The 57,671-nt window shown below is 61.3% G+C and carries 48 protein-coding genes and 1 tRNA gene (1 of these 49 running past the window's edge); 13 read left to right on the forward strand and 36 right to left on the reverse strand.

Annotation, left to right across the window (positions count from 1 at the left end; translation table 11 throughout):
* Window positions 1–526: 526 nt before the first annotated feature.
* Window positions 527–2,575, reverse strand: a complete 2,049-nt coding sequence (lon, locus tag RMR13_RS06100) for an endopeptidase La (protein ID WP_310599749.1) — start codon at window positions 2,573–2,575, stop codon at window positions 527–529.
* Between the two features lie 510 nt (window positions 2,576–3,085).
* Here lon and RMR13_RS06105 point away from each other — a divergent pair.
* The 4 genes from RMR13_RS06105 to RMR13_RS06120 all read left to right on the forward strand — a co-directional run bounded on the left by RMR13_RS06105 (window position 3,086) and on the right by RMR13_RS06120 (window position 6,323).
* Entirely contained in the window at window positions 3,086–3,910 is an 825-nt protein-coding gene (locus tag RMR13_RS06105; protein ID WP_310599750.1) for a hypothetical protein, read from the forward strand.
* 97 nt (window positions 3,911–4,007) lie between these two features.
* Window positions 4,008–5,066 (forward strand): sulfite exporter TauE/SafE family protein, encoded by a 1,059-nt coding sequence (locus RMR13_RS06110; protein ID WP_310599751.1) that lies wholly within the window; start codon window positions 4,008–4,010, stop codon window positions 5,064–5,066.
* Window positions 5,067–5,092: 26 nt separating this feature from the next.
* Window positions 5,093–5,950, forward strand: a complete 858-nt coding sequence (locus RMR13_RS06115) for a universal stress protein (protein WP_310599752.1) — start codon at window positions 5,093–5,095, stop codon at window positions 5,948–5,950.
* 91 nt (window positions 5,951–6,041) lie between these two features.
* Complete coding sequence (locus RMR13_RS06120; protein ID WP_310599753.1) at window positions 6,042–6,323, forward strand: hypothetical protein; 282 nt, start codon at window positions 6,042–6,044, stop codon at window positions 6,321–6,323.
* A 26-nt stretch (window positions 6,324–6,349) separates the two neighbouring features.
* On the opposite strand, the gene RMR13_RS06125 is transcribed toward RMR13_RS06120, so the two are convergent.
* Genes RMR13_RS06125 through RMR13_RS06135 form a run of 3 tightly spaced genes read right to left on the reverse strand, consistent with a single transcriptional unit; the run spans window position 6,350 to window position 8,984 of the window.
* Complete coding sequence (locus RMR13_RS06125; RefSeq protein WP_310599754.1) at window positions 6,350–7,594, reverse strand: DEAD/DEAH box helicase; 1,245 nt, start codon at window positions 7,592–7,594, stop codon at window positions 6,350–6,352.
* 56 nt (window positions 7,595–7,650) lie between these two features.
* Window positions 7,651–8,145, reverse strand: a complete 495-nt coding sequence (locus tag RMR13_RS06130; RefSeq protein WP_310599755.1) for a dCMP deaminase family protein — start codon at window positions 8,143–8,145, stop codon at window positions 7,651–7,653.
* Entirely contained in the window at window positions 8,142–8,984 is an 843-nt protein-coding gene (locus RMR13_RS06135; protein WP_310599756.1) for an alpha/beta hydrolase, read from the reverse strand. Before RMR13_RS06135 ends, RMR13_RS06130 begins: the two co-directional genes overlap by 4 nt.
* Window positions 8,985–9,465: 481 nt before the next feature.
* Here RMR13_RS06135 and RMR13_RS06140 point away from each other — a divergent pair, with 481 nt between their 5' ends.
* On the forward strand, window positions 9,466–10,596 hold the full coding sequence (locus RMR13_RS06140) for a hypothetical protein (RefSeq protein ID WP_310599757.1): 1,131 nt from the start codon (window positions 9,466–9,468) through the stop codon (window positions 10,594–10,596).
* Window positions 10,597–10,677: 81 nt separating this feature from the next.
* On the opposite strand, the gene RMR13_RS06145 is transcribed toward RMR13_RS06140, so the two are convergent.
* Window positions 10,678–11,019 carry a hypothetical protein gene (locus RMR13_RS06145; protein ID WP_310599758.1) on the reverse strand — a complete coding sequence of 114 codons (342 nt, stop codon included), beginning with the start codon at window positions 11,017–11,019 and terminating at the stop codon, window positions 10,678–10,680.
* Window positions 11,020–11,355: 336 nt separating this feature from the next.
* On the opposite strand from RMR13_RS06145, the gene RMR13_RS06150 reads away from it, so the two are divergent.
* Both RMR13_RS06150 and RMR13_RS06155 read left to right on the forward strand, forming a co-directional pair.
* On the forward strand, window positions 11,356–11,898 hold the full coding sequence (locus tag RMR13_RS06150) for a hypothetical protein (RefSeq protein WP_310599759.1): 543 nt from the start codon (window positions 11,356–11,358) through the stop codon (window positions 11,896–11,898).
* 15 nt (window positions 11,899–11,913) lie between these two features.
* A complete protein-coding gene (locus RMR13_RS06155; protein WP_310599760.1) occupies window positions 11,914–12,819 on the forward strand; it encodes a TIGR02285 family protein in 906 nt (301 codons plus the stop codon).
* 45 nt (window positions 12,820–12,864) lie between these two features.
* On the opposite strand, the gene ppk1 is transcribed toward RMR13_RS06155, so the two are convergent.
* From ppk1 to RMR13_RS06225, 14 genes are all read right to left on the reverse strand, one after another.
* On the reverse strand, window positions 12,865–15,078 hold the full coding sequence (gene ppk1 / locus RMR13_RS06160; protein WP_409070269.1) for a polyphosphate kinase 1: 2,214 nt from the start codon (window positions 15,076–15,078) through the stop codon (window positions 12,865–12,867).
* A 209-nt stretch (window positions 15,079–15,287) separates the two neighbouring features.
* Complete coding sequence (locus RMR13_RS06165) at window positions 15,288–16,733, reverse strand: NADH-quinone oxidoreductase subunit N (protein ID WP_310599762.1); 1,446 nt, start codon at window positions 16,731–16,733, stop codon at window positions 15,288–15,290.
* Window positions 16,734–16,772: 39 nt separating this feature from the next.
* Window positions 16,773–18,290: an NADH-quinone oxidoreductase subunit M gene (locus RMR13_RS06170; RefSeq protein WP_310599763.1), complete on the reverse strand. Its 1,518-nt coding sequence runs from the start codon at window positions 18,288–18,290 to the stop codon at window positions 16,773–16,775.
* A 25-nt stretch (window positions 18,291–18,315) separates the two neighbouring features.
* Window positions 18,316–20,238, reverse strand: coding sequence for an NADH-quinone oxidoreductase subunit L (gene nuoL / locus RMR13_RS06175; protein WP_310599764.1), 1,923 nt, complete (start codon window positions 20,236–20,238; stop codon window positions 18,316–18,318).
* Between the two features lie 4 nt (window positions 20,239–20,242).
* Window positions 20,243–20,545 (reverse strand): NADH-quinone oxidoreductase subunit NuoK, encoded by a 303-nt coding sequence (gene nuoK, locus RMR13_RS06180; RefSeq protein WP_310599765.1) that lies wholly within the window; start codon window positions 20,543–20,545, stop codon window positions 20,243–20,245.
* Window positions 20,542–21,147, reverse strand: a complete 606-nt coding sequence (locus RMR13_RS06185; RefSeq protein ID WP_310599766.1) for an NADH-quinone oxidoreductase subunit J — start codon at window positions 21,145–21,147, stop codon at window positions 20,542–20,544. The genes nuoK and RMR13_RS06185 overlap by 4 nt, the downstream gene beginning before the upstream one ends.
* A gap of 9 nt (window positions 21,148–21,156) precedes the next feature.
* The gene (nuoI, locus tag RMR13_RS06190) at window positions 21,157–21,795 is read right to left on the reverse strand and encodes an NADH-quinone oxidoreductase subunit NuoI (protein WP_310599767.1); all 639 of its coding nucleotides are present in this window, start codon (window positions 21,793–21,795) and stop codon (window positions 21,157–21,159) included.
* A gap of 18 nt (window positions 21,796–21,813) precedes the next feature.
* On the reverse strand, window positions 21,814–22,782 hold the full coding sequence (gene nuoH / locus RMR13_RS06195) for an NADH-quinone oxidoreductase subunit NuoH (protein ID WP_310599768.1): 969 nt from the start codon (window positions 22,780–22,782) through the stop codon (window positions 21,814–21,816).
* A 39-nt stretch (window positions 22,783–22,821) separates the two neighbouring features.
* Entirely contained in the window at window positions 22,822–24,048 is a 1,227-nt protein-coding gene (locus RMR13_RS06200) for an NADH-quinone oxidoreductase subunit D (RefSeq protein ID WP_310599769.1), read from the reverse strand.
* Window positions 24,045–24,629 carry an NADH-quinone oxidoreductase subunit C gene (locus RMR13_RS06205; RefSeq protein ID WP_310599770.1) on the reverse strand — a complete coding sequence of 195 codons (585 nt, stop codon included), beginning with the start codon at window positions 24,627–24,629 and terminating at the stop codon, window positions 24,045–24,047. Before RMR13_RS06205 ends, RMR13_RS06200 begins: the two co-directional genes overlap by 4 nt.
* Window positions 24,611–25,108, reverse strand: a complete 498-nt coding sequence (locus tag RMR13_RS06210; RefSeq protein ID WP_309413171.1) for an NADH-quinone oxidoreductase subunit B family protein — start codon at window positions 25,106–25,108, stop codon at window positions 24,611–24,613. The genes RMR13_RS06205 and RMR13_RS06210 overlap by 19 nt, the downstream gene beginning before the upstream one ends.
* A gap of 11 nt (window positions 25,109–25,119) precedes the next feature.
* Window positions 25,120–25,488: an NADH-quinone oxidoreductase subunit A gene (locus RMR13_RS06215; protein WP_310599771.1), complete on the reverse strand. Its 369-nt coding sequence runs from the start codon at window positions 25,486–25,488 to the stop codon at window positions 25,120–25,122.
* 13 nt (window positions 25,489–25,501) lie between these two features.
* Window positions 25,502–26,008: a 4Fe-4S dicluster domain-containing protein gene (locus RMR13_RS06220; RefSeq protein WP_310599772.1), complete on the reverse strand. Its 507-nt coding sequence runs from the start codon at window positions 26,006–26,008 to the stop codon at window positions 25,502–25,504.
* A 16-nt stretch (window positions 26,009–26,024) separates the two neighbouring features.
* Window positions 26,025–28,109 carry a molybdopterin-dependent oxidoreductase gene (locus RMR13_RS06225; protein ID WP_310599773.1) on the reverse strand — a complete coding sequence of 695 codons (2,085 nt, stop codon included), beginning with the start codon at window positions 28,107–28,109 and terminating at the stop codon, window positions 26,025–26,027.
* Window positions 28,110–28,976: 867 nt separating this feature from the next.
* Here RMR13_RS06225 and RMR13_RS06230 point away from each other — a divergent pair.
* The 3 genes from RMR13_RS06230 to RMR13_RS06240 all read left to right on the forward strand — a co-directional run bounded on the left by RMR13_RS06230 (window position 28,977) and on the right by RMR13_RS06240 (window position 30,799).
* A complete protein-coding gene (locus RMR13_RS06230) occupies window positions 28,977–29,399 on the forward strand; it encodes a LysR family transcriptional regulator (RefSeq protein WP_310599774.1) in 423 nt (140 codons plus the stop codon).
* A gap of 154 nt (window positions 29,400–29,553) precedes the next feature.
* Entirely contained in the window at window positions 29,554–29,967 is a 414-nt protein-coding gene (locus tag RMR13_RS06235; protein ID WP_310599775.1) for a cytochrome c3 family protein, read from the forward strand.
* A 28-nt stretch (window positions 29,968–29,995) separates the two neighbouring features.
* Entirely contained in the window at window positions 29,996–30,799 is an 804-nt protein-coding gene (locus tag RMR13_RS06240; protein ID WP_310599776.1) for a C-GCAxxG-C-C family protein, read from the forward strand.
* Window positions 30,800–30,876: 77 nt separating this feature from the next.
* Here the strand turns inward: RMR13_RS06240 and modC are convergent, their stop codons facing one another.
* From modC to modA, 3 genes are read right to left on the reverse strand one after another with little or no spacing between them, the layout of a single operon-like run.
* Window positions 30,877–31,932, reverse strand: a complete 1,056-nt coding sequence (gene modC, locus RMR13_RS06245) for a molybdenum ABC transporter ATP-binding protein (RefSeq protein WP_310599777.1) — start codon at window positions 31,930–31,932, stop codon at window positions 30,877–30,879.
* Between the two features lie 2 nt (window positions 31,933–31,934).
* On the reverse strand, window positions 31,935–32,615 hold the full coding sequence (modB, locus tag RMR13_RS06250) for a molybdate ABC transporter permease subunit (RefSeq protein WP_310599778.1): 681 nt from the start codon (window positions 32,613–32,615) through the stop codon (window positions 31,935–31,937).
* A gap of 26 nt (window positions 32,616–32,641) precedes the next feature.
* Window positions 32,642–33,403 (reverse strand): molybdate ABC transporter substrate-binding protein, encoded by a 762-nt coding sequence (gene modA / locus RMR13_RS06255; protein WP_310599779.1) that lies wholly within the window; start codon window positions 33,401–33,403, stop codon window positions 32,642–32,644.
* Between the two features lie 1,967 nt (window positions 33,404–35,370).
* Between modA and RMR13_RS06260 the strand changes: the two genes are divergently transcribed.
* Window positions 35,371–39,348 (forward strand): PAS domain-containing protein, encoded by a 3,978-nt coding sequence (locus RMR13_RS06260; protein WP_310599780.1) that lies wholly within the window; start codon window positions 35,371–35,373, stop codon window positions 39,346–39,348.
* A 139-nt stretch (window positions 39,349–39,487) separates the two neighbouring features.
* On the opposite strand, the gene RMR13_RS06265 is transcribed toward RMR13_RS06260, so the two are convergent.
* The 5 genes from RMR13_RS06265 to RMR13_RS06285 form a co-directional block, all read right to left on the reverse strand.
* Complete coding sequence (locus RMR13_RS06265) at window positions 39,488–41,599, reverse strand: response regulator (RefSeq protein WP_310599781.1); 2,112 nt, start codon at window positions 41,597–41,599, stop codon at window positions 39,488–39,490.
* Between the two features lie 14 nt (window positions 41,600–41,613).
* Window positions 41,614–42,798 (reverse strand): FIST C-terminal domain-containing protein, encoded by a 1,185-nt coding sequence (locus tag RMR13_RS06270; protein ID WP_310599782.1) that lies wholly within the window; start codon window positions 42,796–42,798, stop codon window positions 41,614–41,616.
* Window positions 42,799–43,148: 350 nt separating this feature from the next.
* Window positions 43,149–43,225: transfer RNA gene (locus RMR13_RS06275), tRNA-His, on the reverse strand.
* A gap of 53 nt (window positions 43,226–43,278) precedes the next feature.
* Window positions 43,279–43,935: a zinc ribbon domain-containing protein gene (locus tag RMR13_RS06280; protein ID WP_310599783.1), complete on the reverse strand. Its 657-nt coding sequence runs from the start codon at window positions 43,933–43,935 to the stop codon at window positions 43,279–43,281.
* 239 nt (window positions 43,936–44,174) lie between these two features.
* Entirely contained in the window at window positions 44,175–45,860 is a 1,686-nt protein-coding gene (locus RMR13_RS06285) for a prephenate dehydratase domain-containing protein (protein ID WP_310599784.1), read from the reverse strand.
* Between the two features lie 197 nt (window positions 45,861–46,057).
* Here RMR13_RS06285 and RMR13_RS06290 point away from each other — a divergent pair, with 197 nt between their 5' ends.
* Window positions 46,058–49,039: a DEAD/DEAH box helicase gene (locus RMR13_RS06290; protein WP_310599785.1), complete on the forward strand. Its 2,982-nt coding sequence runs from the start codon at window positions 46,058–46,060 to the stop codon at window positions 49,037–49,039.
* Here RMR13_RS06290 and RMR13_RS06295 read toward each other — a convergent pair.
* The 7 genes from RMR13_RS06295 to tolQ all read right to left on the reverse strand — a co-directional run bounded on the left by RMR13_RS06295 (window position 49,014) and on the right by tolQ (window position 55,106).
* On the reverse strand, window positions 49,014–49,463 hold the full coding sequence (locus RMR13_RS06295; RefSeq protein WP_310599786.1) for an SH3 domain-containing protein: 450 nt from the start codon (window positions 49,461–49,463) through the stop codon (window positions 49,014–49,016). The two genes, RMR13_RS06290 and RMR13_RS06295, sit on opposite strands and share 26 nt — an antisense overlap.
* Window positions 49,460–50,254, reverse strand: coding sequence for a TlyA family RNA methyltransferase (locus RMR13_RS06300; protein WP_310599787.1), 795 nt, complete (start codon window positions 50,252–50,254; stop codon window positions 49,460–49,462). The genes RMR13_RS06295 and RMR13_RS06300 overlap by 4 nt, the downstream gene beginning before the upstream one ends.
* Before the next feature lie 9 nt (window positions 50,255–50,263).
* Window positions 50,264–51,382, reverse strand: coding sequence for a tol-pal system protein YbgF (gene ybgF, locus RMR13_RS06305; RefSeq protein ID WP_310599788.1), 1,119 nt, complete (start codon window positions 51,380–51,382; stop codon window positions 50,264–50,266).
* 92 nt (window positions 51,383–51,474) lie between these two features.
* Window positions 51,475–52,728 carry a Tol-Pal system beta propeller repeat protein TolB gene (tolB, locus tag RMR13_RS06310; protein ID WP_310599789.1) on the reverse strand — a complete coding sequence of 418 codons (1,254 nt, stop codon included), beginning with the start codon at window positions 52,726–52,728 and terminating at the stop codon, window positions 51,475–51,477.
* Between the two features lie 90 nt (window positions 52,729–52,818).
* Window positions 52,819–53,967: a cell envelope integrity protein TolA gene (gene tolA, locus RMR13_RS06315; RefSeq protein WP_310599790.1), complete on the reverse strand. Its 1,149-nt coding sequence runs from the start codon at window positions 53,965–53,967 to the stop codon at window positions 52,819–52,821.
* Window positions 53,968–53,986: 19 nt separating this feature from the next.
* The gene (gene tolR / locus RMR13_RS06320; RefSeq protein WP_310599791.1) at window positions 53,987–54,409 is read right to left on the reverse strand and encodes a protein TolR; all 423 of its coding nucleotides are present in this window, start codon (window positions 54,407–54,409) and stop codon (window positions 53,987–53,989) included.
* Between the two features lie 4 nt (window positions 54,410–54,413).
* Entirely contained in the window at window positions 54,414–55,106 is a 693-nt protein-coding gene (gene tolQ / locus RMR13_RS06325; protein WP_310599792.1) for a protein TolQ, read from the reverse strand.
* A 384-nt stretch (window positions 55,107–55,490) separates the two neighbouring features.
* On the opposite strand from tolQ, the gene RMR13_RS06330 reads away from it, so the two are divergent.
* Entirely contained in the window at window positions 55,491–56,402 is a 912-nt protein-coding gene (locus tag RMR13_RS06330; protein WP_310599793.1) for an FAD-dependent oxidoreductase, read from the forward strand.
* 68 nt (window positions 56,403–56,470) lie between these two features.
* On the opposite strand, the gene RMR13_RS06335 is transcribed toward RMR13_RS06330, so the two are convergent.
* A complete protein-coding gene (locus RMR13_RS06335; RefSeq protein WP_310599794.1) occupies window positions 56,471–57,022 on the reverse strand; it encodes a DUF615 domain-containing protein in 552 nt (183 codons plus the stop codon).
* Between the two features lie 23 nt (window positions 57,023–57,045).
* Window positions 57,046–57,671, reverse strand: the 3' portion of a protein-coding gene (gene coaBC / locus RMR13_RS06340; protein ID WP_310599795.1) for a bifunctional phosphopantothenoylcysteine decarboxylase/phosphopantothenate--cysteine ligase CoaBC. The gene runs 586 nt beyond the window's last position; only the last 626 of its 1,212 coding nucleotides appear in the window; its start codon lies off the right edge, out of view; the stop codon is at window positions 57,046–57,048.

Consider the following 57,671-nt stretch of genomic DNA (forward strand, 5'->3'; position numbering starts at 1 on the left):
TTGGCGGTCAGCTTTGTCGGCTTGAACGGGTATGCGGTCATTTTCATAACTCCTTGTCATAAAAGGAAATTTATGACAAGGGCCGCAGTGACCCCTCGTTGATTTGTCAATAAAATTCAGCATGTTGTCAGATTTTTTTACTAAACCCCTTGCTGCATATTCCTAACCGGACATTACTGAGGACGACTAGCTCATTACATTCCGGCAGTACTATTGGTTATTTTTTCCAAAAACCATATAGTTCTGCCTTTTGATTCGATCATTTCTACGCCCTGACCCCGCCTCGCTCTGCGCTGGATGGCTTCTCTTGCCATTTCTCTCTGGATACATTTCACCTGCATGCGCAGTCAGAAGCATTCCAACGTGGTCACAATCGCTGAACCAAGACAGATCCTCCGGCAAACGGAACAAAGTGGTCGGGTACCACACTCTGGCTGATCTCTCCAAATTCCAACAGCATTTCACAAGTTAAGACCGAAATAATCGCTCTTTTCTCCCGCCCTTTTCTTTCCCTGCCAACGGCGCATCACGACATCAGGATGAAACTCTGGCTGGCGAACAGGGGTTCGACGACCTCGCCCGCCTGGACCACCAACTGCAATCGGATGCCTTCCACCACATCGACTTCCAGGGCTTCGACCTCTTCCCGGTTGGCCTGTGGCAGCAGCACCAACTGCACTCCGGCCCGCTTGGCGGCCAGCACCTTTTCCCTGATGCCGCTGACCGGCAGGATTCGGCCGGTGAGGGTCATTTCTCCGGTCAGGGCCACGTCCCGCCGGGCCGGCCGCTTGGTGAGCAGGGACAGCAGGGCCGCGAAGATGGTGATTCCGGCCGAAGGGCCGTCCTTGGGAATGGCGCCGGACGGAAAATGGATGTGGACGTCGGCGTCCTTGAAAAAATCCTCGGCAATCCCGAAATCGCCGGCCCGGCTGCGCAGGAAGCTGAGCGCGGTCTGGGCCGATTCGCGCAGGACCTCGCCCAGCGAACCGGTCAGCAGCAACGTGCCCGAACCCGGCATCAGGGCGGCCTCGACGTTGATGATCTCGCCGCCGGTCTCGGCCCAGACCATGCCGGTGGCGATGCCGGGCTGGGGCGCGGCCTCGGCCGCCTCCCGCCGGTATTTACGGGGGCCGAGCAGTTTGGCCACCGCCGGGGCATCGATCAAAAGCTGCTCTTCCTGCCGGTCGGCGGATTTGAGGCAGAGCATGGCGATCTTCCGGCAGACATCGGCGATCTGCCGCTCCAGGCCGCGCAGGCCCGATTCCCTGGTGTAATCGTTGATGACCCGCGATAGGGCCTCGCCGGTCAGCGTGACCGCGGATTTGGACAAGCCCGCCACCTTGAGCTGCCGGGGCAGGATGAATTGCCGAGCGATGTGCAGCTTTTCCCGTTCGGTGTAGCCGGTGAATTCGATGCATTCCATCCGGTCCAGCAGCGGGCCCGGCAGCTTGGTCAGGTCGTTGGCCGTGGCGATGAACATGATCCGGGAAAGATCGAAGGGCAATTCCAGGTAGTGGTCGGTGAAATGGACGTTCTGTTCCGGATCAAGCACCTCGAACAGGGCCGAGGCGGGGTCGCCCCGGAAATCCTGGCCGATCTTGTCGATCTCGTCGAGCATGAAGACCGGGTTGTTGACCCCGGCCCGTTTCAACTCGGTGATGATCCGGCCGGGCAAGGCTCCGACATAGGTGCGCCGGTGGCCGCGCAGTTCGGCCTCGTCGCGCAGTCCGGCCATGGAAAGGCGGATGAATTGCCGTTGCAGGGCCTCGGCGATGGCCCGGCCCACCGAGGTCTTGCCGGTGCCGGGAGGGCCGGTGAAGCAGAGGATCGGCCCCTTGCCCATCTGTACGAAGAGCTTTTGCTCCAGCACCTCCCTGACCGTGCGCCGCAGTTCGTCGAGGTTGACCGGCTTACCCAGGTAGTGGGCCGCACCCTTTTTCAGGGCATCCACCGCCGAACTGACCGTGGCAAAGCCAGTGACCATGATTACCGGCACCTCCGGGGCGCTGCGGTTGATCCGGTCCAGCAGCTCGAGGCCGTCCATCCGTTCCATCTTCAGGTCGGTCACCACCAAATCGATTTCCTTGCGGGCCATCACCTCCAGGGCCTCGGCCCCGTTGGCGGCCCCGTGGCAACCGTAGCCCTCCTTGCCGAGCACGTGCATCAGGTTGGCGCGGGCGATCTCCTCGTCGTCGACAACGAGGATCGATTGCCTGGCCTTGCTGCACAGGGTCTTGGCGGCCAGAAATTCGAGAATCCGCTGCTTGACCTGCCCCAGGCCGTAGTGCCAGGTGTCGAGCACGGCCTGGGTCCGGGCCAGGTCGAGCTTGTGCGGGCTGGAGACGTTCCAGGGCAGGGCCAGGAGCAGTTCGATATAGTTGATGCCCACCGAGTATTCGGCGATGGCCGCATCGGTTTTTTCCAGCTTGTCCAGCTCGCCGGCAATCGCCTCCAGTACCTCGTGGGGCAGCTGGGCCGCCCCGGCCCGCGAGCGGAGCAGCCCAAGGGGGGAAGCCGCCGCTTCGGGTTGCGGTTCGGGCTCTTCGCACGGTTGTGATTTTTTCTTGAAAAACATGGCGCTCCTTGTTGTCGTTGCCGTCCGGGAACGGGAGGCGGCGATCAGGGGCCGGACGATGCCCGCCGACGGGCGATCAGGTCGTCTTTTTTCTCTATCCGGAGATCAGAATCTTGCAATAAAAATGCCGTCCCGACCGGCATCCCTCCGCGAGAACGCCGCTCCTGACCGGCAGACCCGTCAACGCCGCCTGTTCGGCACCCCTATTGCTTCGTCCACTTCGCCTTTCCCCCCTTTTTTACTTCCGCATCATTCCACTTGACCCCGTTCAGCCTGTACCGCTGCAACACCGCCCGACCCATCCATTGCATAATGCAACAGCAAAACCGTGAACCGCACCCATCAAGCCTATCGCTTGTTGCACATTGCAACAGATTTGCCTCGCACCCCGGCTGGCCTCAAAAAAATAACTACACGAAATATCAAGTAAATACGTAACATTTCCCCTCTGGCATGCATCTTGATTAAATCGAGTCATCGCGCCCATCGAACTCTTACCTTCCGACTGCCATGCAGAACCAGACAGCCGCCCATTGCCCGAGTCGGCCCGAGCCGGCCAGAGAGCACGAACCCGCCTACATCATGGCGGTAACCCGCAACGGCCACATGTCCGAGCATGTAATGGAATACGCGGCCTCCGTGGCCCAGCGCCTGGGGTACGCGATCCTGGCGGTCCACATCGACACCCTGCCCCTGTTCAACCGGGGCCAGCGCAGCCGGCTGTTTGCCGCCGCCATGCAGGAAAGCGCGGCCCAGTTGGCGGCCAAGGCCCGACACCGGGGAGTGGCGCTGGAACATCTGGCCGAATTCGGCAAGATCGGCGATGTGGTCGGCCGATTGTGCCGGGGCAAGAAGCGCATCGAGTTTGTCGTCATCGACAAGGGCATCCGCCTGGAGGAGGCGGTCCGCCTGGCCCCTGTTCCGGTGTTCCCGGTCACAACCGACCAACAAGGTCTCTTCGGTAAGACCCTTTTCCCTACCACAACCACCAAAGGAGTATTCGCCATGTCCACCAGCAGCAAACAACGATACGTGCAACGGTGCGTTCTTTTCGGGGCCCTGACCGCGGCCCTGTACGCAGCGGTATTCGCCTACCAGGATCTGGTCATGACCTATTTCAGCAAGGGCGGGGTCTATGCCGTCTTGCCGGTGGCCACGGTGTTTGCGGTTTCCTATTTCCACGGCAATTTCACCAGCTCGTTCTGGTCCGCGCTCGGGATCGAGGCCTCCAGAAAGAGCGGCGCCCAACCGGTCGTCCCGGCAAAACAGGTGACCGGCAGCACGGTGAAGGCCCCCCGGCCAGACACCCGGCCCCGGCTGCGGCTCAACGCCTAGGCGCGTCTCCCGCGCCGATCTTTTGGTTGGCATCGCCGCCTGCACCTCCTGCGCGCGGCGCAGACATAATCGGTCCACAGACTACAGGAGCAGAGTCATGCACGGTCCCATCGGGGAAGTAATCCAGTTTATCGATCTCAACGCCTACACCATCGCCTTTCTCTTTCTGGTCGGATTCATCGGCGGCCTGGTCAGCGGATTCATCGGTTCCGGCGGCGCCTTTGTCCTCACTCCGGGCATGATGAGCCTGGGGGTTCCGGGCACGGTCGCGGTGGCCAGCAACATGTGCCACAAATTTCCCAAGGCCCTGGTCGGGGCGATCAAGCGGTACAAATACGGCCAGGTGGACATCAAGCTCGGCTTGATCATGGGCGTTTTCGCCGAAATCGGCGTCCAGGCGGGGATCATGGTCCAAAAGCGCATTCTCGACACCTGGGGCCAGGCCGGCTCCAATCTTTATGTTTCCCTGATTTTCGTCCTGGTGCTGGTGACGGTCGGCTCCTTTGTCATGCGCGACGCCATGCGGATGAAGCGGTCGCGGACCGAAACCGACTCCGGTCCGAACATCGCCAAGCGCCTGCAGCAAATCGAGCTCTGGCCGATGATCGAGGTCAGGGCGGCCAACCTGCGCATCAGCATGTGGTTCCTCATCCCCGTGGCCTTGGCCACCGGCATGCTGGCCGCCACCATCGCGGTCGGCGGCTTCATCGGCGTGCCCGGTTTGATGTACATCGTCGGCGTCACCAGTATCGTGGCCTCGGCCACCGAACTGGTCGTGGCCTTTGTGATGGGGCTCGGCGGCACCCTGGTCTGGGCCTACTACGGCATGGTCGACATCCGCCTGGTCCTGATCATCCTGGCCGGTTCGCTGTTCGGGGTACAGCTGGGGGCGATCGGCACCACCTATGTCAAGGAGTACATGATCAAATACGTCATGGCCACGATCATGCTGATCGTGGCGGTCAGCCGGTTTCTCGCCCTGCCCAGATACCTCAACGAGCTGCACCTGATCGTGATCGACGATTTCCTGGTCGGGATCATGAACAAGATGAGCTTCGGTATCATGTGCCTGGCCCTGTTGATCGGCGCCTCGATCATCCTGACCAGCCTGTTCAAGGCCCGGCGCCTGGAGCGGGCGGCAACGGGTTTGGCGTAAAGCCGCGGCATCGGGAGGACTCCACCATGCCTGCGCGCATCGCCATAATTCTCGTTGCCGTCGATCCGGGAAACGCCAGCCAAAACGCCTTGCGCCAGGGCCTGGGGCTGGCGCTTTTTCTCAGGGCCGAGTTGGTTGCGGTCTCGGTCACGCCCCGCTACGAGGGGAACATGCACCGCTGGAAGATCAGCAATGCCGACGAGCAGCTCAGCGAGCCGTTCAAACGATGCCTGGAGGAGGCGGGGCGGATCGCGGCCGAAAACGGGCAGGAGTTGTGCACCATCCACACCGTGGGCGACCCGGTGCAGGAGATCGTTCGCACCGCCGAAGAGCAACAGGCCGGCCTGCTCCTGCTGGGATACCCCAAGCGGACCCGGATCGAGCGGGTGCTGCTCGGTCGGACCTCGGCCAAGGTGATCGGCGGCAGCCCCTGCGACGTGCTGATGGTGCCGGAACAGGCCACGGTCAATTTTTTACGCATTTTGGTGGGGATAGACGGATCGAGCTTCAGTACGGAAGCCGGACAGCGGGCCCTGGGCCTGGCACTTGCCTTTGGCGGCGAAATCCATGCCCTGACCGTGCTCGACATCCCGGTCGAGCGCGGTTTCCTCTACGGGGTGCTGGACGAGGCTCGGCAGAAGAGCTTTCCGCCGCTCCAGACCCTGGCCGGCCAGGGCCAGCGCCTCGGGGTACGGGTGGTCACCGAAATCCGGGAAGGCTCGCCCTATGCGACCATCGTCAACTACAGCCTGGAAAAGGACATCGAACTGATCGTACTGGGGAGCCACGGCCGGACCGCCCTGGCCGACATTCTCATGGGCAGCGTGGTCGAGCGGGTGCTCTCCCTCTCGTCGCGTCCCACCCTGGTGGTGAAAAAAAGATGAACGGGTTGGTTCGGGCCGGACGCCGCCATCGCCGCGCGGGGATGCGGAAAAGCGCCGGCCGGTCTCGGCCGCATCGACAAGGAGGTGGAATATGACCTGGAGTATTGCATTGATCGGCCTGGCCGCAGCCGTCGGTCTGATCCATCTGGTCACGACGGCCGTGCAGGGTCTGGCCGGATTGCGGGGCCGCCGGGCGAAAGATGAACAGCGCCTACAGGCGGCCGGAGGCGAACGGGGCGACTGGTATGTGTTTTTCCACTGCGCCGAGCTGCTGGGCAGGAAAACGAACAAAAAGGCAGTCGAGCGAGATGAACGGCGGCAGATCGCCGCTGCGAAGCCGCCCCGCCGGCCGCGCCCCGGAATCGGCCTTTAGCCCGCCTGAAGACGCCCGGCTCGGTGCTACCGCCGCCGTCGGTGGGGGCGTTTTTTGCCGGCACCCTCGCCGACACGGCTGGCCGGCCCTCCCTTGCCGCCGCTGCGGGGCGGCCTGGCCGCCCGCTTGTACTCGGTAATCAGCAGTTCGTCCTCGGCCCACTGGGTGGGGATGGAGTGGCCGATATAGGTCTCGATGTCCTCCAGCGACAGCGCGCCCCGCTCGTCGGCCAGCGAAATGGCCTTGCCCGTCGCCCCCGCCCTGGCGGTGCGGCCGATCCGGTGCACATAATCCTCGCTGTCTTCCGGCAGGTCGTAGTTGACCACATGGGAGACCCCCTCGATATGCAGCCCCCTGGAGGCCACGTCGGTGGCGATCAGGATCGGCAGCTTGCCCGCCTTGAAATCCCGCATGATCCGCAGTCGCTTTTCCTGGGGGACATCGCCCGAAATCATCCGGCTCGTGCAGTCGTTGGCCGTCATCAGCGCCTGCAGCCGTTCGCCCTCGCGCTTGGTGTTGACGAAAATCATCACCCGTTCCATGGCCTCGCGGCGCAGCAGCCCCAGCAGCAGGGGAAATTTTTCCTTGCCGGCCACGTGGTAGAGCACTTCCTCGATATTGTCGGCGGTGAGATGGTCGCGGTTGACCTTCACCTGCTCCGGCATGTTCATGAACTCGTAGGCCAGCTCCATCACCCGGTGGTTGAGGGTGGCGGAAAACATCAGGTTCTGCCGCCGGTCATAGGACGGCAGGCGGCGGAGGATGTAGCGCAGATCGCCGATGAAGCCCAGGTCGAACATGCGGTCGGCCTCGTCGATCACCAGCATTTGGACGTGGTCGAGCCGGCACACCCCCTGTTTGAGGTAATCGATCAACCGTCCCGGCGTGCCGATGACGATGTCGACCCCGGCACGCAGGGTCTCGCGCTGCTTTTCGTAGTCGACTCCGCCGTACACGGCCAGGACGGAGAAGCCGCAATGCCGGCCGAGCAGACGGGCGTCGTGCTCGATCTGCACCACCAACTCCCTGGTCGGCGCCAGGATCAGGGCGCGCGGCTGGCTGCCGCCGTTGTCCACCCGCAACAGCCGATCGAACAGAGTGATCAAGAAGGCGGCCGTCTTGCCGGTGCCGGTTTGGCCCTGGCCGGCCACATCCTTGCCCGCAAGGCTTAAGGGCAGGGTCAGGGCCTGGATGGGGGTGCATTCGGTGAAACCCGCGTCCGCGATCCCCTGGCTCAGGGATTCGGGCAGGGGCAGGGTGTGAAAAAGCATGCAACTCCTTTGATTGAGATGGGGCGGTGGCCGGGGCGGCAAGGCCGTCCGCCGGTTTAGTCCACCTTGAAATTGAGGACCAGGGAATCCCGGGGAGGGATGAATTGGCGGTAGACGGTGTCCGATTTCTCCAGCATGATCTTCGAGGCCCGCACCGAGTCGGTTTCCTTATACTTGTCGGAGAGATAGATGATCTCGCGGATGCCGGCCTGGATGATGACCTTGGTGCATTCGTTGCAGGGAAACAGGGCCACGTAGAGCCGGCAGTCCCGCAGGTCGTTGATGATCGAGTTCAGGACCGCGTTGAGCTCGGCATGGCAGACATAGGGGTACTTGGTGTCGAGGTAGGAGCCTTCCCGGGCCCAGGGCAGCTCGTCGTCCGAGCAGCGCCAGGGAAAGCCGTTGTAGCCGACCCCGACGATCTTGTTGCGGCTGTTGGCCACGCAGGCGCCCACCTGGGTGTTGGGATCCTTGGAACGGTGGCCGGAGAGGATGGCCACCGCCATGAAGTATTCGTCCCAGGAGAGATAGTCGGTGCGTTTGCCGGTCATGGGGTTTCCCCCGCGGCCTGCCGGGCTTGCTGCGCCTTGAACTGCCGCCGCCGCTCCCGCCAGTCCGGGGCGGTGCCGGCCGCTTTTTCGACGAATTTCCTGATGGCCTGGAAATACAGGGGACCGGCCTCGGCGATCAGCGTGTTGTGGCCGGCCCTGGGCACGATCTGCATCTCCTTGTTCTTGGCGCCGCTCTCCGCCTGGAGGGTTTCCGCCTGCCACAGGGGAATCAGCTGATCGTACTGGCCGTGGAGGATGAAGGTCGGCTTGGTGATCCGCGCGATCTTGCCGGTGTTGTCGAAGGTCTGCTCCTCGCCGATACCCATGCCGGCGAGATCGATCCCCAGCACCTTGGCCAGGGGCAGGGTTTTGGCGAATCCCGATTCGATGATCAAGCCGGTGATCGCCTCCTGGTGGGTGCAAGCCACATCGATGGCGCTGGCGCTGCCCAGGGACCGCCCCATGACGAACAGGGCGCCGGTGTAGCCGTGGCCGGCCAGCCATTCCTTGAGGGCCAAAAACACGGCGTTGCTGTCCGGCAGCAGGGTGCTGGCCAGGGGCGAGCCGGTACTCCAGCCGTAGCCGCGGTATTCGGTCACCAGAAGGTTGAGGTTTTCCCGAACGTACATCGGGCCGACCTCGTCGTAATCGGGGATGATCTCGCCGTTGCCATGGAAGAAAATCAGGGTGGGCGAGGCGGGGGCATGGCTGTACAGCCGGCAGGCGATGGTCACCCCGTCGGCGACCGGGACATCGATGTCGATCGCGCCGGCGGGCGGCGTGGTTCTGGCCACCTGGACGGGGTGGAACAGCAGCTGGGTAATTTCTGGTCGATCCATGTGCGTAAGCCTGGCAGAGGTATGAATTGGGGTTGACGGTTCCGCCCGGCAGGTGGCGGCTAAAAGCGCGAGAACCATGACCACCGGGCAGAAACAACGGGCAAGCCATCGGACACACGCCCCCGGGCCCAAGGGCCGGGTTCGGACAGGCGCGGCATTCAGGGGATCGGAACGCATGGCGGACGGGAATCGGAACATCGGGGAATCGAAAACCAAAACCGCAATCAAGGTCATGTTCGTTTCGCTATCAACTCTCGCTCCTTACCCCACCTGGCCGTATTTGTCAAAATGTCGTTCTGCCAACGACCAAGCCCGGCGGTGCACTCGTCCGCCCGCGCCGTTCAACCGCACGCCGGCCTTCGGGCCGGCCCTGTGATCGCTTGCATTCCCGAAAGAATGTTTTTATTGTACATTAATGGACTGTCACGCTCGCCCGGCGTTTATTGCAGCACAACGCCACAGCCCTTCGAATAGGTGCAGGATGCCCCGACACCTCTTCCTTGCCGCTCTGCTCGCCCTCCTCCTTGCTCCCGGCCAGGCGGCCGCCAGCAAGATAGCTGCGCCGCGCCAGCCGCGTCTGGCCGCCCCGCCTGCCAAGGCCGCGGTCCAAAAGCGCTCCGCCCCACCCCGTTCCGGCCCGAACCAGAAAGTGCGCCAGACCCCGTTTGTCCGCTTGTGCCGGATGATCGTCGACAACAGGTACCTGTTCGGCTCCTTTGCCGATTTCGGCCTCATGGCCTTTGACCCGAACATTGCCGACCGCATTCTCCTCACCCCGGAAACGCGCTGGGCCTTCGGCCGGATCGCCTTTTCCCTGCCGCGCGGCGCGTCGGCATCGGCGTCCAGGTCCGCCGCCAACAGGGAGATTGCCATTCAACCGCTCGATGTCGACGCGGGCCCGTTCACTCCCTTTTTCGGTACCCCGTTCCGGCCCCTGGCCGACATCTGGCGGATCCCCAAAAACTTGAGTCTGGCTGCCATCGGCATGGAGCCCGACTTCGAGACGGATTCGTTCCAACCGTCGCGCACCAGGGGGCGCGCCGCAAACGACAGCGGCCTGCATTCCTCTGGCAACGGCGCCGACAGCGCTCCGCTGGCGTACCGGTACGCCATGGACAAAAAAACCTCGGTCAATGCCAAGGTGGAATGGATTCAAAATCTCGGCGACACCACCGGCATGAAGCCCGACCTGGAGGAACCGCGCGACGACGGTTCGTCCGCCAACAAGCTGCCCGGCGTGAACCTGAACCTGGGGGCAAGCTACAAGTCGTTCACCCTCTCCGGCGGCTATATCCGCGCCCTGGACAACCGCACCTCGGCCGATCTCGCTGCGGCCGGCGAGGAAAGCGATCCCGTGGCCTGGAGCAGCGAGCTGGCCTATTCCACGGAGCTCATGCATCGGGAGACCACCCTGGCCGTCGGCTATCTGCGCGCCTCGGACGGGCTCCATGCCTACCTGCCGGAGGAACGCTACCGGACCAGGGCCTCCATGGCCATCTCCGATTCCGCCATCCTCAGCCTCGAATACTACCTGGACCGGGAGGACGTGCCCAATAACAACGGCGATACGGACGGGTACGGCATTACCACCAAGATCGGCTTCGGTTTTTAATCGGCGCGGCCAACCCTCCGGCACCGGCTCCGCAACCGGACGGCGCAACGCCCATTCCCCTGGCGGCCCGTGCCGAACGGCTCAAGCGGCCCGAACCGCCCAGGCCCGATCCGCCGTGCCCTCCGCCAGCAACCCGGCCAGCTGTTCCCGGATGGCGGCCGCCGCCGCCTGATCGACCTCCTCTTCGCCGACATAGACGGCCACTTCCACCGGACGGGCCGGACCGGCTTCCCGCTGGATGGCGATGTCGGCGCAGACCTCCACCCCGGGATACTCCACCTCAAGGTAGTCGACGATGATCTGCCCCCGCAGGTCGGCCAGATTATCGGCGCTTTGTTCGACGTCGTATCCCTCTTCTTGAAACAGGCTGCCGGCCATGATGCAGTCGGCCACAATGATCCGTTTAATCGCCTTGCTCGCCACTTGTCCGCTCCTTTGTGCTCATGAATCCCGCACGGCTCAATGCCGCTGCTCCCGGAATCAGCTCTATACCACAGTGCCGCCGGACGGCCAAGCGGGAAGGCACGGGCCGGTCCACCGGGCGCCCCTGCGCCCTTTTTCCTAGGCGGGCGGACCGGGATCATTTATAGTGTTGCCGAGAATCAAGAAGATGGCAGCCACACCTCTCGATCCGATCCCCCGGACCGAGACGGCGGGCAGCACAGACCCAATCCCCTGGGAACCGTCTTCATGACCGCCCCGGCCCGGTTTGGAGTCCATGCCTTGATCCCCCTGCCCCATAGCAATGAGGAAACACAGATGAAATTTTTTACCACCGCCTCCAGCGTCCTCACCCTCCTGCTGGCCGTGTTGACGAACGATGCCGGCGCCGGCGTTTCGATCAGCATCGGCGACCCCGGCTTCTACGGCCGGATCGACATCGGCAATTATGGCGAGCCGCGCCTGATCTACAGCGAACCGGTGATCGTCCGGCGGATCAGCACCTGGTATCCGCCGATCTATCTGCGCGTGCCGCCCGGCCACCTCAAGCACTGGTACAAGCACTGCAATGCCTACAACGCCTGCGGCCGTCCGGTCTACTTCGTCGACGACGCCTGGTACCGCGATGTCTATGCGCCCCGCTACCGTGAATACCGCCGCGTCGTTGTCCCGCCGCCTCCCCGCAGGCCGGTCTATTACGACTACCGCCGCTACGAGAACAGGCCGCCCCAGAGAATCTATACCCATGATGAATACCGTCGGGACGGCTATCGGCATAACGAATATCGAAAAGACCGGTATCGCGGGGACAAGCATCGCGGGGACGGGCACCGGGGAGACAAACACCGGGGCCATCGGTAACGGGCGGGACGCAACATGCCAATGCATTGCGCCAAGCAAGCCGCGCGGCCATGGTTCCTGTTCGCCGTCCCGGTGCTGGGGCTGCTCTTGGTCGTCCTGGCCGCCAAGCCACTGCCCGCCGGAGATTCCATCACCTGGATGGAGCCGAACATGCCGCCCTTCACGATCCAGGATGGACCGGCCAAAAACCAGGGCTACGGCGACATCGTCACCACCGTGCTCCAGCGGTACCTGTCCGAGTACGACCATTTCATCATGATCACCAATGTCACCCGCCACTTCCAAAAGTTCAGGGATGGGGAAAAGGTGTGCGGCGTGGGCCTGTTTCGGACACCGGAACGGGAAGCCTTCATGTACTTTTCCCTGCCCAGCCTGCTGGTCATGCCCCCGGCGTTCATCGTCAAAAAGGACAGGCAGGCCGAATTCGGTCCGGCGGCACGGGTCAGCCTCGAGTCGCTGCTCCAGAACCGGCGGATTGTCATCGGCCTGAGCCGGGACCGCTCCTACGGCGCGCCGCTCGATGCCATCCTGGCGCGGCATCGGCAGCAGGCGCAGCTGGTGTATTACAACGGCCAGCAACTCACCGACAATTACCTCCGGATGCTGATGCTCGACCGGATCGACGGGCTGCTCGTCCTGCCGGACGAAGCCTTGTATCATGCGGAGAAAATGGGCCTGCGGGACCGGATCACGGCCCTGACCGTCGAAGAAACCCAGCGCGATTACCGGGGTTGGATGAGCGCCGTGGCCTGTCCGAAAAACGCCTGGGGCAAGGAGGTGATCGACAAGGTCAACGCCATCCTGCTCGCGCAGCGGCCGACGGCCCCTTACCAGGCCGCCTACGAGCGCTGGCTCGATGGGGCCGCCTTGGAGCGCTACCGCACCCTTTACCGCGAGGTCTTCCTGACGTCCCCCTATTGATTCCAGACAGCCGGCCGGAAAAACGCTTCCGGCCGGTGGCCGGCTTTACTTGTTCTTGCTCTTGCGCTTGGCAATCTTTTTCGACGATTGCTTCTTGTACAGCCGCCGGGCCTCGGCCAGGCGTTTCTCGCTCTTTTCGATCAGCAATTCCTGGGCCGAACGCTTCTCTTCCTTGGCATCGGGACGTCTCTGGATATAGCTGCCATCGACCTGCATCTCCCAGGCGCCGCGACGGTCCGCCAGCTGCAGGTTGAGGATTTCCCGCAGCTGCGCCTGCAGTGTCGGCGACTCGATCGGCGCCATCACCTCCACCCGGTGGTCCAGGTTGCGCCGCATCAGGTCGGCCGAGCCGATGTAATACTCTTCCTGGCCGTTGTTGCGGAAATAATAGATGCGCGCATGTTCGAGGAAGCGGCCGACGATGGACGTCACCCGGATGTTGTCCGACAAACCCGGAATGCCGGGCCGCAACAGACAACTGTCGCGGATGATCAGCTCCACCTTGACCCCGGCCTGCGAGGCCTGGTACAGGGCGGAGATCACGTCCATGTCGGTGAGGGCGTTGCTTTTGAGCTGGATCAGCCCCTGGTTGCCCTTGCCCTGGTGCTCGATCTCCCGCTTGATGTTCTCCACCAGCGTCTTCTTCAGTTTCCGGGGAGCGGGCAGCAGCTTCTTGTAATTCCGTGCCGAGTAGCCGAGGGTCAGGAAGTTGAAGAACTCGGTGAGGTCGTTGCAGATGTCGGGGGCGCAGGTGAGCAGGCCGAGGTCGCTGTAGGCCCGTGCCGTGCCGGCATGGTAGTTGCCGGTGCCGATGTGGGCGTAGCGCCGAAGGCCGTTATAGTCGCGCCGGACCACGAAAATGACCTTGGAGTGAGTCTTCAGGCCGACCACGCCGTAGGTGACGTGCACGCCGGCCTGCTCCAGGTAGGTGGCCCAGTGGATGTTGGCCGACTCGTCGAAACGGGCCATCAGCTCGACCACCACCGCCACCTGCTTGCCGTTGCGGGCCGCATCCAGCAGGTACTGGATGATCTGCGAGTTGGCCGAGGTCCGGTACAGGGTCATCTTGATCACCAACACCTTGGGGTCGGTGCTGGCCTCGCGCAGAAACCGTTCCACCGAGGAACTGAACGATTCGTAGGGGTGCTGGAGCAAAAACGGCCCCTCTTCCCGGATCAGGTGGAAAATATTCGGAAAATCACCGGCAAGCTTGTAGTGGTCCAGCGGCAGGTGCGGGGGATAGTGGAGCGCCGGCTTGTCGATGCCCACGATCTCCATCAGATCGCGCTTGCCCATGATGCCTTCGACGGTAAACACGTCCTTGCGGGAATTGATGCCCAGCTGGAAGGCCAGCATGCCCCGGTGCTGCCGGGTCATGGCGGGGTCCACCTCGAGCCGGACTACCTCGGCGAACTTGCGGTCCTGCAGCGCGGTCTCGATCATGGACAGCAGGTCCACCGCCTGGTCCGGCAGATGCTCGGTGATGGCGTTGCGGGTCACCCGGAAGAGTTCGCAGCTCTCGATCACCATGCCGGGGAAGATGGTTTCCAGGTTGTTGGCGATCACGTCCTCAAACAGCACATAGGTATGCCTGGACGGGTCGACCCGGATGAACCGGGGGATGCCGGTGCCGGAGGTAGGCACCTTGATCCGGTTGAGATAGACATGCTCGGCGTCGCTGAGGCGGGTGGCCACCAGGAGATTCAGCGACAGGTTGGAAATGAAGGGAAAGGGATGGGCTGGGTCCATGCCCTGCGGCGTCAGCAGGGGGTAGATGGAGTCGCGGAAATAGCTGCCCATTTTCCGGCGCTGCTCCTCGTCGAGCTCGCTGTACTTGACGATGAGAATCTTTTGCTTGGCCAGCTGGGCGAGCAGCTCGCGTTCCATGGCCTCCTGCTTTTCCAGGAGGTCGCGGACCGTGGCGTAGCTTTCGTCGATCTGCTGCTGCGGCGTCCGCCCGTCCTGGGAAAGCAGTTTGAGCCCAGCCCCGACCTGCTGCTTGAGGCCGCCGATCCGCTTCATGAAGAATTCGTCGAGATTGGAGCCGATCACCGCAAGAAAAAAGACGCGCTCAAGCAGCGGGTTGCGCACATCGGCGCTTTCGTTAAATACCCGCCGGTTGAACTCGAGCCAGGTCAATTCGCGGTTGAGGTACCATTCCGGCGAGGAGAGATCGAACACCTTGTCGCTCTTGCCGCCCGCACCGTTCTTGGGATCGGCCGCCTTAGCCCCTGCATCCGCTTTCACCTCCGCACCCATTGCATCCTCCCCTCGAGAGATTCACGAAATTTCCACATTATGTAATCATACCGCAGTTTAGGGACAGGAGGTAGTGATTTTTCCGAAGACCGCGCCCGGCCTTGCCGATGGGCGGGCAAGGCCGGTAAGACGGTGGCAACGGGACGAGGAAGGAACAGTCGATGGGGCGAGCAGGCAGGCGCGGACAGGCTATTGGACGCGAAACGGTCTCAGTTCCCCGCCAGGGCAGCGACAATCCAGCCCAGGACAGGGCCGGGAAAAAATCCCAGGCCGAGCACCCCGGCCAGGCACACGCCCAGGACGGCGCGCATGCCCGGCGAGAAGTTCAGGCAGGCGCTGTGATCGGCCTCGCTCATGTACATGAGGCGGACCACCCGCAGATAGAAAAAGGCCGAGATGGCGCTGAAGAGCACCGCGCCCACCACGGTGAGGGGGTAGCCGGCAGCAAAGGCGGCCTTGAGCAGGTAGAACTTGCCGATGAAGCCACCGGTGGGGGGAATGCCGGTGAGGGAGAAAAGGAAGACCAGCATCAGGGCGGCAACCACCGGATGTTTGCCGGCCAGCCCCTTGCAGTCGTCCAAAGACTCGCGGCGCTCCCCCGGCGCTGCCAGCAGGATGAGCACCGCAAAGGCGCCCAGGTTCATGAACAGATACACAGCCAGATAGGCCATGGTGGCGGCCATGCCCTCCTCGGTGCCGGCCACCAGGCCGAGCAGGGCGTAGCCGGCATGGGCGATGGAGGAATAGGCCAGCATCCGCTTGAGGCTCTGCTGGCAGAGGGCGGTGATATTGCCCACCGCCATGGTCAGCAGGGCCAACGCCGCCAGGATCGGTCCCCAATGGCTTTGCAGCTCCGGCAGGCCATAGAACACAATCCGGCCAAAAATGGCGAATCCGGCTGCCTTGGGCCCGATCGACATCAAAGCGGTGACCAGAGTCGGCGCCCCTTCGTACACATCCGGGGTCCAGAGATGAAAAGGTGCCACCGCCACCTTGAAGCACAGCCCCGCCAGCAGCAGGCCGAGCGCGGCCAGCAGGGCCGGATTGGCCGCCACTTTCATGGTGGCGACCGTCTCGGCGATCCGGCCGATGTCGGTGGTCCCGGTCAGGCCGTAAAGCAGCGACACGCCAAACAGCAGCAAGGCCGAGGCAAAGGCGCCCATGAGAAAATACTTGATCGCCGCCTCGCTAGTCCGCCCGTCGCGCTTGTGGAGCCCCACCAGGGCGTAGACCGGCAGGGCCATCAATTCCAGCCCGAGATAAAGCACCATCAGGTCGCCGGCCGAGGCCATGAGCAGCATGCCCACCAAGGAGAAAACCAGCAGGCTGTAGTATTCGCCCTGGCGCCCGCCCACGGTCTGCCAGAACTGCTCGCTGATCAGGGTGGTCAGGATCGCCGCGCCCAGGCAGATGACCTTGAAAACCATGGCATAGCCGTCGGCCAGGAACATGCCGCCAAAGGCCGAGGTGGGCCGCGCGCCCAGGATCATGAGCAGGGCGGCGATGCAGCCGACCACGGTCAGCCAGGGCAGCGCCTGCCGCTGGCGGGGAATGAACAGGTCGCAGCCGACCAGCAGCACGCCGATGCCGATCAACAGCAATTCCGGCAAGATGGGGTCCAGGGCGGTCCAGGTGACAGCCGCAGTTTGTATCATGATCGATCCTCGTTCAAATTCGCTTGCAATCATCCTTGTTCAGGGAAGCCGCGCCAGGGCGGACGGCAGCGCCGTTTCCGTTCCCGCCAGACCCACGCCATGGACCTGGTCGAGCAGGTGCCCCACCGAGACATGGAGAAAACCGAGCAAGGCATTGGGATAGAGCCCGATCCACAGAATCAGGAACGCCATGGGCGCCAGGGTGGCGATTTCCCGCAAATCGAGTCGCGGCAGGCCCCGCATGCCCTCCTTGACCTCGTTGAAAAAAACGCGCTGGTAGAGCCAGAGCATGTACCAGGCTCCGAGAATCAGGCCGGATGCGGCGATCACCGCGGACCAGGGCCGGCTCTCGAATCCGCCCAGCAGGATCAGGAATTCGCCGACAAAGCCGTTGGTGCCGGGCAGGCCCACCGCCGCCAGGGTAAAGAGCAAAAAGAAGCCGGCAAAGACCGGCATGGTCGAGGCCAGGCCGCCGTAGGCCGCGATTTCACGGGTATGGGTGCGTTCGTAGATCATGCCCACCGCCAGAAACAGGGCGCCGGTAACCAGACCGTGATTGATCATCTGCAGGATGGAGCCCTCCAGCCCCTGCTGGTTCAAGGCGAACAGGCCCAGGGTGACGAAGCCCATATGGCTGACCGAGCTGTAGGCGATCAAGCGTTTGAGATCGGTCTGGGCCAGGCAGATGATCGCGCCGTAGACAATGGCGATCACCGACAGCACCAGCATGGGCTGCATCATCAGCTGGGTGGCGTCCGGCAGGATGGGCAGGGAGAAGCGCAGAAAACCGTAGGCGCCCATCTTGATCAGCACCCCGGCCAGGATCACCGAACCGGCGGCCGGGGCCTCGGTATGGGCGTCGGGCAGCCAGGTGTGCACCGGCCACATTGGCACCTTGACCGCAAAGGCGGCGAAAAAGGCCCAGAAGAGGATGAGCTGCAGCTTGAGCGGATAGGCCTGCCCGGCCAGCTTGAGGATATCGAAGGTGCGGCCGCCGTGCTGGTACAAAAGGATGATTCCGACCAGCATCAGCAGGCTGCCCACCAGGGTGTAGAGGAAGAACTTGACGGTGGCGTAGATCCGGTTGGGGCCGCCCCAGATGCCGATGATCAGGAACATCGGAATGAGCATCGCCTCCCAGAACACATAGAACAAAATGAAATCGGTGGCGCAGAACACACCCATCATGGCGCCTTCCAGCAGCAGCACGGCCACGAAGAATTCCTGCACCTTGTTGGTGATCGCCTCCCAGGACACCAGCACCGACACCACGATGACCAGGGCGGTGAGCAGCAAAAACAGGATGCTGATGCCGTCGATGCCGAGGCTGTAGTTGATCCGCAGGGCCGGAATCCAGGCATGCTGCTCGACGAACTGCATCACGTGGGTCGACTTGTCGAACAGCAGAACCAGCGGCAGGGTCAGGCACAGCTCGATCAGGCTGACCAAGAGCGCCAGGGTCCGGATGGTGGCGACCTGCTGGCGAGGCACGCACAACAGCGACAAGCCGCCGAGGATGGGAAAGAAGATCAGGATGCTGAGCAAGGGCATGGACATCGCGAGGTTTCCGTAAAAGTTCGGGTTAGAGGCCGATCAGCAGCATGGCCACCAGGGCCAGGGCGCCGCCGCCCATCCAGGCCAGGTAATGCGAAACCTGTCCGTCCTGAAGGCGCCGCAACCGCTCGGCCGCCAGGGCGATAAGCCGGGGCAGCCCGTTGACCGCGCCCTCGATGCAGGCCAGGTCGACGATGCCCAGCACCACCTTGCGGCCGAATGCCAAGGTTGGCCGGACCAGGAGCAGGTCGTACAGCTCGTCGACATAGTATTTGTTGAGCAGCAGCCGGTGGATCGGGGCCAGCCGTTCAGCCAGCAAACCTGGCAGGTGCGGCCGCATGCGGTAGAGATAGTAGGCCAGGCCGATGCCGCACGCCCCGGCCAGGATCGAGCCGCCCATCAGCAGGGCCTCGGTGGTGGCGCCGACCTGGACATGGGGATGGCCGAGCACCGGCGCGAGGAAATGGGCCCAGTGGTTGTCGCCGCCCAGCAGGGACGGCACGCCGAACCAGCCTGCGGCCACCGCCCCGACCGCCAGCAGCATCAGCGGCCAGGTGACCACGGCCGGCGATTCGCAGAGGTGATGCCGCTGCTCCTCGCTGCCCCGGAATTCGCCGTGAAAAACGAGGAACAGGAGGCGGAAGGAGTAGAAGGCGGTCATGAAGGCCACCAGGGTGCCGACCCCCCAGGCGAACTTGCCGGCGGCCAGGTCGGTGTTGAAGGCCATCAACAATATCTCGTCCTTGCTGAAGAAACCGGCCAGGCCGGGCACGCCGGCTATGGACAGCGAGGCCAGGAGAAAGGTCCAATAGGTAACGGGCATTTTTCGCTTCAGGCCGCCCATGGCCCGCAGGTCCTGCTCGTGATGCATGCCCAGGATCACCGAGCCGCAGCCGAGAAAGAGCAAGGCCTTGAAAAAGGCGTGGGTGAACAGGTGGAAGATACCCGCCGAATAGGCACCCACCCCGCAGCCGATGAACATGTAGGCCAGCTGGCTGACCGTGGAATAGGCCACCACCCGCTTGATGTCGGTCTGGACCAGGGCGATGGTGGCGGCGAACAGGGCGGTGACGGCGGCGAGCACGGTGATCAGGTTGAGGATCGCGGGCACCAGGGAGAAAATCGGGCTGCAACGGGCGACCAGAAAGACGCCGGCCGTGACCATGGTGGCGGCATGGATCAGGGCGCTGACCGGGGTCGGCCCTTCCATGGCATCGGGCAGCCAGACATGGAGCGGCATCTGGGCCGACTTGCCGATCGCGCCGCAAAAGAGCAAGAGCGCGATCAGGGTGGCGGCGTCGATCGGGTTGCCGAACAAGTTGATGGTCTGTCCCTCCAGCTCGCCGACCCGGCTGAACACCTCCTGGTAATGGAGGCTGCCGAACAGGGTGAACACCACGAGCAGCCCGAGCAGAAAGCCGAAATCGCCGAACCGGTTGACGATGAAGGCCTTCTTGCCCGCATCGGCGGCCGACCGCTTGTTGAAATAAAACCCGATCAGCAAATAGGAAGACAGCCCCACCGCCTCCCAGCCGAAAAAGAGCTGGAGGAAGTTGTTGGCCAGCACCAGCATCAGCATCGAGAAGGTAAAGAGACTCAAATAGGCGAAAAATCGATAATACCCCTCCTCGCCCTTCATGTAGCCCACCGAATAGATGTGCACCAGGGAGCTGACGCTGGTGACCACGATCAGCATCACCGCGGTCAGTTGATCGACCAGAAAGCCGACCGAGACCACCAGATTGCCGGAATGGATCCAGGTGTAGATATCCTGGTTGACGATCACGCCCGACCGGACTCGGCAAAAGGCGGCCAGGGCGCAGCAGAAGGAAAGCAGCACCGCGACGATCGGCAGCCAGTGGGCCCGCGTCCCCCAGCGTCTGCCCGCAAGCAGGGTGATGACAAAGGAGGCCAGCGGCAACAACGGAATGGCGAGCAGGGAGGCCGGCATGTTCTTATCCCTTGAGGTGGTTGATGGTATCGACGTGCACGCTGCGCCGGCTCCGATAGAGGGCGATGGCGATGCCCAAGCCGATGGCGGCCTCGGCCGCGGCCACGGTGATGATGAAGAAGGTGAAGGCCTGGCCGCGGACGCTGTCGAGGAAATGGCTGAGCGCCACCAGGTTGAGGTTGACGCCGTTGAGCATCAGCTCGATCGACAAAAACATGACGATCACGTTGCGCCGGGTGAGGAAGCCGCACACCCCGATGCAAAACAGGACGATGGCCAGGGCCATGTACCAGGACAGGGGGATCATCGGCCCACCTCCCGGCATTCGGTGGCGGGCTCCGGCCCGGCACCCTCGCCTGCTCCGTCGCCTGCCCCGTCGCCTGCTCCATCGCTTTCGTCGGCGGCTTGATCCCGGCGCGCCAGCACCAAGCCGCCGATCAGGGCCACCAGCAAAATCAGGCCCGCGATCTCAAAGGGCAGCAGATAGGTGGTAAACAATTCCTGGCCCATGGCCTTGGTATGGGTGGCCTGGCGGATGGCGTCGACGGTCCACACCCCCTTCTCGCCCAGGGTGAAGGCGGGGATGGTGGCGATCAGGCCCACGGCCAGGCCGGTGGCGATGATCCGTCCGAGCCAGGCATTGGGCACAAAGGCGGTCAAGTGGAGTTCCTCGCGCAGGCTGACCAGGAAAAGCACGAACAAATAGAGCACCAGAATGGCGCCGGCGTAGACGATGATCTGCACCGCGGCCAGGAACTCGGCGTTCAAGGTCAGGTACAGCCCGGCCATGTGGAAAAACAGCACCAGGACCATGAGCACGCAGTGGACCGGGTTGCGCAGACTGATGGCCAACAGGCCGCTGGCCACGATCATCAGGGCGCAGTAGCCGAAAAAGAACTGGGGAAACATCAAGCCTCCTTATGCGTGTTCCGGGGGAAGATGCCGTTGCCATTGCCGCCCCACCACTTGCTGCTCGCCGCTCCATTCGGGCGGCACCGGCAGCCGTTTCGGCGCGGGCAGGTCGCGTTCGGCAAGCCCACGCGGCCGCCAGAACGGGTTGACATAGACATCGACCGGCATGTCCAGCTGGGCCGCGAACCGATCCCAGTTGGCCAACAGCTGTTCCTTGGTGAAATACAGCGAGGGCCGGTCGTAGCTGCTGTACTCGAAGACCTCGGTGAGCACGATGGCGTTCACCGGGCAGACCTCCTCGCAAAAGCCGCAGTAGACGCAGCGCAGGGCCTCGATCCGGTAGCAGTCGATCATCCGGCGGCTGCCCGGCTCCTTGTCCTTGTGCGACCGGATGCGGATGCAGCGCGACGGGCAGACCATGGCGCAGCGCATGCAGCCGACGCACTTGCAGTCGCCGGTGGCGGGATCGCGCACCAGGGCGTGCTGGCCGCGGAAGCCGGGGCGGATCCGGGGCTTCTCGTCCGGGTACTGGCGGGTGATCGGCCTGGAAAAAAGGCGCTTTAAGGTCAAGCCCATGCCCTGGAGGATTTCGATCTGGAAAATGGTGCCCAGAAGGCCGCGCCGGGGTTTGTACCGAATCTGCATAATGCGTGTCTTTTCCTCCTAGTCGAGGATCGCCTTCAAGCAGGCGGTGAGAACGATGTTGGCCAGCGCCATCGGGATCAGCACCTTCCAGCCCAGCCCCATCAGCTGGTCGTAGCGGTAGCGCGGCAGGGTGGCCCTGATCCAGATGAACACGAACATGAACAGATAGACCTTGAGCACGAACCACAGCGGCGGGAAAAAGGGAACCGGGAAAGGCCCGTTCCAGCCGCCGAGAAAGCAGATGGTGGCGATGGAGGCCATGACCATCATGCCGATGTACTCGGCCATGAAGAAAATGGCGTACCGCATGCCGCTGTATTCGGTGCTGTAGCCGGAAACCAGTTCGGTTTCCGCCTCGGGCAGGTCAAAGGGCACCCGGTTGGTCTCGGCCAGCATGCTGATGAAGAAAACGAAAAAACCGATGCACTGCGGCATCAGGTACATGCCCAAAAACCGGTCGCCCTGGGCCTCGACGATCTCGCTCAAGTTGAGCGAGCCGGCCAGCAGCATCACCCCGACCAGGCTTAAGCCCATGCTGATCTCGTAGCTGATGACCTGGGCCATGGAGCGCATGCCGCCCAGAAAGCTGTATTTGGAGTTCGACGACCAGCCGGCCAGGACCACGCCGTAGCTGGCCAGCGAGCTCATGGCGAAGACGAACAGCAGGCCGATGTCGATGTCGGCCAGCACCCAGCCTTTGGCAAAGGGCAGCACCGCCAGCGAGGTCAGCATCGCCACCAGGCAGATGATCGGCGCGGCCAGGAAGGTCGGCCGGTCGGCGTTGTCGGGGATGATGTCTTCCTTGAAAAAACTCTTGATGCCGTCGGCAATGGGCTGAAGCAGGCCGTGCCAGCCGACCCGCATCGGTCCCAGCCGCACCTGCATGTGGCCGATGATCTTGCGCTCGAAATAGGTGGCGTAGGCCACATGGAGCATGACCACCGCAAAGAGGATCACGATCCACAGCAGCATCAGCAGGATATCCATACAAGCTCCCGAAAATTCGACATTCGGTTGACAGTGCGATCACCGGTCGGACTCGCCCAAGACCACGTCCAGGCTGCCGATGTTGGCGATCAGGTCGGCGATCAGCTCGCCCTTGGCAATCGCGGCCAGGGCCCCGATATGAATGAACGAGGGCGAGCGGATGTGCATCCGGTAGGGCCGGTTGTTGCCGTCGGAGATAAAATAGAAGCCCAGTTCGCCCTTGGGCACCTCGGTGGCCACGTAGACGTCGCCGGAGAGATAGAGATTGCGGTCGCGGATGAGCTTGATCAGCCCGGTGCCGTAGGCGTTGGTCCCGGCTTCGATGCGGGCCGGCGCCTTGTTGGGCATGACCAGGTCCGGGGCGTCCGGGCCGACGATCGGGCCGGGCGGCAGTTGGTCGATGCACTGCTGGATGATCCGCTCCGACTGGTGCAGCTCTTCCATGCGGCAGCGGTAGCGGGCGTAGATGTCGCCGTCGCTGCCCAGGGGCACCTCGAAGTCGACCAGGCCGTAGGCATCGTAGGGCTGGTGCTTGCGCAGGTCGTAATCCACGCCCGAGCCGCGCAGGCAGGCGCCGGTCAGGCCCAGTGCCAGGGCCTCCTCGCCCGTGACCTTGCCGATGCCCACCGTGCGCTTGAGCCAGATGCGGTTGGTGTCGATCAGGGTTTCGTATTCTTCGATCCGGGAGGGAAAGATGTCGAGGAAGCGTTGCAACTCGTCGATGAAGCGGACGGTCACATCCTGGCGGACCCCGCCGATCCGGGGATAGGAAAAGGTCAGCCGGGCCCCGCACAGCTCCTCGAACAGATCCAGCAGGATCTCGCGTTCGCGGAAACAGTAGAGGAAGACCGTCATGGCGCCGATGTCCAGGGCATGGGTGGCCAGCCAGAGCAGATGCGAGCAGATCCGCGACATCTCGGCCACCATGGTGCGGATATACTGGGCGCGCAGGGGCACCGAGATGCCGAGCAGCCGCTCCACCGCCACGCAGTAGCCGACGTTGTTGGCCATGGCGGCGATGTAGTCGAGCCGGTCGGTGAGGATCAGGGTCTGGGCATAGGTCTTGTTTTCCGCCAGTTTCTCAAAGCCCCGATGGAGATAGCCCACCTGGGGGGTGCAGGCGACGATGGTTTCGCCGTCCAGTTCGAGATCGACCCGCAGCACGCCGTGGGTGGCCGGATGCTGCGGCCCCATGCGCAGGGAGTAGCGCTCGCCCTCGCCGTCGGCCACCGGGATTTCCATGTTTTTGGCGATCGGTCGGGTCATGGCTCGTCCTCCTCGGGTGCCGCCTGTCCGTGGGCATGGCCGTCCGGATCAAAGCCGAACCGGTCGAGTTCCCGCACCTTGGCTTGCAATTCGGTCATGCCGGCCCACTCCTCCTTGCCCTTGAGCGGATACTCCTTGCGCAGGGGATGGCCGACCCAGTCGTCCGGCAGGAGCACCCGCCGCAAATCGGGATGGTTGTTGAAACGGATGCCGAACAGATCGAACGTCTCCCGTTCCAGCCAGTTGGCGCCGGGCCAGAGTTCGACCACCGAATCGATGGCCGGGTCCTTGTCCCCCACCTCGGCCCGCACCCGGATTTCGTGGCGCAGCGGGATGGAGTAGAGGTTGTAGACCACCTCGAACCGCGACAGCCCCGGCTCCCGGCGGCGGGCGTTGTCCACCCCGCACAGGGCGCGAAGATGGTCCATGCGGATGGTCTCGGCGGTCCGCAGCCAGCGGAGGATATCGACGATCCGCCCCGGCCGGACAACCACCGCCGCCTGGCCCTGATTGAGGTAGCTATGCAGAATTTCGTCAGGAAATTCTGCCCGCAGCCGGTCGGCTATCGCCATTGACTCCATCGGTATTGTTCCTTGCGAATCTTTTCCTGAAGTTGCAGAAAGCCTTCGAGCAACGCCTCGGGGCGCGGCGGACAGCCGGGCACATACACGTCCACCGGGATGATCTGGTCGACGCCCTGGGTGACCGCGTAGGTGTCGAACACCCCGCCGCTGCAGGCGCAACTGCCCATGGCCAGGACATAGCGGGGCTCGGGCATCTGGTCGTAGACCCGCCGCAGCACCGGCGCCATCTTCTTGCTCAGGGTGCCGGCCACCACCATGCAGTCGGCCTGGCGGGGGCTGGCGCGGAAGAGGACGCCGAAGCGGTCGAGATCGTTGGTTGCGGCGCCGGCATCCATCATCTCGATGGCGCAGCAGGCCAGGCCGAAGGTCACCGGCCAGATCGAACCGGCCCGACCCCAATTGACCAGTTTGTTCAACGGGCCGAGAATGGCGTTGGCGCCGGGAATGAGCCGGACGCCCTCCTCCAGCCGGACCATGGCCGGATCGGCTATTTCTCCCATTGCAGCACCTCCTTTTTCCAGGCGTAGACATAGCCGACCAACAGCAGACCGATGAACAAGAGCATCTCCACCAGGGCGAACAAGCCCAGCCGGTCGTAGCTCACCGCCCAGGGGTACAGGTAGATGGCCTCGACGTCGAACACCACGAACAGGATGGCAATCAGGTAGAATTTCACCGAAAACCGCATCCGGGGCGCCTCGGTGGGCTCGTTGCCCGACTCGTAAGCGATCAGTTTCTCCCGATAGGGCCTGCTGAGGCGGAAAAACCGCCCCAGAAAAAGGGTGAGCACCCCGAACAGCACCCCGAAGACCAGCAGCAGCAGAATGCCGAGATATTCCCTGGGCAGCGTATCCATGGCCGCGCTCCGCTCAACGCCGCAGGTTCTTAAGCATTTGCTCGGCAAAGGCCTGCCGCGCCGCCTGGGAGGCGGCCGAAGGCGTGGTGAAGCTCAGGCAGCCGGTGGTGCACTTGGTGACGCAGGCCGGCTCCAACCCGGCATCGATCCGATCCTTGCACAGATCGCATTTGCCCACCTTGCCGGTATCGGGGTTCCACTGGGGCACGGTCCAGGGACAGGCGGTGATGCAGGCCTTGCAGCCGACGCAGGCGCTCTCCTCGACAAAAACGATGCCGTCCTGGTCGCGCCGCCGCATGGCTCCCGTGGGACAGGCATCGACGCACCAGGGTTTTTCGCAGTGGAAGCAGGATAAATACACAAAATCGATCCGGGGCGGCGAGACCTCGGTCTGGACGACCTCGATCATCCGGCAGTAGAAGGCGCCGGGGCCGGAATCGTTCTTGTCCTTGCAATGGACCTCGCAGGCCCGGCAGCCGATACAGTCGGCCACATTCTGGGTGACGATATATTTGCTCATGATGATGCTCCTGTGTTCAGGCCCGGGTCACGGTGACAAAACTTTCCGCCAGATTGAGGCCGCCGCCGGCCTGGTCCCATTCCTTCAGCTTGCCCTGCATGAAGACCTGGTCGGCCAGGCCCTTGCCGAACGACCGCTTCTTGACCGGTACATCGGTGCCGAAGCCGTGCAGCATGAACACCGCCTCCGGATGGATGCGGTCGGTGACGTAGGCGGCGATCTTGCCCTGCTGGTCGCCGTTGGCCACAATGACCAAGTCGCCGTCCTTGATGCCCAGCCGATTGGCGGCAACGGGATGGATCCACAGCCGGTTGACGTCGAGCAGGTCGCAGAGGATGGGATTGTTCTGATGCTGGCCGTGGGCCTGGTAGCCGGTGCGGCCGAACAGCAGGCGGAAGGAGCCCGGCGGCGGCGCGGCGGGCGCGGCATAGGGCGGCAGCGACGGCACACCCATGGCTTCCCACTTGGGGTTGACCAGCTCGATCTTGCCCGACTCGGTGCCAAACTTGAGTTGATCGCGGTCGTACCAGATGGCCTTGTCGCTCAATTTGACAAAACCCTTGGCGTCGAAATCGGCGTTGGTCAGGCCGGTGTCCTGCAACTGGTAGAGCCAGATGTCCTCAATGGACTTGAAGGGAAAATATTCGCCCTTGCCCAGCCGTTTGGCCAGTTCAAGATAGATCTCCCAGCCGGCCTTGGTGTTGTTCAGGGGCTTCGCGCATTGCTGCCGCCGGCCGAAACCGGGCTTGAGCCCCTTTTCGGTGCGCAGGATGGAATCGCGTTCGAGAAAGGTGCTTTCCGGCAGAATCACGTCCGCGAACCAGGCGGTTTCGCTGAAGTTGACGTCCACGGCCACGATCAGGTCGAGCCGGTCGAGGATCCGCCGTTGCTCCCTGGTGTCGGGCATGGCGATGAAGGGGTTGTGCCGGTGGACGAAGTAGGCCTTGACCGGATAGGGCAGGCCGGTGTCGATGGCCTCCAGGGCGGTCTGGAGCATGCCCGCGCCCTTGTCCCACTGCGGGTAGCGTGAGCCGCAGCCGTCGGCCCGCTCTTCGTTCACCGCCGGCACCAGCGAAGCCAGGCTCCTGAGGCCGGATTTGCCTGCATCCTTGGGGCCTTTGGGGTAGAAAAGGCCGCCGGGCTGCTCGATGCTGCCCAACAGCGCGTTGAGGATGTGGATCATCCGCGAGGCGTAGAAGGAATCGCGGTAGCGGGACAGCATCCAGCCGGGGTGGATGATCACCTTGGGCCGATCCTCGTTCAGCTCGCGGCAAAAGGCCTCGATTTCCGCAGCCGCGATGCCGCACTCCCCGGCCGCCCATTCCGGGGTGTAGGGGGCGAGGAAGTTCTTGAATTCGGCCAGGCCGTTGACATAGCGGGCCACGAATTCGCGGTCGTAGTAGCCGTTACCCACGATGCAGTGCGCGATTCCCAGCAGCAGGGCGTAATCGGTGCCGGGCCTGACCTGCCAGTAGCGGCTGGCCTTGCCGGCGGTCACCGAGGCGCGCGGGTCGATATAGGTGACGCGGGCGCCGTTCTTGATGCCTTTGAGGAAGCTCTTCACTTCCTTGACCTTCAGCGATTCGGTGATATTGCGGCCGAACAGGACGATGTGGCGGGAGTTTTCGTAGTCGTAGGCAAAATCCTTGCGGCCCATGCCGTACACCGACTTGGAGGCATGATGGACGTTGCGGCCGCAGGTGCAATCGTGATTGATGTAGTTGGGCGATCCCAGGGACTTGAGAAAGGCTTGGCGCAGGTCGGCAAAGGGGCCGCCCCGGTCGGACAGCACAATCGACCGGCCGCCGTGTTCGGCGATGATGGGCTGCAGCCGGCTGACGATATAGTCGAAGGCCTCGTCCCAGGAGACCTCCCGCCACTCCCCTGCCCCGCGCTGGCCCCGGCGCAGCAAAGGCGCCGCCGGCCGCTGCCGGTCCTCGCGCTGGGCAAAGGCCGCACCGCCCTTGGCGCACAGGCTCCTGCCCATGCCGCCGTCATGGGTGTTCCCCTCGATCCACACGGGCCGGCCGTCTTGTACCTGCACGCTCACCGGACAGCGGACCGCGCACATCCCGCAAATACTGTATTTCGTCTCTGTCATCGTCAAGCTCCCCGAACCGCCTTGCCAACCCTGGAACGGGCTGGCGGCAGCTCTTCTTTATGTCAATTCGATTGATAGAATTCCCTTGATATCGATCCGCAGGTCCGGCCACGATCCCGCCGCTCCGTCCCTCCTGTTGTGCAGGAGAATCTTTCGGGCCGCTTGCGAGTGTCCTGGTTCTGGCCCGGCTGGAGCCACTCGGCCCCGTTTATCAAAATAATTGAACAATAAATTCCGCCAAACTAAAAATAATTTAAAAGTGACTGTTATATCTACAAAATTCAAAATTAAAATGGAAATCTATTTTACCACAGCAAAAAATAAATTTTAATGATAGCAATTCTGCTTATCCCTGCCGCTCGCTCAATCCGGCAGAGCGGTCGGTTCTCTGCCCCCGCCTGCCGGCCACGCATCGCCTCCCTCCCTTGCTTCATCAAGGAAAAAGCACTGCATGATACCTCTGGAGGGCGGTGTTGTCATTGAAATGGAGCAAGGAGCCATTCCAGGCAGCCGTACAGTTATGTTTATCAATTAAATCAATTTATTACGCAGAATTGGCAGGACAGCCAAGATCCCAAAAACAGAGGGGCGTCATGCCAGGGAACTGACGGGGTGGAGGAACCGGTTTTTCTCCCGGCCACGGGCCATGTTGACGGAGATCCCGGAAAATCGGATCGGGTGGCCCCGATCGCTTAAGGGATGCGGTCGGTCAAGGCCCATTGCCTCCTGGCGGCTCCAGGCTTCAATGCGCGCCGGCATGGCCGACGTAAGCGAACAACACGCGCTGGCGCCGGTGGCGCGACATAGTGATTGCTCCCCCAGCGAAATTTCAGTATTCCTAGCGGGATACGAAAAGAACCTGCCCCAATGCCGCCGTCGGCATCGGCAATGGCCACCCGCGAGGACAACATGCCCAAGGTCAAAAAACAAAATGAAAGCAACGCCCTGGCATCGGGGCAACTCCACCGGGGACTCCAGATCAAGGGTCGCCTCTGGATCGAGAACGAAGGCCGGACCTACCTTTCCTGGGGCCGCGTTGTCCTGCTGGAGCGCATCGGCGAGTACGGTTCGGTCTCCGCGGCCGCCAAGTCCATGCAGATGAGCTTCAGCCATGCCTGGCACCTGGTCGAGGACATGAACATGCTGTCCCCCCAGCCACTGGTCGAAAAACAGGCCGGTGGCCGGCGCGGCGGCGGCGCCTGGCTGACCGATGCCGGCAAGCAGGCCATCCGGGAATTCTTCCAGTTGGTCGAACGCTTTCAGGGCTGGATAGAAACCGAGCGCCTCTAATCTCCCCTCCCCTGCTTTTTCCGCAAACGGTGGTCCGCACTTGCCGATTTTTTCGTTGACATCATTATATTTCATAAAATATAACGCATAAAATTTTGTCGACCGGCCCGCAGCGAAGGCACGGACCGATCTTTCTTCAACCAGGAGAATAATCATGCGTTTTCCCGCTTATTTTGCCGCGGCAGCCATCCTGTGCGCCGCCTGCGGCGCCCATCCGGCGTTGGCCGATGCAGGCAAGGAGGACAGCGGCGGCAAGGGACCGGAACAGGTGGTGATCAAATCCGCCATCGATACGGAAAAGGTGGCCAAGCCGGCCTACCTGCCGCACCGGCTTCATCAATGGCTCGACTGCGACGGTTGCCATCACGGCAAGGGGCCGGACAAAAAGAAAAGCGCGTATGTGCCCGGCCAAAAGATCGAACCGTGCGAAGCCTGCCACAACAGCAAGGCCGGCATGCCGGAACAGGTCGCCACCCTCAAGCGGGCGGGCCATACCTTGTGCATGGAATGCCACCTGCGGCAAGACAAGGAACTCGCCAAGTGCGGAGTGTGCCACAACAAGAAATGAGGCGGAGCATCCGCCACGAGGAAAACAGATGAAAGACGAAAAACTGGCCGCAACCGAGGCAATCCCCACGGGACTCTCCCGCAGACAATGGCTGCTTGGTGCCGGAACCGCCGCCACCGCCGCCGCCCTGGTGCCGTTGAGCGGTTGGCTGCAATCGGCCCGGGCCGCGGGCGGCACCACGGAAAAATGGCCCTGGCCGTACGAAAAACTCGATCCGGCCGCCACCGCCGAACTCGCCTACCAGGAGTGGTATCGGGTGTTCTGCGGCTGCGCGGTCATCAGCAGCGTGTTTACCCAGCTGCGAGAAAAGATTGGCGAACCGTACACCTCCTTTCCCATCGACGCCTTTGTCTTTCTCGAAGGCGGCATTGCCGGCTGGGGCACGATCTGCGGTTCGAACGCCGGCGCCAACATTGTCGCCAACCTGATCGTCGGTCCCCGGATCGTCGGGGCCGAGGCCGGCCACCTGATCGGCACCGACATCATGCAATGGTATTGCGAATCGGCCATGCCGGTGTTCAAGCCGAAGGCGCCGAAGTTCACCGGCCATATTCCGCTGACCATCAGCGAATCGCCCCTGTGCCATGTCTCGGTCGGAAAATGGATGGCAGTGGCCGACAAACCTCTGGGCAGCCCGGAACGCAAGGACCGGTGCGCCCGGGTGGCGGCGAGCGTCGCCTATCACCTGGTCGAACTGCTCAATGCCTGGAAGGACGGGAAATACGAGGAGGAAGGCGACTGGACGCCGGTCTCCACCCACGGCATCAACGCCCAGCCCAACTGCATGGAATGCCACGGCAACGGTGTGCCCGCGGCCCCGAAAAAAGGCTGACCGGTCACCGGCTGCCTTCGAAAAAAAAACACCTCGCCCGGGGCGGACAACCGCCCCGGCACCCTGCGCCCGTTCGGTCAGACCAGCCTGCGGAAGGACGAGGCCTTGATCACCGCCACCACTTCCCTGCCCTCCACAAGCTCCAATTCCCGCATCGATTCGGGCACGATCTGGACGATCAGCTGCCGGGAGCCGCACTGCAACTCCACCCGGACCCGATTGCCCACGGTGAACAGCTTGCGCACCGTGCAGGGCAGCAGATTGCGGGCGCTGGTCGCCTCGGGATGGCGCTTGAACAGCAGGATGTCCCTGGCATCGAGCTCAAAGACATTTTCCCGGTGTTCGGCGTGCTCGGTAAGGATCAACCGCGCCTCTCCCCACTGATAGCTCCACAAATCGCCCAGCGGTTCCGGCCGGCCGAGCTTGAGCAGGTTGACATAACCTTGCCGGGGCGCGGCCCAGGCCGCCTGGGCCAACTCCTCGGCGCTGGTCTGATGTTTGGTTTCCCCCTGCTCCATCACCAGGACCTGTTCGGTCATCAGCCGCATTTCCAGCAGCGAATGGCTGATGAACAACAGGGGGATGTCGAACCTGGAGAAAACGGAATTGAGGTAGGGCATGATCTGGAATTTCAATTCCTCGTCCAGACCGGTGAGCGGCTCGTCCATGAGAATAAGGCGGGGACAGGTGAGCACGGTCCGGCCCAGGGCGACCCGCTGGCGTTCGCCGCCGGAGAGGAGGTTCACGCCCCGGTCGAGCAGATGGGCCAGATGCAGCGCCTCGATAATCGCCTCCGGTTCGATATGCCGCTGCGGCTCCGGAGTGCGCCGCCAGCCGTAAAGGAGGTTGCGGCGCACGCTCAGGTGGGGAAAGAGATGGGCATGCTGGAACACCACCCCGATCCGGCGCTGTTCCGGCGGCAGGTTGATGCCGAGCCGGCTGTCGAACAGCACGGTGTCGTCGAGGCGGATGCTGCCGTGGTCTGGCTTAAGCAGGCCGGCGATCAGGTGCATCAGGGTCGACTTGCCGCTGCCCGACGGCCCGAACAGGCCGACGCGCTGGCCGGTCAGGTCGCAATCGGCATGAAAGCGGAACCGGCCGAGCTGTTTGTGCGCCGAGACCACCAGCCGCATGGCTATTTCCTGTCCAGCGATTTGCCGGCCGCGCCGCTGGCCAACAGGACAATGAAGGAAAGGACGATGGACACCAGGCAAAGCGAAAGCGCCATCCGGTCGCCACCGGGCGAGCTGGTGTATTCGTAGATAGCCAGGGGAATGGTCTGGGTCACGCCCGGAATATTGCCGGCCAGGATGATGGTGGCGCCGAATTCACCCAGGCTGCGGGCAAACATCAGGGTCATGCCGGCAAAGACCGCCTTGCCGGAAAGCGGCAGGGTGACGGTGAAAAAAGCGTCCCAGCCGCTGGCGCCCAGGGTGCGGGCCACCCGACGGTAGGCCGGATCGACCGATTCCATCCCCAGCCGGATCGAGCGGACCAACAGGGGAAAGCCGACCACGGCGGAGGCGATGATCGCCCCGGTCAGGGTGAAGATCACCTGGATGTCGTAGTGCGAAAGCCAGGCGCCGATCCAGCCGCGGCGGCCGAACAGCACCAGCAGCAGATAGCCGATGACCACCGGCGGCAGCACCAGGGGCAGATTGACCATGCCCTCGATCAGGGATTTGCCCGGAATGCGGGTATGCACCAGAAGATAGGCGACCCCGATGCCCAGGGGGGTGGCGAGCAAGGTGGCCGCGCAGGCCACCTTGAAGGAAAGCCGGATGGCGTCGAGATCCGCGGGTTGCAACCAAATCATGGGGTCGCCTGGCAGCACGCCACCGATTATTTCGGGGCGCTGAAACCGTATTTGAGGAAGACCTGCAACGCTTCCGGGCCGGTGAGGAAATCGTAAAACGCCTTGGCCTCGGCCCGCTTGGCCCCGTCCACGGTCAGGGCGATCGGGTAGGTCACCCGGTCGTACAAATCCTGCGGCACCTCGAACAGCATCACTGCCTGGGTGGCCAGCAGGGCATCGGTTTTATAGACAAAGGCCCCGTCCGCCTCGCCCCGGTCAGCATAGATGAGCGACTGGCGCACATCCTTGGCCATCACCAACTTTTGCCCTTGTTCCAGCTGCTTGTAGATACCGGCCTTTTCCATGGCCTGCACCGCGTATTCACCGGCAGGCACGCTCTTGGGGCTGCCGATGGCGATCCGCTTGAGGTCCGCGATATCCGCCAGCTTGGTCACCGCCGGGTTCTTGGCGCCGACAAAAACCAGGGTGTTGATCGCCAGGATTTTCTCGCTTTTGGGCTCAATCTTCTTGGCGTCGCGGAGATAGGTCATCCATTTCTGGTTGGCCGAGATGAACAGATCGGCGGGCGCGCCCTCGTCGATCTGCTTGGCCAAGGTGCCGGAGGGACCGAAATTGGGCACGATGGCCACCTCCTTGCCCGTGACCTTGTACCGCTCGGCCAGGTCCTTGACAACGTCGGTCATGCTGGCCGGCACCGAAATGTTGATTGTCTCGGCGGCGTGCGAGGGGGCGGTTGCCAGCAGCAGACAGCAGGCAAAAAAAGGCGTAAGGATCTGCAAGAATTTCATGGTGTTCTCCTGTCAATGTTGGACGATATCCCGATGTTACGTGGGATAAAAAAACGTGGCCTCGAGCACGACGCAACCGGGCAACGGCCACCGGCAAACCCGAGAACTCGATCGCCGCCGCTCTCCACATGCACGGACGATGCCTTCCGCTTAAACCGCCGGAGCTCTTCGAAGTCGGGATCTAGGTGACTGCGGGGCGGCACCACCGGGGCTTTCCGGTTCGGCTAATTGTAGGCATCTTGCACGGACAGGGAATCCGCAGCTCAAGGCACTGTTGGCTGGATGCACGAATCCCTGGTTCGTTATATCAATACCAAAATAACGAAGTACGCTATTTCCTTCAACTTGTAAAGCAGCAATCGTGCCAGGGATGCTTTTCCCGCAAGCAGCCCAGACCTTCTCTAATCACGGTAAAAAAAGTCGAAAATTTAACAAGATGAAAGAAACAAAGATGGAGTTACCTATACCGGACAGGGGCTACACAATTGTCAATATCGCCTCGAAATTGTCGCATGAACGACACATGTGTCGAGCCCAGCTGCTCAAAAGGCCGAGGCTGGCAAGTTCAAGCGAGGCAACAACGCGTTACGAACCGGGCTTAAACCCCTTGCCGACCTTGTAACAACTGATTATCACTCAAATTCATCCGATTGCATCCTGGACGGTATTCTGCTCAAACTTTTTGAGATTTCTTCTCGCTGCATTCGTCGAAACGACCAACAAAGGCAGTTCGGGGCAAGGATAACAACGCTTGGTCGCATTGTCGTTTCGAACGCAGTGAGAGGTCCCGTTTGATCAACCGGCTCCCGGAGCGCAAAGAACACCGCCGCTTGCCGGCGAACGAGCCTGGCTGATGTTCGATGGCAATCAGATTGTAAAAATCGCCCCCCGGTCCTGCCGATCAGATGAGCCAAATCGCGTTTTAAATATAAGTTAAATTACGTATACAAACAAATGTCGCCGGCATCTTTTCGGTGTCATCGTTCCCCACCTTGAATGAGACGAAATTATCGGCCTTAAGTCGGTGTTCGAACTGGAACCGGAACGAACGTCCGTCAATTGCCACAAGACGAAAATTTTCAAATATAGCCGCTATTAATGGGATTAAATTTGGTGAACCTATGGTATGTATTGTCCGTAAATGAATTCGATGAAGGCGGAATAAAAAAGCAGCGCGCCGTTGCACAAATTTCCACCTGGGCGATACCACACTTCATCCCAGCGAGGGTCCCTGCTCATTGCCCGGGCAAGCGATGGTTCTGCCGCGTTGACCTGCAAAAGAGCAGCAAAAGATTTATCGCCTCGCCGCCGACAAGACAGGTACTGATTGCGGATTGCTGTTCCCCATGAACGCCATGGATACGGGAATGAGCCTGGGCCGCACTCAAACTCCGGCCAGGTCCCGGGCAAATGCTTTGGGGAATTTTTCGGCCCTTGTCTGTCCAGCATTGTGTTGTTCGCCCAATTGTCGCAAAGAAGGTTCCGGGGCGGAATCGGCGACATTTGCTGTTTTCGTCATCAATCATCAAATGAACTATTGGAATGTTCGGTGAACCATGCGCTCATTAATGGATAAGCTCTTCAAGTTTCTTCCGAATCGCTCGGAACCTGATCCATCAATTAATGACGACTTGCAAACAATTATCGATACCGGCATAGTGGCGATATGGAAATTTTACCCAAACAAAGGGAAGATATCCATACACGGCGAAACATTCATCAATTCGACCTTTGGTGTAGAGCAAAAATCATTCAGCATTTCGCTCAATTCCTACCTTAACGATCTGTGCCATCCCGACGATTCCCAGCGGGTTGCCCTTGAACTGGAAAATGCCGTTAACACGTTCGGATCGTATCATGCCACATATCGGGTACTGAACAAAACAACAGGCACATGGAGCACGGTCAACATCTCGGGGGTCTTGAAAAAAACAGACCAGATCCATGAAGAATGCCTGGTTTGTTCCATGCAAGAGGGAAAAAATGTCCATCTGAAAGATGAACGTCCCCTGGATGACCTCTTCGAATCCAGCGAACGGGCTCGACTCATGCTGGATGCCTCGCCGCTTGTCTGCGGTTTTTGGAACGAACACCTCGAGACCATCGATTGCAACCTGGAGGCCCTGCGTTTGTTCGGCTTGGCCAGTAAACAGGAATATCTCGATCACTTTCTGGAATTGTCCCCACAATACCAACCGGATGGATCGCTATCCTCACAAAGTGCCCTCAAGAGAATCAAGCTGGCTTTTGAAACCGGTTACCAGAAATTCGAGTGGGTGCACCAGAGGTCCGATGGCGAGCCGATTCCGGCAGAGATCACGCTGGTACGGATCAAACACGAAAATAAGCATATCGTTGTCAGCTACATCCGCGATTTACGGGAACTGAAGGCCAGTTTGGCCGCGATGCAGGAAGCGAACGAACGCACCCAACTCATGCTGGATGCCACCCCGCTCTGCTGCACGATCTGGGATGAGCAGTGCCGCCCCATCGATTGCAACCTGGAAGCGGTCCGCCTATTCGGCCTCAACAGCAAGCAGGAATACCTGGAACGGTTCGCCGAACTGTCGCCTGAGTATCAACTTAATGGACAACGATCAAGAGAGCGCAGCATCGAAAATATCAAGCTGGCTTTCGAGACAGGATCGATCAAGCTGGAATGGATGCATCGAAAAGTGGACGGCGAGCCGATTCCGGCTGAAGTCATCTTGGTGCGAATCAAGCACGGCGGCCGATACATCGTGGTCAGCTATACCCGCGACCTGCGGGAATTGAAGGCCAGTTTGACGGCGATGCGCGAAGCGGACGAGCGCACCCAGATCATGCTCGATGCCACCCCGTTGTGCTGCAACATTTGGGACGATCAATTCGGCAACATCGATTGCAACCTCGAAGCGGCGCGCTTGTTCGACCTGAGCAGCAAACAGGAATACCTGGAACGATTCTGGGAGTTGTCGCCGGAATATCAGCCCAATGGCCGTCTGTCGGCGGAATATGCGGCCGGAAAACTCCGCCTGGCCTTTGAAACCGGTTTCCAGAAATACGATTGGATGCACCAAAAGCTCAACGGCGAGCCGGTGCCGGCCGAAATCACCCTGGTCCGGGTCAAGCATGGCGACCGCTATATCGTGGCGGGCTACACCCGCGATCTGCGGGAATTGAAAGCAACCCTGGCCGCGATGCAGGAGGCGAACGAACGCACCCAGATCATGCTGGACGCCACTCCGCTCTGCTGCAATTTCTGGGACGAAAATTACAACAATATCGATTGCAACCTGGAGGCGGCGCGGCTCTTCGACCTGAGCGGCAAACAGGAATACCTGCAACGATTCATGGAGCTGTCGCCCGAATACCAGCCCAATGGCCGTTTGTCGGCCGAACTGGCGGTCGAAAAGATCAATCTGGCCTTTGAAACCGGCTTGCAGAAATTCGAGTGGATGCACCATAAGCTCGACGGCGAGCCGATTCCGGCCGAAATCACCCTGGTCCGGGTCAAGCATGGCGACCGCTATATCGTGGCGGGCTATACCCGCGATCTGCGGGAGCTGAAAGCCACCTTCGCCGCGATGCAGGAGGCGAACGAACACACCCAGCTCATGCTGGACGCCACGCCCCTGTGCTGCATGATCTGGGACGAGCAATACCAGCCCATCGACTGCAACCTGGAAGCGGTGCGCCTGTTTGATCTCGGCAGCAAGCAGGAATACCTGGACCGCTTCATCGAACTGTCGCCGGAATACCAACCCGACGGGCAGCGGTCGGCGGATCGCATCGTTCCCAACACCAGGCAGGCCTTCGAGACAGGCTTGTGCAAGCTGGAATGGATGCACCAGAAGCTCAACGGCGAGCAGATCCCCTCCGAGGTCATCCTGGTTCGGGTCAAGCACGGCGACCGGTACGTCGTGGTCAGCTATACCCGCGATCTACGCGAGCTGAAAGCCAGCTTGGCCGCGATGCGCGAGGCGGACGAGCGCACCCAGATCATGCTCGACGCCACCCCGCTGTGCTGCAATATCTGGGACGATCAACTCAACAATATCGACTGCAACCTGGAGGCGGCGCGTTTATTCGAGTTGAGCGGCAAACAGGAATATTTGGAACGGTTCATGGAACTGTCGCCGGAATACCAGCCTGGTGGCCGTCTGTCGGCCGAACTGGCGGTCGAAAAGATCAACCAGGCCTTTGCCACCGGTGTACAGAGATTCGAATGGATGCACCGGAAGCTCGACGGCGAGCCGGTGCCGTCCGAAATCACCTTGGTCCGGGTCAAGCATGGCGACCGCTATATCGTGGCGGGCTATACCCGCGATCTGCGGGAGTTGAAAGCCACCCTGGCCGAAATGCGGAAGGCGGAGGAGGAGCTGAGGCAGGCCCGCGACCTGGCCGAGGAAAGCGCCCGCGCCAAGAGCGAATTCCTGGCCAACATGAGCCATGAAATCCGCACCCCGATGAATGCCATCCTGGGCATGACCTACCTGCTGCTGCAAACCGAAATGACGGCCAAGCAGCGCGACTATCTCAACAAAACCGAGCAGTCGGCCAACCTGCTCTTGCGCATCATCAACGACATCCTCGATTTTTCGAAGATCGAGGCCGGCAGGCTGGAGATGGAAAAAATCTCCTTCTCCCTGGAAAACGTCGTGTTCGACGTGGCGGATATCGTGCGCGGACAACTCATTGACAAGCAACTGGAAATCTATCTGGACATCGAGCACACCATTCCGCCGGCGCTGGTCGGCGATCCGCTCCGCCTCAAGCAGGTGCTGCTCAACTTGATGAACAACGCCATCAAGTTCACCCATCAGGGAGCCCTGTACCTCACCGTGCACGAACAAAAACGCGGGCCGGACAAGGCGGTGCTCAATTTCTCGGTGCGCGATACCGGCATCGGCATGAGCCCGCAGCAGAAGGCGCGGCTCTTTGTCCCCTTTACCCAGGCAGACACCTCAACCACCAGAAAATACGGCGGCACCGGCCTGGGCTTGGCCATTTGCAGAAGCCTGGTCGAACTGATGAACGGGACCATCTGGTGCGAGAGCGAGCTGGATGTCGGCACCACCTTCCACTTTTCCGTGGAATTCGGTCTGCCCGCGACGGACGAGCCGGCCCTGCCGCTCGCGATGCTGGATCGGCTGCATGTCCTGTTGAGCGGCGACAACGAATACTGGCTCGCCACCACCGGCGACAAGCTCCGGGCGCTCCAGTGTGTCCATATCGACACCGCGCTCGGCATGCAGGCGCTGGATGCCTATCTGGCTACGGATGCCGCCCGGCAGGTACAACTGGTGATCATGGACTGGCGGGACATGGAGCAAGCCGCGCCATCGGCGGCCGCCCGCCTGGAAGCGCACTATCGGCAGGCGGCGCCCGCCGTCTTGTATGCCCTGTTCTCCCACAGCGACGATATTCTGAAAGATGTGGTCTACGGCGGCCAAACCGACATTCTGCGCAAACCGATCACGGTGCTGAGCTTGCACAAGACCATCGTCGATCTCCTCTATCCCAGCGGAGAGGCGGCCGCCGTGCTCGAACGGCAAGCACCCGGCCAGGAAAGCGATCCCTACAGCTCTCTGCAAGGGTTGCGCGTTCTTCTGGCCGAAGACAACGAATTCAACAAACTGATTGCGGTGGAGATGCTGCAGGCCAAGGGCGTGGTGGTCGATGTCGCCAGCACCGGCCGGGAAGCGCTTGCACAGTTGCGGCAATCAAGCTTCGACCTGGTGCTCATGGATATCCAGATGCCGGATATGGACGGCCTGACCGCCACCAGGGAAATCCGCAACGACGAGCGGTATAAAGATCTGCCCGTGCTGGCCATGACCGCGCACGCCATGAGTGGCGACCGCGAACTCAGCCTGGCCAACAAGATGAACGACCACATCACCAAACCGATCCATGCGGATGAGTTGTATGCGGCCCTGAAAAAATGGGATCCCCGCACCTGAACCGGCTGCCCATGGCGGGCGGGAATTGTCGGTGAAAAGAAAAATACTCGCCTGGAAACCGATGTTGTTGCCGTTGCCGACGGCTGGAGACTGGTCGTCCCTCATCTTGAAGCCAGTGCCTGCCAGGCCCCGGCGGCAGTTACCCCGTCTGTTGTCCCCCCTGCGATAAATAACGGCGGAGTTTCTCCAGAACGTCATTGAAATCCAGCGGTTTACCGATGTGGTCGTTCATGCCCGTGGCCAGGCATTTTTCGATATCCTCGCGAAAAACATTGGCGGTCATGGCCACGATGGGGATCTGTCCGGCCCACGGGATCTCCAGCGCCCGAATGCGCCGGGTGGCTTCATACCCATCCATTTCCGGCATGTGGATGTCCATGAAGATCATGTCGTAGCGCTGCGGATCGGCACTGAACATCCGCACCGCCGCCGCACCGTTTTCCGCGCAATCCACGGTCAGTTCGGTGGGTTCGAGCAGCGACAGGACGATTTCCCTGTTCAACTCCACGTCTTCGGCCAAAAGTATCCGGTGGCCGGCATAGGACTCGTCCCCCCCGGCCGCGGCATCTTGCCCCTCCGCTTCCTTCTTCAGACTCAGGCGCGCGCTGATGCAGTCGGCGATGGCCGAGGCGAACAACGGCTTGGGCAGGAAACCATCCACCCCGGCATTTTGGGCATCGCGTTCCAGCACGCTCCATTCCACGGATGAGACCATGATCACGGTGGCCTGGCGGTTGTTGTCCGCCTTGATCCGGCGAGTCAGCTCCAGCCCGTCGATACCCGGCATTGCCCAGTCGATGAAATAAAAATCGTAGGGCTCGTTGCGCGCTATCCTGGCCAGGGCCTCCTGGCCACCGGAAGCCGTGTCGCAGACAAAGCCGATCTTGTCGGCAATCGTTTGGAAATATTCCAGGACATCCGGTTCCTCATCCACCGCCAGCACCCGGATGCCGGCCCAGTCCGGGGCGGTGGGCAGGCCTTTGGCCGCGGCTGTCGTCCCGCGTCCGGCCGAGATAGTGAAAATGAACGTCGCCCCGTGTCCCGACTCGGATTCCACCCAGATTTTCCCGCCCATCATGTCGACGATGCGTTTGGAAATGGCCAAGCCCAGCCCGGTGCCGCCGAACTTGCGCGTGGTGCTGCTTTCGGCCTGCTGGAAGGATTGGAACAGACGGGTCTGCTGTTCGGCGTCGATGCCGATGCCGGTATCGCTCACCTCGATACGCAGACCGACACGATCGTCCTCCTCTCGCTCGCAATGCGCGTTCAGGAGCACGGTGCCCTCTTCCGGCGTGAACTTGACGGCGTTGGCAAGCAGATTGGTGATGACCTGGGACAGGCGCTGGTCGTCGGCCACCAGCATATCCGGGATCTTTTCGTCGACATGCACCCTGAAATGCTGGTGCTTCTCCTCGACCCGGAAATTGATGACATTGACGATTCGTTGGAGCAGTTTTTCAAAACTGAACTCCACTGGCGACAACTCGAACTTGCCAGCCTCAATTTTGGACATGTCCAAAATATCGTTGATCACCCCCAGCAGGTGGGCGGAGGCTCCCTCGATCTTGGCAAAGGCGTAATTCTTTCTTTCCAGTTCGGCGGCGGCCTTGCCGATGGTGGTCATGCCAATGATCGCGTTGATGGGGGTGCGTATTTCGTGGCTCATATTGGCCAGAAAATCGCTTTTGGCCGAACTGGCGCGCAGGGCATCCTCCTTGGCCCGGGACAACTCGGAGATGTCGTTCATGATCACCACCACGCCACGGCATTCGCCGTTTTCCTCTTCGGCCGGCGTGATGGACAGTTGAAAGACGATTTCCCCGAACCGGTTCATCGCCACGCTTTCTTCGTAGGTGTGGGGGTGGCGGGTTTCCAGCACCTCGCGGCAGCGCGCCTCGGTCGCGGCGATCCATGACGCGGGCATGGCGGCGGCAAAAAGCGAGGCAAAGGGCATGTCCACCATCTCGCGCCGGTCGGTGTAGCCGAGAAAATCCACCATCCTGGCGCTGCCCAGCACGAAACGGAGGGCGTGATCCAGCATGAAAGTGATGCCGGGGGTATTTTTCAGAAGCAGGCGGTTATAGAAATTGGAGAGTTCCTTGGCGGCCTCGTTGGTATCGCGCAGGCGCTCGGTTTGCTCGTGAGTAAAGGAAAGGGCGCGGAAATCTCGCTCCAGCTTTTTATATTTGCGAAGCAGTAAGCTGTATTCCTTCTCCCTGTTTTTTTCAGCGGTTTCGTCAGGGGGGGGCATCTTGTTTTACGTGGCTATAACATGCAGAAAATGATGGAACAGTTGTGGAAGCGGTTGGTGGCAAGGCCGTTTTTATAACGGGTGGGGCAAATCTCCCCCAAGCAGTAGGCCCCACCAAGCGTCAAACCCTCGGGCAGCATCTCTGCCAGGATGCGCCCTTCTTCACCCGCGTCGCCGCTCAGGATCATGGAGCGTCCGCAGCAGGAGATGCACAGGATGGTGGAATAGGCATAATCGGAGTGTGCCCGGCCCTCGTTCAGCAAAGTCAGCATGGATTCCCTGCAGGCCGCGACGATATCCGCCTTGTTGATCATGCAGATGTTGGCCTGGGCACCGACGGGAACGTCGCCGACAAAGGATCCGGACCCATCGGCCCGGTTCAAACCGGAGATGTGCCGCATGATCGGCGTCTCGTCCCCATCTCCCTGTCGCAGCATCATGGGATACGAGTTGAAGGCCAGCAAGGGGTCGTCCACATCGGTCTTGAGGCCGAAGCCTTGCAGATACTCGACAAAGGTTTCCTCTCCGACCTTGCGCACGATATTGTTTTCCGCTTCGGTGACCCGGCGGATACGCTCGGCAAAGCGTGAAGTGACGTGCCGAATCGCAAATACGGGCCGCACGTTGCCCCACAGACTGACCAGCACCATGGCATCCTGGTATTCCTTGCCGGAAAGGAATACGCGCGCGCGCTCGTAGTCGTAGTCGTCCGAGGCGACGCCGCCCATGACGGGAGCGTTGTTCGCCACCCTGGAAAGCACGGCGGGGTAATGGTCTCCGGAAAAGGACAGGCCAAAGGGGCAGAAGGTGAGGATCACGCCAGGGCCTTTGTCACCCCCCTGGGGAATGGTTGCTTGATAAGTGCGGGCGATGCGGTCCTGGAAGTCGTCGGCCTTGAGCGAGGCGGACGCGCCCGGGGAAAAAAGGCAGTCGTCGGCGGTGAGCACGGTCAACACGATCGCGGCCTCATGGCGCCCCTGAGGGCTCAAGGCCGCAAGCGTGGTCATACCGGCGATCTCCATGCCCAGAAGGGCGTGCAGCTCACCGGTCAGGGCAGCCCCGTCCGTGTCGGCATCGCAGAAAATCAGCCCCAGGGAGTGCTGTTGCAAGACAAGCTGCTTTTTGATGCTGTCGGCCAATTCCCGTGCGGCCAGGAAAACGTCGTCTACTTCATGGCTGATGGCAGTCGCGCTACGCATAAAATATTCCTCACTTGCCATGTCGAATTCGGGAGCGGCAAGACAACCGTACAGGTGGGATTGTCACCCGGTAGAGAAGTCAAGTATGCCACAACCGTTTGTAAAAAGATAGTCATTACCGTTCCTGCCCAGCCCTTGTAATTGCAGGAATATCTGGCGGAAAACCGCGATTCGCCTCCCAAGGCCGGATTCTTTTCATCTCGGTGCCGGATTGAAAGACAGCACGCGTCCCTGCGCTTGTTCACGGCCGGTAAGGGATTGGCAGCGACATCGCCAGGCCACAAAAAAGCCCGCTTTCCTGGCTGGAAAGCGGGCTTAAGCGGTGCTGGGAACGTGTTTGACAAGACGAATGGGGTGAGCGATGGGACTTGAACCCACGACCTCCGAGGCCACAACCCGGTGCTGCCACCAACTGAGCTACGCTCACCACGCAAACGTGCGCTTTTATACCCGCACGCCCTTTTTTTCGCAAGCAGAAAGTCAGGCTGCCAACTCCCGCTGGCAATGCTTGCAGACCGTGGCCCGGGCCTTGATCAGCTCGGCACAGTGCGGGCACTCCTTGAGGAAATGGGCCGCCAGGATCTTGTTGATGGCCAGATTGACTTCCTGCTCCAGATGCGGGTCTCTGAAGGCATGGTTACGCAGCGGTTCGACGCAGGCGACGTCGTTTAAGGGGACCAGCAGGGCAACCGCCCGCTTACGGTCGTCGACCCGGATCGATTCGTCCAGCAAAACCGTCAGCACCGGATCAAGCTGCCGTTTCTCCAGGCAGGTATCCAGGGTGGCCAGGGCCTCCTGTTGGCACTGATACTGTTCGTTCTGGCGCTTGATCGCCTCGATATCGACGATGCTGCCGGTAAAGGCCTCCTTGGAAATTACCATCATGCTGTAATTTTCCTTGGAATTAGGGAGTTCCATATACCGGTAGGAGCCGACATGCCCGTACTGGTTGGCAATGTATTCCCATCCCTTGACAAAGAGCGGGCAGGAGTCGTTGAGGCAGATGAAAAGATATTCCGAGCCCCAGCCCAGTCCGTCCCCCACGTGAACGGGCGGCGCATGGCACAGGGTCAGGTCGCCGCTGCAATGCGGGCAGTAATGCTTCTCTTCGATATATCGCAACAGGGTGGACAGCATGGACGTTCTGGCTCCTCAACGTGGTTGTATGGGATCTGCCGCCTGGGGCAGAGGGCATGGCGGGCCGCCGACCGGCGGCATGCTCGGGATGGGTCAGGTGCTGCTGGAGCGGGAAAACGGCTGCACCAGGAGAACAATGCCCCACAGCAGCACGATAACCAGCAACGCGAGTTTTCTTTTCCGGGGATCAATCATGCCGCTAGGGTAACCATTGCCCCGGACAGGGTCAACCACAAGCTTCACATCATCCGCCCGAGCACTTCGTCGACCGCCTTGGCCTGCTGCATCCGGGCCTGGAGAAACGATTCGCTCAAGTGGCCGGCATTGGCGTCGATCAAGTCGCAGAGGCCGGCAATGGAAGCGGCATCGGCCATCTCGATCACCTGCTGCAGGTTCTTGGCGAAATCGACAACGATCTTGCGGCTGTCGCCGGCGGTCGACATGATTTCGGCATAGGTGCGCGGATTCTGGGAATGCACCCGGGACATGGCCAGGATGGGATAGAGCGAGGTCAGGGTGCAGTGGCTGGCGATATCCTCGCTGGTGATACCGTTGTCGTGCAGGGTCATGGCCAGGGCGACCGAGATCAGGGTGGGCAGTTTCTGGCCGATGCCCATCAGCAGATCGTGCTTGGAGGGGGAATCGTGATAGATGTCCGCCCCGTGCTTGTAGAGAAACGCCTCGAATTCGCTGCAGAACATGCCGCTGCGCGGCGTGCGCACCACAATGGCGTTCTTGTCCTTCATGGTGGCGGCCTGGGGCCCCCAAAGATTATGCATGAGCATAATCTCGACCTCGTCGTTGGTCGATGCCAGGGCAGCCTTGATGGTCTCTTCCGATTCGCCGGCAAGCAGAATCAGGGCCTTGCCGGGCCCGATCAGCGGCCCGTATTGGCGCACAATGGCGGAAGTGACCGAAATCGGCACACAGACCACCACCACATCGACCTGCCGCACCATCTCTTCCGGCCGCAGCGCGGTGGAACGGCCGGTGAGCGCGACCTCGTAGCCTTCGCTCTCCAGCCGGTCGGCAAACCATCTGCTCATGGCTCCCGTGCCGATGAAGCCGAACGACTTGATGTACTTGGTCCGCATGTCGACCCTGGGAAAACTGCCCAAAACGCGAATCATGCCCTGCTGCTGGATGACCCGCGACTCGATATGGGCCAGGGCGCTGGCCAGGGTGTCGGTTTGGATGTGCCCTTCCGCCTCGAGATAGATGCGCAACTTTTGAGTTTTGATGTCGTTCTCGGTGCGCATGTCGGCGATATTGATGCCGCGGCGGGAAAACTCGCTGAGAATGTCGACCAGGATGCCCACCCGGTCGTCCAGCGGTTCGGTGATCAAGGTGGTGGCGTCGTAGCCGGTCATGGGCGCAAGGCTGTGGCCGAGCACCGCGTAGCGGGTACGGTTGTGCGGCGCGACCTCGCGCTCGACGATCCGCAGGCCGAGGGCGTTGAGCGTCTCGGCGCTGTCGATCACCGCCTTACCCTTGGTTGCTCTCTCCTGCCGGATGCCGGCCACGGCCTGCTCGATATCCTGGACGCTCAGCTCGGTGACGCCGGGCAGCCGGTTTTCGATGAACTCCTCGCATTGGTTGAACGCCTCGCGCTTGCCGACCAACAGGCGCAGGTCGGCCACGGTGGTTTCCTCGTCGAACACGCCCAGGGACAGAGTGGAATGGAGGATGATGTTGTCGACCCAGTAGCCGGATTTGATCTGATCGAAGAAACGGAAATACTGTTTCTTTTCCCCTTCGCGGGTATTATACACCGGCAGCACGGCGTACTCGACCTCGTGGGCGGCAAAGGCGTCGAGCAGTGCCTTGACATGTGGATAAAGGCGGATTTCCGCTTCGTTGTCATACTGGACGGCAGCCTGCCATGACTGGGAATGTTCCGGCCCGAGGGTGGCGATCGATTTCATGGAGCAATGTACCTGCTGGGGTTGTGCACGGTCGGCGCACCGGCAGGGCCGGGCGCAAAGCGCGGCGGCGCGCACCGATGCAACGCATGGAGATATTTCAGGAAGGAAAAAGCGCAGAATGCGAGCTACATTCGTAAAATAACTACCACGTGGTCAATTACATTCTCCATGGCCGATAGGCAAGATTTTTTTCTTTCATGAAGCAAACGGAAACCGGCAAGGCCGGACCGGACCGGGAAAACGGCACGGTCGGGGAATATGTCGCCGCCTTAAAGGCATCGGGTAAATTCGGGCCGCAGGTGGTGGCCCACCGGACAATGGCGGCCGCGGCAGCCAGCACGGCACCGCCTGCACATCTGGACGGATTTTTGTGCCAATTGCTGCGCGACATCGGCGCACCGGAGCTCTACACCCATCAGCAGGAGGCCATCGCCCATGTCCTGGCCGGCAGCAACACGGTGGTGGCCACCCCCACCGCCTCGGGCAAGAGCCTGATTTACACCCTGCCGGTGCTCCACACCCTGCTCAAGGAGCCGGCCGCCAAGGCCCTGTATCTTTTTCCCCTCAAAGCCCTGGCCCAGGACCAACTCAAAACCGCCGACACCCTGTGGCACCTGTTACCCGAGGCCATCCGGGGCGATCGTCCCATCGCCGCAATCTACGACGGCGACACCACCGCTTACCAGCGCAAAAAAATCAGGGAAACAACCCCGCCGGTGCTGATCACCAATCCGGACATGCTTCACCTGGCGATGCTGCCCTACCACGATCGTTGGGGCCAGTTCTGGAGCCATCTGCGCCACGTGGTCATCGACGAGGTCCACACCTACCGGGGCGTTTTCGGTTCGCACGTGGCCTGGGTGCTGCGGCGGCTGCGGCGAATCTGCCGCCTGTACGGCGCCGACCCGGTCTTCATCCTGGCCTCGGCCACCATCGGCAACCCCGGCGAACACGCGCGGCTGCTGCTCGATGCGCCGGCCGCCGAAGTCGTCCGTTCCGGGGCCGGCCATGCCGCCCGCCATGTCGTGCTGCTCAATCCGCTCGATTCGGCGGCCACCAGCGCCACCCAATTGCTGGAGGCAGCGATCAGCCGGGGCTTGCGCACCATCGTCTATTGCCAGTCGCGCAAGATGACCGAATTGATCGCCATGTGGACCGGGCAGCGGCTCAAGGAACGCAAGGAATTGATCGCCTCCTATCGTTCCGGTTTTTTGCCGGAAGAACGGCGGGACATCGAGGAAAAACTGGCCGACGGCAACCTGCTGGGGGTTATTTCCACCTCGGCCCTGGAATTGGGGATCGATATCGGCAATCTCGACATCTGCATTCTGGTCGGCTATCCCGGCTCGATGATGGCCACCTGGCAGCGTGCCGGGCGGGTGGGCCGTGGCGGCCGGGAATCGCTGGTGGTGCTCATCGGCCACGAGGACGCCTTGGATCAGCATTTCATGCGCTGTCCCGAGGATTTTTTCTCCCGGCCGGTGGAACCGGTGACCATGAATCCCGACAATCCCCATATTGCCGGCCCTCAGATGGTTTGCGCCGCCGCCGAGCTGCCGCTCGCTGCCACCGAACCCCTGCTGCAACCCGAATCGGCCGCCGGGTTGGTCGAGCGGTTGACCGGTTCCGGCCAGTTGCTCCAGTCGGGGGACGGCGCCACCTGGTTTTCGCCACGAACCTACCCCCAGCGCCAGGTCAACCTGCGCGGCGGCGGGGTGACACTGACCATCAGAGAGCAACCCCGGCGCCAGCCGCTGGGGGAGATCGACGCCCACCGCGCCCTGCGCGAATGCCACCCCGGCGCCATCTATCTGCACATGGCCAGGAGCTACCATATCGACGGTCTGGATCTGGAGGGCCGGGAAGTGCTGGCGACAGCGGTCACTCCCCCCTACTTCACCCGGGCGCTTGCCGAAAAAAACACCGAGATCGTAGCCGTGCGCCAAAGCCTGCAACTGGGCCCGGCCCGCATCCATTGCGGCGCCCTACGCGTGACCGAACGGATCACCGGTTTCCACAAAATTGCCCAGGGCAGCCTGCGGATTCTTGCCCGCATTCCTCTGGAGCTGCCGCCGCAATGCTTTGAAACCGAAGGATTCTGGATCGAGATTCCCGCCGGGGTCCAACGGGAAATGGAGGCGGCACGTCTTCACTTCATGGGCGGCATCCACGCCCTGGAGCACGCCCTCATCGGCATGATGCCACTTTTTGTACTGTGCGACCGCAACGACCTCGGCGGCATTTCCCATCCCTGGCATCACCAGGTCGAGGGACCGGCGGTCTTCGTTTACGACGGGTATGCCGGCGGCATGGGTCTGGCCGCGAAGGCCTTTTCCCGCATGGACGCGCTCCTGGCGCAAACCCGCCGGGCCGTGGCCGATTGTCCCTGCGAATTCGGCTGCCCCTCCTGCGTCCATTCGCCGAAGTGCGGCTCCGGCAACCGCCCCATCGATAAACGGGCCTGCCTTTTTCTCATGGAACGTCTGGCCCAGGCCCGGCCGAAAGCAAGACACGCACCTGCGCCCCGAAGGGAGGGTGCTGTGCCGCAAGCCGAGCCGGCACAGCCTTTGTTTCGCCTGCCGGAAAATTACGGTGTTTTTGACGTGGAAACGCAGAAATCCGCCCAGGAAGTGGGCGGCTGGCACCGGGCCGAGCTGATGCGGATCAGCGTGGCCGTTTTATACGAGGGTGCCACGCAAACATGCACCGTTTTTACCGAAGACCGGATCGAGCAATTGATCGAGCGATTGTACCGGCTCGAGCTGGTGGTGGGCTTTAACAACAAGCGCTTTGACAACAAGGTGCTGTCGGCCTATACCGGCCGCGATCTCGGTCTGCTGCCGTCGTTTGATGTATTGGAGGCGATCACCGGGCAGTTGGGCTATCGGCTCAGCCTGGATCGGGTGGCGGAAACCACCCTGGGCATCCGCAAAGACGGCGACGGCTTGGCGGCCTTACGCTGGTTCAAGCAGGGAAAAATGGACAAGCTGGCGGCATATTGCCGCAAAGACGTGGAAATAACCCGCGATCTCTTTCTGTTCGGGCTCCGGCAGCGACACCTGCTGTTCCGGAACAAGGCGGGACAGGAGGTGCGGCTGCCGGTCGATTTTGCCGGGGCGATCCAAACGATGCTGGCGCGTCAGCACGCGACACTCACGGCCAGACGGCACTCTTGTTGACCCAACCGGTCAGGCTGGGATGCGTGACCTTGATCCAATCCCCTTTTTGTTCCACCTTCTGGAGGATGACATCCTTGGCGCCGTTGCCGACCACCTTTTCCTTGGTGCTCGGGCCGTTGTAGATTTTGCATTCCTTGGCTTTGACGATGACATGGGGGGTTTTGCCGACCAGCGACTCCTGGATGTAGCCCTTGTCTCCCTCGTAGTCGCTCACCTTGAGCCATTGCCCATCCTTGCCGATCACCTCCAGGGGATAGTTGAGCGGTAGTTGAAACAAAATCTCGGCATTGGTGCCGGCAGCGGAACGCAGGTTGACCCCGTCCTTGACCACGCTCACATATTCGGCGGCAACAGCTCCGCTCAGGCCCAGAGCTGTCGCCAACATGCCGAACAACAAACCTTTTCCCAGCGATCGAACCATCATCTCTCTCCTTTTTCCTCGTTTTTTCTTGATTCGTGTGCAGGACCGGCTCCCCCGGTCAGCAGCATGAAAAATTCCTGATTTCCTTTTGCCCCCCGGATGGGAGAGGCGACCATGGCCGCACAGTGCAGGCCGAGCGATGCACCGAATTGCCGCACCATGCCGAGCGCCTGTCGGTGCAAAGCCGGGTCGCTGACAATGCCGCCGGGACCCACCGCCTCGCGCGGCAACTGGAATTGCGGTTTGACCAGGGCGAAAATGCGGACAAGATCGCGGAAGAGCGGCAACAGGGGGGCCAGAAGCGGCTCGAGGGAAATGAACGAGGCGTCGATCACGGCAAGATCGAGGGGATCTGCAATCTGCTCGCAGGTCAAGTGGCGGGCATTGGTTCGCTCAAGCACCCGTACTCGGCCGTCCTGCCGCAGCTTCCAGTCAAGCAAACCGTAGCCGACATCGACACTGTACACTTTGCGCGCTCCGCGTTGCAGCAGGCAATCGGTGAACCCGCCGGTTGAACAGCCGATATCGGCGCACACCCAGCCGTCGGGATCGATGCCGGCGCCGTCCAGGGCACCATCGAGCTTTTCCCCTCCCCTGCTGACAAATCGCCGCCGGGCGGTCTTGAGCGCCAGCAGGCTGTCCGCGGCAACGGCTTGGCCGGCCTTGTCGCAAATTCGGGTGTCGACCAGCACCAAACCGGCACCAATCAATCGCCGAGCCGTCTCAATATCGTCCGCCAGCCCCTGCCCGACCAGCAGGGTATCGAGCCGCTGCTTCCGTTTGTCGGCCGACAAGCGCCGTTCTTACAGCTTGCCGAGCCGCTCTTTGGCCTGTGATGCCTCGGAACTGCCGCCGTAGTCGTTGATCAATTTCTTGTAGATGATCTTGGCCGTTTCGTGATCGGTCAGTTTTTCAAAGGACATCCCCTGCTTGAGCAGGGCGCTCGGCGCCAGCGAGTCCTTGCCGTGGTTGGAAATCACCTTCTGGTAGTCGAGAATGGCAAGATCGTACTCGCCCTGATTGTACAAACTCTCCCCCATATAGTAGAGCGACTTGGCCGCCTGGCTGCCATTAGGATTGGCGGAAAGGGATTGCTCGAAGGACTTGTAGGCATCTTTGTATTTTTTATCCTTGAACTGATTCATGCCGCTGCTGAACGAATCGGAGGTGGAGGACGCCGGTTTCTCGGGCGCGGCTTTCTCCGGTGCGGGCGCAGCGGCTTGCTTGGCCGGAGCGGCAGCTTGCTCTTTTTCCTTGGTCGGTTCCGGCGTTTTTTTCGCAGCGGTCGGTTCCGGGGGGGCGGGAGTCGCGGCCGCGACCTTGGTTTTCTTGCTGTCCGGATTCACCTTAACCACGCCGGTGGTACCGGAAGACGGGGCTGCGGCGGGAGTGGGTGGCGGCGGCACGGGCTGGGTGGCGGCGGCGCCTGCCTGCGCGGCCTTCTGCTTGGCGGCCTCGGCCTTTTGTGCCGCGGCCTGCGCCCTCTTTTCGGCCTCGGCGATTCGTTCCTGCTGCGCCCTGCTGAAATTCTCGCTGACCATGGCCAGCTTTTCCTCAAGCACCGAAATCTTTTGGTTCAACTCGACGATCTTGGCCTCCTGGCTGGATTTCGAGCTGTCCACCGAGGTCTGCAGCCTGGAAATGCTTTGGTTGACCTGATCGCGGAACTGAGCGTTTTGACTGGTATTTTCTTCGATGCTCGAACGGATGCGCGAGGTCTCGTCCTCGACCTGATCAAGCTTGTTGACCGAACTGGCCTGCCGCTTTTGCATCTGGCCGACCGTGTTGGTCCGCACATCCTCGACTCTTTGGTTCACCGCGCGAAGCTGACGTTGCAGATTCTGGACCTCATCCTGGGTCGCACACTGCGTCAACAGGAACAGTGAACATCCGGCCGCCGCTATATGTTTCAGGGTTTTCATTGCAGTCAAGCTCCTTAATTTCCAAAAACAACCGACATTCCAATCAAATAGCCAGATAATTCCGGATCGTGCCGCATACTCGGCTCACCCGGTCAGGGCAACCGCCCGGACCATTGCGGATAGGACTGGTTGCCTCGCATGGTGAACAGCACCCGGATATCCTTGCCGTTTTTGCTCACCACGCAAATCTCCGACCGGCTGCCGCTCTTGCGAGTGACAGCGATCAGCCGTCCGTCCGGAGCCCAGGTCGGCGATTCGTAGCTGCCGCCACCGCTGCTCAGTTGCCGGACATTGCCGCCGTTCCGGTCCATCACAAACAACTGGTACACGCCCCCTTGCAGGCCGGTAAAGGCGATCTCGTCCCCCTTGGGCGACCAGGCGGGTTCGCTGTTCTCGCTGAACTTGAAGGTCAGGCGCTTGGCCTGGCCGCCGTTGACATTCATGACATAGACGTTGGGTTTGCCGCTCCGGTCGGAGACAAAGGCCATGGTCTGGCCGTCAGGCGCAAAGGAGGCGGACACGTTGATCCCCGCCCCGGAGGTCAATTGCTTGATGATTTCTCCCTGGCGGCTCATGAGGTACAAATCGGGATTGCCGTTCTGGCTCAAGGTCACCACCATGCGCTGGCCATCGGGAGTGAAGGCGGGAGCAAGATTCAGGCCCTTGCGCCGGGAAAGCGAGGTCGTGGTGCTGTTCTGCCGCAAATCGGTGATGTAGAGATCCTGATTGCCACGATGATAGGTCGAATAGGCGAGGTAATTGCCGTCCGGAGTAAAGCGGGGGGAAACGCACAGGGCGCGGTGACTGGTCACCTGCCGGGGATGGCGTCCCAGAATGTCGCTGACATACACCTCTTTCCTGCCGGTGGCATCGGAGACATAGGCCATGCGGGTGCGGGCAACGCCCTTTTCGCCCGTAAAATCCTCGATCAGGGAGTCGCACAGCCGCAGGGTCATGTCCTCGATTTGGTCGGTACCGCCCTTGTAGCGGCGGCTGACCAGCATCCGGCCGCTGGCCACGTCGAGGATCTGCCCTTCGACCGCCATGCCGGCCGGGTCGGCGCCCACTTTGCCGATAACCACAAAGTCGGCACCCAGGCTTTTCCAGTCCGCATCGTTGCCGCCGCCGTAGCGGCTCGGATCAATGACGCTGATAAAGGTGTGCAAGGCCAGTCCCTTGCTCAGGAGCTGGGTCACCGCCGTGGCCTGGCCATCACCGGAAAAGCCGGGAACCGCCACCATGATTTTCCGCATCTCGGAAGCGGTGATGTCGAAATAGGCGGGTTCAGCTTTGCTTTCCCCGTGCAGCAGGCAGAGGAAAAAACATGCGGCCAGCGTCAGGGTCATCGCAACATGTCGTTTAGGCAACATAACCGTTCACCGTAAGAAAAAAGGAAGAAAAAAATCGGGCAAGGCTTACCAGATATACACGATCTCTTACATATTGCCAAGTTCGCCGGGTCTGAATTTAAACCCGACTTCAGTTGTTTCCTGCTGCATCAGTGCAGGGAAGCGCGGTAGCGGCGCAGCGCTTCTGATTGTCTTTTCCACCAGTTGATCAAAGAGCGGATCCTTGGAACGCTGATCGAACTGGATGCGGGTGACCTCACCGTTCTTGTTGATGGTGATCACCACCATGGCCAGCAGACTCGAATCCCATTTGCGCATCTCCGGCAGCACCCAGAAACTCTTGACCCGCTGCGCCACAGCACCCCAGTACGTTTGTTCGACAATCGACACGGCCTGTTGCCGGCCGGAAGAACTTCCTCCGCTGACGGCATTCTGCATGGCCTGCGACCTGCGGTTCGCGTCGGCGCGTACCGCAGCGGCAGCGGCAGCGGCGGCATTGGCCTGGGCCGCCAGTTCGCGCGCCTCGGCGGCGGCAGCCCGGGCTTCGTTTTCGGCCTTGATCTGCTCAAGCCGCGCTTGGGCCAGGGCCTTTTGCCGCTCTTCCTGTTTGCGCTGCTCGGCTTCCCGCTTGCGCTCTTCCAGCTTCTTCTGCAGCTCGCGCTCTTCTTGCTTGCGCTGCTCGGCTTCCCGTTTGCGTTCTTCCAGCTTTTTCTGCAGTTCGCGCTCTTCCTGTTTGCGCTGCTCTTGCTCGCGCTCCTTGACCTTTTCCTCTTCCAGCCTGGTGTCCGGATTTTTCTTGATCTTGCGTTTATCGGGCGCCAGGGAAATCGGGTTTTTCAGATCAACGGGCTCGGGTGGTGCCACTTCCGGTTGGACCGCGACCTTCTCTTTGGGTGTGGGCGCAAGCTGCTCCGGCGGAGTTGCTGGTTCGGGTGGAGCCGCCGGCTTCGGTGGAGGAGGGGGCGGCGGCTCGACCTTTTCGGCGGCGGGTTTGGGAGGAGGGCCGGCGGCGGCAGGCGGAGCCGGGGCAGCCGGAGCGCCTCCGACATCGGGCATTGCCACCAGGCTGACCGAAACGACTTCTTCAACAATCGGCTTGCTTGCAAACAGCGACGGCATGAGCACCAGGGTCGCGACCACCGCGCCATGGACACAGAGGGCCAGCACGAACGCCAGCCACCAGCGTTGTTCAGCCTCCTGCTGGAGGAAATGAAATTCCGTCTCGGTATACTGCACGGAGCCCAGCCAATCGCTCTTACTTGTCTCGTTCAGCCGGGACGGTGATCATTCCCAGTTTATCGAAACCCGCGGCATGGATGTCGGCCATGGTCGAGGTGACCACACCGTAGGGAACGTTCTTGTCGGCGCGGAGATAAATCCCCTCTTTCTTCACTTCAGGGGACATGATCCGCAACTGCTGCTGCAAGGTCGCCGAGGTCATTTTTTCTTTCTTGAGGTAAACGTCGCCTTCCTTCTTGATGGTCACCACCAAGGGTTCTTCCTGCTGGGGAAGCGCCTTGGTGGTCGCCTCGGGAAGATCGACCTCCAATCCCTGGGTCATCATCGGCGCGGTCACCATGAAAATGATGAGCAACACCAGCATGACGTCCACCAGGGGGGTCACGTTGATGTCGGCGACCAAGCCCCGTTTGCCCCTGTTGCTTCCTATAGGTCCCATACGGTCACGTTCTCGTGAGAATATCTCGCTCGATCAGGTTGATGAAATCGGTGCTGAAACTCTCGACATTGGAGTCTATCCCGGCAACCTTGTTGGAAAAATAGTTGAAAAAGATAACTGCGGGAATGGCGACGGCAAGGCCGGCTGCCGTGGCGACCAGCGCCTCCGATATGCCGGGTGCGACAACGGCCAGTGAGGCCGAACCCCTTTCGCCGATGCTCTGGAAAGAAGCCATGATGCCCCAAACCGTGCCGAACAGGCCAATGAACGGAGTGGCGCTGCCGGTGGTGGCCAGGACTGAAATCGAACTGGACATGCGATCGGACTCCAGGAACTGCGCCTTGCGGACCGCCCGCTTGAGATTGTCCATGGTGGCCAACTGCATCTCCAGGGTGGCGGGCACCTGTCCGCTGCTGCGGGCGGCACTGATCTTCTTCAATTCGTTATAACCGGCAACAAAGACCGCGGCTTCAGGGCTCAAGGGGTATTCGCGCGCCGCCTCGTACGCTTCGTGCAGGGTCTTGCTCTCCCAGAATGCGTCGAGAAAATCCAGGGAAGCATTGCGGGCCTTTCTGAACGCGAGAAATTTCATAATGACAATGGACCATGAAAGCACCGAAAAAACGAGCAAAATGAGCATGATTAATTTGCCCGTCAGCCCGGCGTGCTTCATAATTTCAAAAATAGATAACTCCACGACGTTCCCTGTTGTTGATGTTCATCTTGCCAGGAGTCAGGTATGAGCCGCCACCGGCCCCGGCCCTCGCCTCCAGCCCCTGCAGCAGCTCGCGTCCGGAAAAACGCTGAAAAACACAACCCGCTCTACAGCCTATACCCTGGCGTAAGCGGCACATTCTGCAAGCGGGCCAAAGAGAACATTGCACTGCTGTTGGTCTGCCTTCGATGCAGAGGCCGCACCGACCTAAGAGGCGATAACAATAACCTTCAAACATATACGAAATCAATAAATCTGTCGACCTCGATCTGGGGATGAGGTACAAATCATCGAGTGCAGTCCATGCGCGACAGCCATGACGGCTCGCCCGAGGCTTTCCCCCTCTTATCGATCAAGGAGCAGCACATGTCCGTTCAAACATACGATGTCGTCATCATCGGCACGGGACCTGCCGGCATTCAGGCCGCCATCCATGCCTCCAGAAGAAAAACCCGGGTTCTCATGCTGGGACGCATCGAAAATTCGGCCCTGTACGAAGCCCACCTCGAAAACTATGCCTTTGTCCCCGGGGTCACCTCAGGAGCCGATCTCCTGCGGCTCGGCGTGGAGCAGGCGGTGCGATTCGGCACCGAGACCTCTCGCGAGGATGTGTTGAGTATCGCCTTGGCCGACGATCTTTTTCATGTCGAACTGGAAAGCGGCGCGACCATTGCCAGCCGTTCTCTTATTTTTTCCATGGGTATGTCGAAGAAAAAACTCAATGTCCCCGGTGAAAAGGAATTGTCGGGCCGGGGCGTTTCCTATTGCGTGGATTGCGACGCAAATTTCTACCGGGGCGCGGTCGTCGCGGTCACCGGCGATCGCAGTGCCGCCGTGGACGGCGCCCTGACCCTTCTCGACTACGCGTCCAAGGTCTATCTGGTCGCGGAACAGCTCAACGTCTCGGCTGAACTGCTGGAGCGGTTGGAGAAAAGCAAGGTCGAGCGCATCCACGGTTCGATCAAGCAGATCAATGGCGAGAAAATGGTCAATTCGCTTATGCTGGCCAACGGCCAAACCTTGGAAACCGAGGGGGTCTTCATCGAGCTGGGGTCCAAGGGCGCCCTAGAACTGGCGACCCAGATCGGCGTCCAGCTGGATACGGAATCGTTCAAGCATATCGCGGTCGACCGGCATCAATCCACCAATATTCCTGGAATTTTTGCCGCAGGCGATATTGTCGGCCCTCCCTATCAGATGGCCAAAGCGGTGGGCGAAGGATGCATCGCCGGCATAGAAGCGGCCACCTATGCCCGCAAGATGAGGAAAGAAGACTAGAAGACTCTCACTTTGCATCCGGAACGGGGAGACCCTGCAATGGTCCATAACCTGGACGGAGCGCCAGCTCATTCTCCATTGGCGCGGCTGTTTCTTCGCTGCCGCGTTTCTTGGACTGACCGCAGAGAGCGAAAGATTTCGCGGCTATAACGGGGATTTCGGGTCCGGGCGAAGAGCGCGGCAAGTCGCAGCAAGGCAAGCGGTTCAATTTCCGGCATTTCGGCTTGCAACGCGGTTATGGTTTGGCTGGGCCACTGTTCTTCGCACGCCTCACCCGTGTGCCGGCTACGTTCCTGTTGCTCCAGCGCCTCCTCGATCAAGGCGTCGCGATAAAACTCCAGCGCATGCATCTGTTTCTGGCTCGCCAGCGCATGGCCGCGATGCCGGCTGACCAAATCGTAGAGCGCCTCAAGCGGAAATTGTTGCGCCATCTTGGTCAGATATTTGATCTGGCGCTGCCGGGCTCCCCCTCGCAATGCAGCCGCCTCCCGGATTTGCTGCTTGAATTCCTCGGGCACGGGCGCCTGGTTCACAATTGGGACGGGCAGAGTCACCAGTTCAGCCATCAGGCGCTCTGTCTCCTTGACCCTTCTTTTCTGCTCGGACCGGCTTATCTGCATGCTCTCACCAACATCCGACTCGTCTACGCCTCGGACGCTTCGCTCTGCAGCTGAAGAACCTTGTCCCAGATCCGATCCGCGGTCTCTTCTTTGGAGAGCAGCGGCAAGGTAAGCGCTTCCCTGTGATCGATCAGAGTCACCTGGTTGGTTTCCACGTCGAAGCCGGTCGTGGCGCCCAGGATATCGTTGACCACCATCAGGTCCACGTTTTTCTCCCGCAGCTTTCTCTGTCCCTCGCCGGCGTGGTCGCGGCTTTCGGCGGCGAAGCCCACCAGGATTCGTCCGCGAGAGCGCTTGGCTCCCAATTCGGCCAGGATGTCGAGATTCTTGATCAAATCGAGTTGGATGCCCTGCTGGCCCTTTTTGATTTTATGGTCGGCACACACCAAAGGTCTGAAATCGGCAACCGCGGCGGACTTGACCACGACATCCGCCGTCGCTGCCCGATCCATGACCGCCAACCGCATCTCTTCGGCAGTGGTCACATGTACCATCTCAATCCCCGGCGGATCGAGCAACTGCACAGGTCCGGCGACCAGGATGACTTCCGCCCCCCTGCGTCGGGCGGTTCGGGCCAGGGCGAAGCCCATCTTGCCGCTGGAGCGGTTGCTGAGGAAGCGGGCCGGATCCAAGGCTTCCCGGGTCGGAC

This window comes from Desulfobulbus sp. (genome assembly GCF_031547805.1).
Lineage (GTDB): Bacteria > Desulfobacterota > Desulfobulbia > Desulfobulbales > Desulfobulbaceae > Desulfobulbus.

Excerpts from the sequence above, each read along its gene's own strand:
- nuoH (WP_310599768.1), bottom strand. The coding sequence starts at position 22,782 with ATGGATATCCTGCTGATGCTGCTGTGGATCGTGATCCTCTTTGCGGTG.
- RMR13_RS06115 (WP_310599752.1), top strand. The coding sequence starts at position 5,093 with ATGCCTGCGCGCATCGCCATAATTCTCGTTGCCGTCGATCCGGGAAAC.
- RMR13_RS06285 (WP_310599784.1), bottom strand. The coding sequence starts at position 45,860 with ATGAAATCGATCGCCACCCTCGGGCCGGAACATTCCCAGTCATGGCAG.
- RMR13_RS06155 (WP_310599760.1), top strand. The coding sequence starts at position 11,914 with ATGCCAATGCATTGCGCCAAGCAAGCCGCGCGGCCATGGTTCCTGTTC.
- RMR13_RS06215 (WP_310599771.1), bottom strand. The coding sequence starts at position 25,488 with ATGGATACGCTGCCCAGGGAATATCTCGGCATTCTGCTGCTGCTGGTC.
- RMR13_RS06185 (WP_310599766.1), bottom strand. The coding sequence starts at position 21,147 with ATGTTTCCCCAGTTCTTTTTCGGCTACTGCGCCCTGATGATCGTGGCC.
- nuoL (WP_310599764.1), bottom strand. The coding sequence starts at position 20,238 with ATGCCGGCCTCCCTGCTCGCCATTCCGTTGTTGCCGCTGGCCTCCTTT.
- modA (WP_310599779.1), bottom strand. The coding sequence starts at position 33,403 with ATGAAATTCTTGCAGATCCTTACGCCTTTTTTTGCCTGCTGTCTGCTG.
- RMR13_RS06125 (WP_310599754.1), bottom strand. The coding sequence starts at position 7,594 with ATGCTTTTTCACACCCTGCCCCTGCCCGAATCCCTGAGCCAGGGGATC.
- RMR13_RS06330 (WP_310599793.1), top strand. The coding sequence starts at position 55,491 with ATGTCCGTTCAAACATACGATGTCGTCATCATCGGCACGGGACCTGCC.
- RMR13_RS06240 (WP_310599776.1), top strand. The coding sequence starts at position 29,996 with ATGAAAGACGAAAAACTGGCCGCAACCGAGGCAATCCCCACGGGACTC.
- ybgF (WP_310599788.1), bottom strand. The coding sequence starts at position 51,382 with ATGAAAACCCTGAAACATATAGCGGCGGCCGGATGTTCACTGTTCCTG.
- RMR13_RS06260 (WP_310599780.1), top strand. The coding sequence starts at position 35,371 with ATGCAAGAGGGAAAAAATGTCCATCTGAAAGATGAACGTCCCCTGGAT.
- lon (WP_310599749.1), bottom strand. The coding sequence starts at position 2,575 with ATGTTTTTCAAGAAAAAATCACAACCGTGCGAAGAGCCCGAACCGCAA.
- RMR13_RS06210 (WP_309413171.1), bottom strand. The coding sequence starts at position 25,108 with ATGGTCCGGCTGGAGGAGGGCGTCCGGCTCATTCCCGGCGCCAACGCC.
- RMR13_RS06220 (WP_310599772.1), bottom strand. The coding sequence starts at position 26,008 with ATGAGCAAATATATCGTCACCCAGAATGTGGCCGACTGTATCGGCTGC.
- modB (WP_310599778.1), bottom strand. The coding sequence starts at position 32,615 with ATGATTTGGTTGCAACCCGCGGATCTCGACGCCATCCGGCTTTCCTTC.
- RMR13_RS06110 (WP_310599751.1), top strand. The coding sequence starts at position 4,008 with ATGCACGGTCCCATCGGGGAAGTAATCCAGTTTATCGATCTCAACGCC.
- ppk1 (WP_409070269.1), bottom strand. The coding sequence starts at position 15,078 with ATGGGTGCGGAGGTGAAAGCGGATGCAGGGGCTAAGGCGGCCGATCCC.
- RMR13_RS06235 (WP_310599775.1), top strand. The coding sequence starts at position 29,554 with ATGCGTTTTCCCGCTTATTTTGCCGCGGCAGCCATCCTGTGCGCCGCC.
- RMR13_RS06150 (WP_310599759.1), top strand. The coding sequence starts at position 11,356 with ATGAAATTTTTTACCACCGCCTCCAGCGTCCTCACCCTCCTGCTGGCC.
- RMR13_RS06165 (WP_310599762.1), bottom strand. The coding sequence starts at position 16,733 with ATGATACAAACTGCGGCTGTCACCTGGACCGCCCTGGACCCCATCTTG.
- RMR13_RS06200 (WP_310599769.1), bottom strand. The coding sequence starts at position 24,048 with ATGACCCGACCGATCGCCAAAAACATGGAAATCCCGGTGGCCGACGGC.
- RMR13_RS06120 (WP_310599753.1), top strand. The coding sequence starts at position 6,042 with ATGACCTGGAGTATTGCATTGATCGGCCTGGCCGCAGCCGTCGGTCTG.
- RMR13_RS06295 (WP_310599786.1), bottom strand. The coding sequence starts at position 49,463 with ATGATGGTTCGATCGCTGGGAAAAGGTTTGTTGTTCGGCATGTTGGCG.
- RMR13_RS06265 (WP_310599781.1), bottom strand. The coding sequence starts at position 41,599 with ATGCCCCCCCCTGACGAAACCGCTGAAAAAAACAGGGAGAAGGAATAC.
- RMR13_RS06225 (WP_310599773.1), bottom strand. The coding sequence starts at position 28,109 with ATGACAGAGACGAAATACAGTATTTGCGGGATGTGCGCGGTCCGCTGT.
- RMR13_RS06140 (WP_310599757.1), top strand. The coding sequence starts at position 9,466 with ATGCCCCGACACCTCTTCCTTGCCGCTCTGCTCGCCCTCCTCCTTGCT.
- RMR13_RS06135 (WP_310599756.1), bottom strand. The coding sequence starts at position 8,984 with ATGGATCGACCAGAAATTACCCAGCTGCTGTTCCACCCCGTCCAGGTG.
- nuoI (WP_310599767.1), bottom strand. The coding sequence starts at position 21,795 with ATGCAGATTCGGTACAAACCCCGGCGCGGCCTTCTGGGCACCATTTTC.
- RMR13_RS06280 (WP_310599783.1), bottom strand. The coding sequence starts at position 43,935 with ATGCTGTCCACCCTGTTGCGATATATCGAAGAGAAGCATTACTGCCCG.
- nuoK (WP_310599765.1), bottom strand. The coding sequence starts at position 20,545 with ATGATCCCCCTGTCCTGGTACATGGCCCTGGCCATCGTCCTGTTTTGC.
- RMR13_RS06170 (WP_310599763.1), bottom strand. The coding sequence starts at position 18,290 with ATGTCCATGCCCTTGCTCAGCATCCTGATCTTCTTTCCCATCCTCGGC.
- RMR13_RS06105 (WP_310599750.1), top strand. The coding sequence starts at position 3,086 with ATGCAGAACCAGACAGCCGCCCATTGCCCGAGTCGGCCCGAGCCGGCC.
- RMR13_RS06290 (WP_310599785.1), top strand. The coding sequence starts at position 46,058 with ATGAAGCAAACGGAAACCGGCAAGGCCGGACCGGACCGGGAAAACGGC.
- modC (WP_310599777.1), bottom strand. The coding sequence starts at position 31,932 with ATGCGGCTGGTGGTCTCGGCGCACAAACAGCTCGGCCGGTTCCGCTTT.
- RMR13_RS06205 (WP_310599770.1), bottom strand. The coding sequence starts at position 24,629 with ATGGAGTCAATGGCGATAGCCGACCGGCTGCGGGCAGAATTTCCTGAC.
- RMR13_RS06335 (WP_310599794.1), bottom strand. The coding sequence starts at position 57,022 with ATGCAGATAAGCCGGTCCGAGCAGAAAAGAAGGGTCAAGGAGACAGAG.
- tolB (WP_310599789.1), bottom strand. The coding sequence starts at position 52,728 with ATGACCCTGACGCTGGCCGCATGTTTTTTCCTCTGCCTGCTGCACGGG.
- RMR13_RS06230 (WP_310599774.1), top strand. The coding sequence starts at position 28,977 with ATGCCGCCGTCGGCATCGGCAATGGCCACCCGCGAGGACAACATGCCC.
- tolR (WP_310599791.1), bottom strand. The coding sequence starts at position 54,409 with ATGGGACCTATAGGAAGCAACAGGGGCAAACGGGGCTTGGTCGCCGAC.
- RMR13_RS06270 (WP_310599782.1), bottom strand. The coding sequence starts at position 42,798 with ATGCGTAGCGCGACTGCCATCAGCCATGAAGTAGACGACGTTTTCCTG.
- RMR13_RS06130 (WP_310599755.1), bottom strand. The coding sequence starts at position 8,145 with ATGACCGGCAAACGCACCGACTATCTCTCCTGGGACGAATACTTCATG.